Here is a 53,670-nt window from a genome sequence, read left to right as displayed (position 1 = left end):
GCGAGCAGCACGGCCAGTCCAGCGCCCGCGGCATACCGATGCGTCCCCCCGCGCACGCGCATGTCCCTAGCGTCCGTCGCCCGAAGCGCGTCGCGCCTGGCTCAGCGCGCGCTGCGTGTCACGGGTGTCCTGGCGCTCGCGCAGCGCGTGACGCTTGTCGTACTGCTTCTTGCCCTTGGCGACGGCGATCTCGACCTTGGCCCGGCCGTCCTTGAAGTACAGCTGCAGCGGCACGATGGTGTGGCCGCTCTCGGAGGACTTCTTCATGATCTTGGCCAGCTCCGCGCGGTGCAGCAGCAGCTTGCGACGGCGGCGCGGGGTGTGGTTGGTCCAGTTGCCGTTGACGTACTCGGGGATGTGGACGCCCTCGAGCCACAGCTCGTCGCCCCGCCAGGCGGCGTAGCCGTCGATGAGCGACGCCCGCCCCTCGCGCAGGGACTTCACCTCGGTGCCCATGAGGACGAGCCCGGCCTCGAAGGTGTCCTCGATGAGGTAGTCGTGGCGTGCCTTCTTGTTGCTCGCCACCACCTTGCGACCCTGTTCCTTGGCCACTGCCCGCCCACGCTCTCGTCTTGGTTGTCTCAGCGGTCTTCGCTGCATCGTCGCGTGGTCGAGTCCCGACCCAGCGAGGCCACGCTACCTGCAGGACGGGGTATGCCGGCCAGTCGGTTTACCTGCGCCGCCGCCGTGTCGGCCTGCTACATCCAGCGACGTGGATCCTTGGGAATGCCGTCCTCGTAGGTCTCGAAGTGCAGGTGGCAGCCGGTGGACGACCCGGTGGTGCCGACATAGCCGATGATCTGGCCGCGCGAGACGTGGCCGCCGCGCACGGCATACCGGCTCATGTGGTTGTAGGTGGTCACGAGGTCGACGCCGCGCACGATGCCGTGGTCGATCATGATCCGGTTGCCGTAGCCCCCGCCCCAGCCGCGCGAGATGACGGTGCCACTCGCGGCGGCGCGGATCGGCGTGCCGCAGTCGGCCGCGAAGTCGCGCCCGGCGTGCAGCCGCCAGTAGTGCAGGATCGGGTGGTACCGCATGCCGAACTCGGAGGAGATCCAGCCCCCAGACGGGCGGGACAGGAAGCCACCGGAGGACGAGGGCTCGGCCGGCACCTTCTTGCCCGCCCTGCGCAGGGCGGCAGCCCGGCGAGCCGCCGCTGCCTTGGCCGCCTTGGCGCGGGCGACGAGGATCTTGTGCAGCCTCGCCTGCTCCTTCTGCGCAGCGGCCAGCTTGGTCTTCTCGGCCTTCTTCTGGGCCTCGAGTGCCTGGGACTGGGCGATCTGCTGGGCCGCGAGGGCGTCCAGCTTCTGCTTGGCCGCGGCCGCTGCGCCGCGCGCCTGCTGGGCCTTGGCCAGGGCGGCTTCGGCCTGCTTCTTGGCGGCCTGGACCTGCACCTTGAGGGCCTTGATGTGGGCTTCCTGGGCGGTCGCGGCGGCCCGAGCTGTTGCGAGCCGGGACAGCGACTGGTTCTGGACGTCCATGACGGTGTCGTTCATGGCGATGCGGTTGGCGAAGTCGTCTGGGGTGGTCGCGCTCAGCGCCACCGACAGCTGGCCCATCCCCTGGTCCTGGTAGAGCTGGGAGGCGAACCGGGCCACGCGAGTACGGGTCTGCGCCAGCTTGGCGCGGGTGGCTGCGAGCTCGTCGACGGCCCGGGCCTCGTTGGCGCGGGCGACGTCGAGCTGAACCGCCATCTCGTCGTTGTAGGCATCCGCCTTGGACACGGCGGCGGTGGCCCGGTCGAGGGCCGCCTGCGCCACAGGCAGTGCGGCCTGGGTGCGACGCAGCGCGACGTAGGCGTCCTTGAGGCTGGCCGAGGTGTCCTCGAGCTCGTCCTTGAGCGCGTCGATCTCCTTGTCCACCTGCTTCTTGGCCTTGCTCGGGTCGTCAGCAGGCGCGGCGGCAGGCACCGAGGCCGGCACCGAGGCAGGGTGGCCGAGAGCAGCCGCCACCGACGGGGTGGCGAGCCCGATGGAGCAGGCGAAAGCCAGCCCGAGGGCTGTCAGGCGGACACGATGAGACGCGTGGCGACGCGCGGGGATTGCGCTCATAGGCCTCATTGGTAACACACACCACACCCGTTTCCGGGGATTGGGGCCTGTGAATTGTCCGATTGGCGGTCCGCAGCCCGAGGGTCAGACGCGCAGATAGCGGCGCAGCGTGGCCCAGGAGGTCAGCACCGACACCACGAGCATGAAGCCGACCAGCCACGGCGCGACGAACCAGATGTCGGTCGTGCCCACCAGCGGCGCGTCCTGCAGAACGGCCGAGACCTTGGGCAGCAGCGAGTCGGCCGTCACCCAGAGGCCGACGATGGCCAGACCGGTGCCGGTGAGGGCCGCCAGCACCGTCTCCATGACGAACGGCAGCCGAATCGTGAAGTTCGAGGCACCCACGAGCTTCATGATCCCGGTCTCGCGGCGTCTGCTGAAGGCGGCCTGCCGGATCGTCGTGGCCATCAGCAGCACCGAGCACAGCACCATCAGGCCCGCGAGGAAGAGCGAACCGACGGTCACGACGTTCATCACGGTGAAGAGCTTGTCCAGGGTCTTCTGCTGGTCCTGGACCCGTCCGACTCCGGGCGCGCCCTCGAAGGCGCTCACCACGACGTCGTACTTCTTGGGATCGGTGAGCTGGACGCGGAAGTTCTCCGGGATGTCACCGACCTGCAGGTAGTCCGACAGCGGCGAGTTGCGGTACTGCTCCTTGAACCGGTCGAAGGCCTGCTGCTCGGACTCGTAGTAGACGTTCTTCACGAGCGGCTTCATCTCGTCGAGCTGGGACTTCAGCGAGTTCCGCTGTTCCTCGGTCACGGCCTTGCCGTCGCAGTTGACGTCGAGGGAGTCCTTGCCGCACATGAAGATCGAGACCTGGATGCGGTCGTACCAGTAGCCCTTGAGGGTGTCGACCTGTCCCTGGGCGAGGAACCCCACGCCCATGAGGTAGACCGACACCATCGTCACCAGCATCACCGACACGGCGATGGACAGGTTGCGGCGCAGGCCGATCGCAATCTCGCTGAGCATGAACTGCAGTCGCATGGGGGTGGGTCTCCGGTGGGTTCTGTGAGCGGGCGCTGCGTGTCTCGGGGGGCGGCTGGTCAGCTGCCGCTGCCGTAGACGCCCTTGTTCTCGTCGCGGATGATGTGGCCGTTCTTGAGCTCGACGACCCGCTTGCGCAGCTGGTCGACGATGTCGTCGTCGTGGGTGGCCATCACGATCGTCGTGCCGGTGCGGTTGATCCGGTCGAGCAGCCGCACGATGTCCAGGCTGGTGGTCGGGTCGAGGTTTCCGGTGGGCTCGTCGCACAGCAGGATCGGCGGCTTGTTGACGAACGCGCGCGCGATGGCCACGCGCTGCTGCTCACCACCGGACAGCTCGTGCGGCAACCGCTTCTCCTTGCCCTCGAGCCCGACCATCTCCAGCGTCTCGGGAACGACCTGCTTGATCGCATGACCCGAGCGACCGAGCACCTGCAGGGCGAAGGCGACGTTCTGGTAGACGTTCTTGTTCGGCAGCAGCCGGAAGTCCTGGAACACGGTCCCGATCTCACGCCGCAGCCGGGGCACCTTGCGGTGCGGCAGGCTGCCGACATCCTGGCCCGCGACCAGCACGTTGCCCTGGGTGACGCCCTCCTCCTTGAGGACGAGGCGCAGCAACGTGGACTTGCCGGATCCGGACGCGCCGACCACGAAGACGAACTCGCCGCGCTCGATCTCGAGGTTGATGTCGCTGAGCGCCGGTCGGGTGGACCGGGCATAGACCTTGCTGACGTTCTCGAAACGGATCATGCGCGCGAGGTGAGCCTTACGGGGGGACGAATGGGACGGCATGCGGGCAATGCGCGCGAACGCGCACGACCCACCCGAGGATAGGTCGCCCACCTCGGTATGCCGCGCAGCCGCACCTCCTCGGCGTTGCGGCGAACCGCCCCCCAGGGAGAACTAGGCGAGCTTCTGCTGCTCCTTGCGCCACCGGACGCCGGCCTCGATGAAGCCGTCGATGTCGCCGTCGAAGACCGCGGAGGGGTTGCCGACCTCGAACTCGGTGCGCAGGTCCTTGACCATCTGGTAGGGCTGCAGGACGTAGGAGCGCATCTGGTCGCCCCAGCTGGCCTTGACGTCGCCGGCCATCTCCTTGCGCTCCGCAGCCTCTTCGGCCTGGCGCTGGACGAGCAGGCGGGACTGCAGGACCCGTAGGGCGGCTGCGCGGTTCTGGATCTGGGACTTCTCGTTCTGCATCGACACGACGATCCCGGTGGGGATGTGCGTCATCCGGACCGCGGAGTCGGTGGTGTTGACGCTCTGGCCTCCGGGGCCGCTGGAGCGGAAGACGTCGACCTTGATCTCGTTCTCGGGGATGTCGATGGAGTCGGTCTGCTCGATGAGCGGGATGACCTCGACCGCGGCGAAGCTCGTCTGGCGTCGTCCCTGGTTGTCGAACGGGCTGATCCGCACGAGGCGGTGGGTGCCTGCCTCGACCGAGAGGTTGCCGAAGGCGTAGGGCACGTTGATCTCGAAGGTCGCCGACTTGAGGCCGGCCTCTTCGGCGTACGAGGTGTCCATGACCTGGGCCGGGTAGTTGTGCCGCTCGGCCCAGCGCAGGTACATGCGCATCAGCATCTCGGCGAAGTCGGCGGCGTCGACGCCACCGGCGCCCGCACGGATCGTGATGACGGCCGCGCGTTCGTCGTACTCCCCCGACAGCAGGGTGCGGACCTCGAGCTCGCCGACGGCCTTCTGGAGGGAGACCAGCTCCTTCTCCGCCTCGACCATCGTCTCGGGGTCTCCGCCGTCCTCGGTGCCCATCTCGACGAGCGTCTCGAGGTCGTCGATCCGCTGGTCCATGCCGGTGACGCGCTCGTACTCGGAGTTCGCCCGCGACAGGGCGGAGGTGACCTGCTGGGCGGCGTCCGGGTCGTCCCAGAGGTTCGGCACGGAGGCCTTGGCCTCGAGCTCGGTGATCTGCTGCTGGACGGACGCCAGGTCGGTCACCTCGCGCACGGAGTCCATGGTGTTGCGGAGCTGCTTGATCTCTTGCTGGAAGTCGACGGGGGCCGCGCGGCATACCTGGGCTTGGTGCGGGTGGAGGGTCAGACCACCAGGCCGAGGATGAGAACGAAGACCAGGCCGGAGACCGACAGCAGCGTCTCCATGAGCGACCAGGTCTTGATGGTCTGTCCGACCGACAGGCCGAAGTACTCCTTGACGAGCCAGAAGCCGGCGTCGTTCACGTGCGAGAAGAACACCGAGCCGGCGCCGATCGCGAGGACGAGCAGGGACACCTCGGGGGCGCTCATGCCGGCCGCCAGCGGCGCGAGGATGCCGGAGGCGGTGACCGTGGCAACCGTCGCCGAGCCGGTGGCCAGCCGGATCATGACGGCCACCACCCAGGCGAGCAGCAGGATGCTCACGCCACTGCCCTGCACCCAGTCGGCGACGAGGCCGCCGATGCCGGTGTCGACGAGGGTCTGCTTGAAACCGCCACCGGCGGCGACGATGAGCAGGATGCCTGCGATGGGCGGGAGCGACTTCTCGAGCGAGGAGGAGAGTTCCTTGGTGCCCATGCCGGCGCCGCGACCGAGGGTGAACATCCCGACGATGACGGCGATGAGCAGGGCGATGAGCGGCGTGCCCAGGAAGTCGAGCACGGTGCGGACCGGGTTGTCCTCGGCGGCGAAGATGTCGGCGAGCGCCTTGCCCATCATCAGGACGACGGGAGTGAGCACGGCGAGCAGGGTGACCGCGAAGGTCGGGCGCTGGAGCCTGGCGTCGCGCTCGTCGTCGGTCGCGAACAGCTCGGGTGCGGGGACATCGACCCAACGACCGGCGAAGCGGGCGAACAGCGGACCGGCGATCGCGATGGTGGGCAGGGCGACGAGGACGCCGAAGGCCAGGGTGATGCCGAGGTTTGCCTTGAGGGCGTCGATGGCGACGAGCGGTCCGGGGTGCGGGGGCACCAGGCCGTGCATGGCCGAGAGACCGGCCAGGGCGGGGATGCCGACCTTGATGATGGACAACCCCGAGCGACGGGCGACCAGGAAGATCACCGGCATCAGCAGGACGAGGCCGATCTCGAAGAACATCGGCAGACCGATCAGCGCGCCGACACCAGCCATCGCCCAGGGAAGGGTGCGGGCGGAGGACCGACCGACGATGGTGTCGACGATTTCGTCCGCGCCACCGGAGTCCGCCAGCAGCTTGCCGAACATGGCGCCGAGGGCGATCAGCGTGCCGACGCCGGCTGCGGTCGAGCCGAAGCCCTTGGTGAAGCTGGCGATCGTGTCGGACATCGCCACGCCGGCCACGGCGCCGACGGTGAGCGAGCCGAGCGTCAGCCCGAGAAACGGGTGCAGCTTGAACCGCGTGATCAGCAGCACGATGACGGCGATGCCGAGCAGCGCCGCGGGGATCAGCCGGGAGGCGGGGATGTCAGGGAGCGGGGCGGCATCAGCCGCGCTGAGGGCTGGCTGCAGCAAGGAGAGGAAGTCGGTGTTCACGGCTGGGTCACGCCTTTCGAAGCGAGGGGGGTGAGGGGGGTGAGGAGGGTGAGGGACTCGTCGACGAGGGTGTCGACCGGCTTGGCCACGTCGAGGACGGCACCGATCTCATCGGCTTGGAGCACCTCGAGGGTGGCGAACTGTGAGTCGATGAGCGCGGCCGGCATGAAGTGCCCGGGACGTCCTGCGACGCGGGCGGCCAGCACGTCGCGGTCGCCGTGCAGGTGGAGGTAGACGGCGTGCGGGGCGGCGTGGGTGAGGACGTCGCGGTAGCTCCGCTTGAGGGCCGAGCAGCTCGCCACTCCCCCGGAGGGGCCGTGCTCGACCAGCCAGGCGGCGATGGCCTGGAGCCAGGGTCCACGGTCGTCGTCGTCGAGCGGAATCCCCGCCGACATCTTGGCGATGTTGGCTTCGGGGTGGAAGTCGTCCGCATCGGCGAACGGGACGCGCAGTCGCTGGGCGAGGGCCGCGCCGACGGTCGTCTTGCCTGACCCGGACACCCCCATCATCACGACAAGGGGCGGTGCGGGGTGTTCCTTCACTTCAGGCATGGGCTGACTCCTGTGTCGGCTCGGGCTCGTCATCGAGGTCCTGGAGAACAGCGTGAAGCATCAGAACGGTTTTAACAAGACTTCCGCTCGAATAAATATTATTTAAACCTTCTCTCTCTCAGACACGTCCTGTCTGGCAGGCTTGGCCCATGCCCGTCGACCACCCCTCGCCCGACGACTCCCCCACCGAGGGTGGGCATGACCTTGGCCTGCACGCCAGCGTGCTCGACAAGCTGGGTCAGGAGATCGTGTCGGGCACGGTGCCGGTCGGCAGCATCGTGCGGATCGACCAGCTCGACGAGCGTTTCGGTGTCTCCCGCTCCGTGGTCCGGGAGGCCGTGCGAGTCCTGTCGTCCATGGGGCTGGTCGAGACCCGGCGCCGGCTCGGGGTACGGGTGCGCCCCCGGGCCCAGTGGAACGTCTTCGACCCGCGCGTCATCCGCTGGCGCCTCGACGGCCCCGACCGTGAGGACCAGCTCGTGTCGCTCGGCGAGCTGCGGCGTGGTTTCGAACCCGTGGCCGCCGAGCTCGCCGCCGACCGCGCGACCCCGGAGCAGTGCGGCGCGATGGCCGCAGCCGTGATGCAGATGACCGTGCACGCCAAGTCCGGGGACCTGGTGGCCTACCTCGAGGCGGACAAGGACTTCCACCGCACCATGCTCGAGGCCTCGGGCAACGAGATGCTCGCCGCCTTGGCGACCGTGGTCGACGAGGTGCTCTCCGGTCGAACCCACCACGACCTGATGCCGCGCACTCCGAACCCCGCGGCCATCCGCCTGCACGGCGACGTGGCCCAGGCCATCGGTTCCGGAGACGGCAAGGCCGCCAGTGCCGCGATGGCCTCGATCATCGACGAGGCGAGCGCTGCCGTGCGAGGGGCCAAAGACGCCGGCCACCAGGACTGAGCCCGGCGCGCGTCCGGCGTTGATGCCAGGCCCCCACCGTCAGCCGTGCCGCGTCACAGCCAGGCACACGGCGCCGGCTACAGGTCGCAGGTATTGACGAGGTCGCCGGACACCGGGCGTGCTCGCAACCCGTCCGCCGGTGGCTGCACCCCTCGCTCGACCCATCCGGTGAGGTCGTCGAACGCGGTGCGCGCGCACGGAAGGAGGGGACGCAGCCGGTCGGGGAATGCGGCATACAGGCCGTCCGTGTGGGTGCCGTCCGCGACGCTGTAGTACCGGTGCAGGGCACCGGCACCGGCCTGCTTGACCAGTCGGTCGTACACGTCTGCGTCGGTGGTCGGCGGCAAGAGCGTGTCGAGCGTGCCCTGCACCGTGAGCATGGGCTTGCCGATGGCGCCGGTGAGCTGCACGGAGGCCACCGCGTCCTTCACCGGCTGGGGCCGCGAGGCGTAGTCGTAGTCGGCGTCGCAGTGCGGAGTTCCGCTGGCACAGAAGGGAATTCCGGCCTTGAGATTGCCGTCGTAGCTCGGGTCGAACTCCTCTCGATAGATGCGCTGGGTCAGGTCCCAGTAGACGGCCTCGTGGAACGGCCACAGGAACTCCGACCCGGGCACGAACCCGGCCCCGATGATCGCGTCGTGGGCCGCTGGGTCGCCCGTCGCGGCATACCGGGGGTAGTTCTTCAGGGCAGTGGGCAGGTAGGTGAGCAGGTTCGGGCCCTCCGCGCGGAACAGCGTGCCCTCCCAGTCGAGTCCGCCGTCGTAGAGCTCTGGGCGGTTCTCGAGCTGCCAGCGGGTGAGGTAGCCGCCATTGGAGATCCCGAACAGGTAGGTGCGCGCGGGGGCCTTGGCGTAGACCTGCTTGACGACGCGCTGGGTGGCGAGGGTCAGCTCGGTGACCCGCTGGTTCCACTCCGCGATCGACCCGCCGGGCACGGAGCCGTCGTCGTAGAAGGACGTGCCCGTGTTGCCCTTGTCGGTCGAGGCGAACGCGTACCCCTTGCTCAGCACCCAGTCGCCGATGATGAAGTCGTTGGCGTACTGCGCTCGGACGCCGGGCGCGCCACTGACGATGAGGCCGCCGTTCCAGTCGTCCGGGATCCTGATCACGAACTGGCTGTCGTGCTTCCAGCCGTTGTTGGAGTTGGTGGTCGAGGTGTCGGGGAAGTACCCGTCGACCTGGATGCCCGGCACGCCGCTGGGGTTCTTGGTGCCGGCCGCGTGTAGACCTGCCCAGTCATTGGGGTTGGTGTGCCCGCTCGCGACCGTGCCGGCGGTGGTGAGGTCATCGAGGCACGCGACCTTCTGCAGCTCCGCACCCGGCACCGCGATCTTGCCCTGGCGGGCGCAGTGCTCACCCTGCGGCTTGTCCGCGGCAGCCGGCGCAGCCGTGCCGAGCGCTGCCCCGACGGCGATTACGGCTGAGGCCGCCAGGGCTGCGGCGCGGCGGCGTGACGTCGTTGTCAGCGGCGCGATGGTCAGTGGCGCGATGGTCAGGGGCATGGTGCTCATGCAAGGCCAAGCGGGAGCACCCCTCAATGTGGGTGCCCCACACAAACCCGGTGTGCCGCGTGTGCCCTTCGCGTCGCACGCCAACCATCAGGCTCACCTATCTTGATCTCTACCTAGGGGCTAGGTAGAATAAGACCATGCCCCATCGCTCCGATCCTCGGATGACCATCGCCACCCAGTTGGTTCTGGGCGCCCTACTCGCCGATCCGGCTCGCGAGCTCTATGGTCTCGAGATCGGCGAACAGGCAGGTCTGCCGAGCGGGACGATCCACCCGATCCTGGCCCGCCTCGAAGGCCTCGGTTGGGTGGAGTCCAGCTGGGAGGACATCGATCCCCGCGTCGAGGGCAGGCCCCAGCGTCGCTACTACCGACTCTCGGCCACCGGCGCCGAGAGTGCCCGCCGGGCTGTCGCGCGCGCCTACCGGGGCCGCGCGGCCCCGCGCCCCCATCCCCTGGGTGGGACGACGTGATGACCGCGGCCCGCCAGTCGGATGCGCAGTGGACGATTGCCTCGCCCTGGCCGTCGCGCATCGTGCACCTCGCGACGCACGCTCTCCCGGCGGGCGCGGTGCGAGACCGCTACCGGCTGGAGTTCCTCGCGGAGCTCGCGGAGCTGCCCGGCCCACGCCAGACCCGCCATGCCGCGGGCATCCTGACCCACTCCCTGGCGTTGCGCTCGGCCGTCCGAGGCGCCCAGGTCGCTCCCCTGGAGGCCGTCATGACTGCACCGACCAAGCCGCTCCTCTGCAGGACGAACGTCCACCACCACTGGGAGTGGGCCCACACGCCTGACGGTGAGCGCTACATCCGGTGTGCTCGTTGCCTGAAGGAGAAGGACTCCGGTGCCGGCGGCCAGTGGGTCGGCGGCGCCAGCATGGGAGGTGGCTACACCGGCCCCTAGCCAGCGGCCCGGACGCGCAGGACGTCGCGCGTGAGTTCCATCTGCCCCCGGTGCTGGGCGAGCTCCTCGTAGACGTGCAGCAGCACCGCACCCTGCGTGGCGTAGCCGTCACGAGGATCCGGGTTGGCGGGAGGCGCGCCGACGTCGCTGGCCGCCACCCACTCGGACAGGCTCCGACGCAGGCGATCGGTCTGGGCCGCGAGGTCGGTCACCGCGCCGGTGGCGGTGAACTCGCTCGGGCGGTCCCGTGGGACGACCACACCGAGGTTGGTCGTGGAGGCCCAGGCCGCACACATCCCGAGGCAGTGGGTGAGGATCGCGAAGGGGCTGTTGGCGCCGGGCAGGTCTGGCCGCTGGTTGGCGAGGTCGTCGCCGAGGTCGACGACGATGTCGCGCATCGCCACGAGCGCCTCGTCGCAGAACCTCAGGAAGGTGTCCTTGTCGATCACGGCTGGCCCGTCTCGAGGAGCCGTCGAAAACCTGCCTCGTCGAGGATCGGCCGACCCAGCTCGCGCGCCTTGTCCTCCTTGGTCCCGGCGTTCTCCCCCACGACGACGTAGTCGGTCTTCTTGGACACCGACCCCGACGCCTTGCCGCCACGCGACAGGATCGCCTCCTTGGCAGAGTCGCGCGAGAAGCCCTCGAGGGACCCGGTGACAACGATGGTCAGGCCGGCGAGGGTCTGCTCGACGGACTCGTCGCGCTCGTCCGCCATCACCACCCCGTCGGCCTGCCACTGCTCCACGATCTGGTCGTGCCAGTCGACGGAGAACCACGCGGCCACGGCCTCTGCGATGACGCCTCCGACCCCCTCGACGCCCGCCAGGTCCTCGGGACGCTCCTTCGCCGCCGTGCGTAGGGCGTCCATCGTGGCGAAGTGCTGGGCCAGCGCCCTCGCTGCCGTCGGCCCGACGTGACGGATCGACAGGGCGACGATGACCCGCCAGAGGGGTTGCTGCTTGGCCTGCTCGAGGTTCTCCGAGAGCCGGATCCCGTTGGCGGACAGCACCTTTCCATCGACGACGGAATCCACCGGGTCGGACTTCTTGGCGGCCCGGGTGAACAGCGGCACCGTTGCCAGTCGTGCGCGCCCGGCCTCACCGGCCAACCCGAAGAGGCCACTCTCGTCCTCGAGCACGCCTGACTCGAGCAGGGCGACGGAACCCTCCCAGCCCAGGGCCTCGATGTCGAACGCTCCGCGCCCTGCCAGCCCGGCCAGCCGTTCCCGCAGCTGGGAGGGACAGGTGCGGGAGTTGGGACAGCGAATGTCCTTGTCCCCCTCCTTCTCCGGCGCCAGGGGCGTCCCGCAGGAGGGGCACTCGGTGGGCATGACGAACTCACGTTCGGTGCCGTCACGCAGGTCGACCACTGGTCCGAGGATCTCGGGGATCACGTCACCGGCCTTGCGCAGCACCACGGTGTCGCCGATCAGCACGCCCTTGCGGCGCACCTCGTCGCCGTTGTGCAGGGTGGCCCGCTCGACCGTCGAGCCCGCCACCACGACCGGCTCCATCACGCCGAACGGCGTCACGCGCCCCGTGCGGCCGACGTTGACGAGGATGTCGAGGAGCTTGGTGTTGACCTCCTCGGGTGGGTACTTGAACGCGATCGCCCAGCGCGGCGCCCGCGAGGTGGAGCCGAGCTGGCGCTGCAACGAGATCTCGTCGACCTTGATGACGATGCCGTCCAGCTCGTGCTCCACGCTGTGCCGCTCCGCGCCGTACTGGTCGATGAACTGCTGGACCCCGTCGATCGAGTCGAGCACGCGGTAGTGCGTCGAGATCGGCAGCCCCCACTCGCGGAACAGGTCGTAGGCCTGTGACTGCCGGGTCAGCTCGAAGCCCTCACGAAGGCCGATGCCGTGCACCAGCATGCGCAGGCCACGACTGGCGGTGACGCGCGGGTCCTTCTGCCGCAACGAACCCGCCGCGGTGTTGCGCGGGTTGGCATAGGGCGCCTTGCCCGCCTCGACGAGGCTCGCGTTGAGGTCACCGAACGCCTCCACAGGGAAGTAGACCTCGCCCCGGATCTCGACCCGCGCCGGGTGGTTGGACCCGGCCAGCTGGTGCGGGATGCCCTGGATGGTCTTGACGTTGTTGGTCACGTCCTCGCCCGTGCGCCCGTCGCCCCTGGTGAGGGCGCGCACGAGGCGACCCCTCTCATAGAGCAGGTTGACGGCCAGCCCGTCGATCTTCAGCTCGCACAGATAGTGGTATGCCGCGGACCCGGCATCGCGCGCGACCCTCGCCGCCCAGGCGGCGAGCTCCTCGGGCGAGAAGCAGTTGTCGAGGCTGAGCATCCGCTCGAGGTGGTCCACCGCGGTGAAGTCGGTCGAGAAGACGGCGCCGCCGACCTGCTGGGTCGGGCTCTCGGGCGTGCGCAGCTCGGGGAACTCCTCCTCCAGCTCGCCCAGCCGGCGGATCAGCCGGTCGTAGTCACCGTCGCTGATCGTCGGCGCATCCCTCACGTGGTAGGCGAACTGGGCCGCCGTTGCCTGCTCGGCCAGCTCGGCCCACTCGTGGCGAGCGGCGTCCGTGGCGTGCTCCAGCGCAGACCCAGGGGCAGCCGTCGAGTCGTTCTCAGTCACGCTGCCCATCCTGCCGTACGCCTCCGACACCTGTGCCGCCGACGGAGGCAGGGCCGGGCACACGGCATACCGGAATCCGTAGCCAAAGGACCCGCTCTCGGCGAGGATGGCTGGAACCGGACCCCCCACCGCCCGAGGAGCCTGCGACATGACCAATCTCGCCACCAACCTGGTCGCCACCGCTCAGGAACGGCCGGACCAGCCGGCCATCAAGTTCATGGGCAACGACATCACCTATGCCCAGATCCACGGCATGGCGGCGAAGGTGGCGGGGTCGCTGCGCGCCGCGGGGGTCGAGCCGGGTGACCGGGTGGCGATCATCCTCCCGAACGTGCCGGCGTTCCCGGTCGTGTTCTTCGGCTCGCTCCTGGGCGGGGCGATCGTCGTGCCGATGAACCCGCTGCTCAAGTCGGGCGAGATCGACTTCTTCTTCACCAACTCCGGCGCCAAGGTCGCGTTCGTGTGGCCCGACTTCGTCGCCGAGGCCACCGAGGGTGCCAAGAACTCCGGCACGCGGATCATCCCCTGTGGACCGATGGGGCCGGCCGAGGGAGCCCTCGAAGGAGGCGACCCGATCGCCGAGCCGGTCGACCGGGACGACGAGGACACCGCGATCGTGCTCTACACCTCCGGCACGACCGGGCGCCCCAAGGGTGCCGAGCTCACCCACCGGAACATCCACCTCAACGCCCACCGCAGTGCCGTCGAGATCCAGGCGACCACGCCCGACGACGTGGTGATGGGCTGCCTGCCGCTGTTCCACGTGTTCGGGCTCGTCGTCGGGCTCAACGCCGCGGTCATCGCCGGCGCGGCGCTGGCGCTCATCCCCCGGTTCGACCCGGCCGAGGCGATCAAGGTGATCGGCAACGAGAAGGTCACCATCTTCATGGGCGTCCCCACCATGTATGCCGCGATCCTCAACCACCCCGACTCCGACGCCCTCGACGCGACCTCGCTGCGCACCTGCTGCTCGGGCGGGTCCGCGATGCCCTTGGAGGTCATGAAGGCGTTCGAGGAGAAGTTCGGCTGCATGATCCTCGAGGGCTACGGCCTGTCCGAGACCTCACCGGTGGCGTCCTTCAACATGCCGACGCGAGAGCGCAAACCCGGCACCATCGGCGTCGCGATCCCCGGCTGCGAGATGAAGCTGATCGATCTGGAGGGCAACGACGTCCCGGCCGGTGAGGGCGTCGGCGAGATCGCGATCCGCGGTGACAACGTGATGAAGGGCTACTGGCAGAACCCCGAAGCCACCGCCGAGGCCATCCCTGACGGCTGGTTCCGCACCGGCGACCTGGCCACCGTGGACGATGAGGGCTACTACACGATCGTCGACCGCAAGAAGGACATGATCCTGCGCGGGGGCATGAACGTGTACCCGCGTGAGGTCGAAGAGGTGCTCTACACCCACCCCGACGTGCTCGAGGCCGCCGTGGTGGCGGTGCCGGACGAGCTGCTCGGGGAGGACGTTGGCGCTGCCGTCGCGCTGCGTCCGGGTGCCACGGCGACGCTGGAGGACGTGCAGACCTTCGTCAAGGAACGGATCGCCGCCTACAAGTACCCGCGCCACATCTGGGCCGTTCCCGAGCTGCCCAAGGGCCCCACAGGCAAGATCCTGCGCCGCGAGGTGCACAAGCCGGCCGACGCTGACGCCTGACGCGCGCGCGTTCGCGAGTTTGAAGGATCCGCAGGGTCAGGACGCGGCGGATCCTTCAAACTCGGCGTCGACCTGGTCAGGGCGTGGCGCGGCGCCGGGCCGGAAGGCCGATCACCACGGCTGACACCAGCACGATCGCGGCGCCCAGCAGCTGAGGCCAGGCCAGGTGCTCGCCGAGGACGACGACGCCCAGCAGGACCGACACGACCGGGATGAGGTAGGTGACGGTGGTGCTGACCGTGGCACCCGCGCCACGCACCACGTCGAACTGCAGCATGTAGGCCAGCCCGGTCCCCACGACGCCCAGCACCAGGACGCAGAGCAGCGGCAGGAGCACGCCCCCGCTCTCGAGGTTGACGTGCCCGGCCCACGGCGCGGCATAGGCGTCGCGGTTGAGCAGCCACCACACGAGCAGGACCGGCACCATCAGGACGGACCCCACCAGCAGCAGCGCCGTGGGCATGGAGAGCCCACCCAGGTCTGCGCCGCCCAGGAAACGCCGGTTGTAGGTCCAGCCCAGGCCGTAGGACGCGCCGGCCACGAGAGTCATGCCGAATCCGAGCAGGTCGGGTCGGCCGGCGGACTCCCACGGCTGCATGATCACGATGACCCCGGCGAACCCGATGACCACGGCCGCCAGCTTGCGCGGTGACAGGCGGTCACTCGGAAGCAGGGCCAGCGCGAAGAAGACGGCGGCCAACGGCGTGGTGGCGTTGCCGATCCCGGCCAGTGCGGAGGAGACCCGCACCTCTCCGGCGGCGAACAGGCTGAACGGCAGCGCGGTGAGGAAGACTCCCGACACGGCGAGGTGGCCCCAGGTGCGGCGCGCGCGGGGCAGGCGACCACCCGTGATGGCCAACAGGGTCAGCAGCGTCGCGGTGCCGGCGAAGATGCGCAGCCCGGAGATCTGCAGCGGGGCCATGGTGCGCAGCCCGACCTTCATCAGCAGGAAGCTGGATCCCCAGATGAAGGCGAGCAGGACGTACTTGGCCTGCCAGGGCACGCGGGTCACCCGGGTCGGGGTGACGGTGGGGGTGGTGGCGACACTGCTGCTCATTGGTGCGTCAACTCTCGGCTCGTTCCGACCATTCCGCGGCCACGGCGACCGCTGCGCGTTGAACGCGCCAGGCCCCCTCTGGTGTGAGTCCGGGCAACCCGCAGGCCGGGCTGGCAGTGAGGTCGCCCAGGGACTTCGTCGGCATGCCAGCGTCGTGCCAGCCCCGGCTGACGACGTCGGCGGCCCGGCGGACGGTGCCGCTGGCATCGGTGGGCAGGCACCCGGCATACAGGGCGACGCCGTCCTCGACGGTGGCGGCGATCGACTCCCAGCGCTGGGGGGTGAGGGCGGTGACGTCGAGGGCGACGGCGCCGACCCCGGTGGCCCGGAGCAGCGGCAGGGGTATGCCGGGGTCGCAGCAGTGCACGACCGTCGCCGCCGCCTCGATGGCGGGGTGGTCGGTCGCGGCGGCGAGCACGTCGCGCAGGCCGTTCATCGCCGCGAGTGGGTCGACGGGGCGCAGGTGGCCGTAGCCGGATGCGGTGGGCAGGTGGCCCGCGAGGACGGCGGGCAGGGACGGCTCGTCCAGCTGGAGCACGAGCGAGGCGCCCGGGACGAGGCGGGCGACGTCGGCGAGGTGGACCCGCAGCCCCTCGGCCAGCGAGCCGACGAGGTCGCGCAGCGCGCCGGGGTCGGCCAGCGCCTTCTCACCGCGCTGGAGCTCGATGCCGGCCGCGAGCGTCCACGGGCCGGTGCACTGGACCTTGAGGTCGCCCTGGTAGCCGTCGAACGCCTCGGCGAGCTCGTCGAGGTCCTGGCGCAGCAGGGCCGCCGTGCGCTGGGCGTCGTGCCCGCCACGCTCGACGAACCGCCAGCCACTGGGCTGGAGGTCCACGTGCAGGTCGACCAGCAGTCCGGCGGCGCGACCGATCATGTCCGCGCCGGGACCGCGGGCGGGCAGCTCGGGAAGGTAGGGCAGGTGGCCATCGCCCAGGATGTCGCGGACACCCTTGAGCGCCTCGCGGATGTCGGTGCCCGGGAGAGATCCGATGCCAGTTGCGCGAGCCACGCCCCGAGACTAGTCAGCCCTGCCGACAGTCCTTCAGTCCGGGAGCTCGCTCGGCAGGACCACCGCGTCCACCAGCGCGCCGTTGCGGATGACGGTGACTTCCATCCGCTGCCCGATCGCGTCGGTGAAGAGGCGCTTCTGCAACGACTGGGCATCGCCGAGCGGGGCGCCGTCGATCGCCAGGACCAGGTCGCCTGCGAGCAAGCCGCTCTTCGCTGCCGGGCTCTTCTCGACGACCTCGACGACTCGGAGCGCGCCGCGCTGCCCGTACCGCTCGGCCTGGGTGGGCGTCAGCCGTGCAGGGGTGCTCACGAGACCGAGGTACGCGCGCCGAACCCGACCGTCGTGCATCAGCGCGTAGATGATCCGATGCGTCGTGGCATTGATGGGAACCGCCATGCCGAGACCTATTCCTGCGACGGCCGTGTTGATCCCGACGACACGACCCCGGCTGTCGGCGAGCGCCCCGCCGGAGTTGCCGGGGTTGAGCGCCGCGTCGGTCTGGATGACGTCCTCGATCAGCCGCGCGGTCGTCCGGGTCCGCACCGGCATACTGCGGCCGAGGGCGCTCACCACGCCCGCCGTCACGGTGCCCGAGAGGCCCAGCGGGTTGCCGACGGCCACCACCAGCGAGCCGACGAGGAGCGAGCTCGCGTCGCCGAACTCAGGCGGGGCAGGTACCGCACGATCCGCGCGGATGACCGCAATGTCGGAGAGAGGGTCACGGCCCACGACCTCGAAGTGGGCGACCGTGCCGTCGGCGAACTCCGCCGTGCCTCCGCCGGCGTCGCCGACGACGTGGGCATTGGTGACGAGGTGGGACTCGCCGGTCAGCACCACGGCCGACCCCGCGGACTCACCGCGGCGCGACTGGATCCGCAGCGCGGCGACCTTCGGCGTCAGCTGGGCCGCAACGGAGGTGACAATCGCTGAGTAGGCGTCCAGCGCGGCCGACTCTGCCGCTGGGTCAGTGGTCATGCCAGTGACAACGAGCGGTGGCCACGGAGGGATTCCTGGGTTCACCGACGGCGAACGGCGCAGATGTTCTGGGCAGTCTCGGCACTGGCTGAGACTGCGGTCACCCGTGCTGTTACCCGGCTGATACCGGGCCAGCACCAGCCTGGAACCACCTCGTGTCACAACGGTCTGACCACGGGAGGTCCGGCACTCAGGTCGACCGCCCTCGACCCTCGAAGGAACCGATCATGTTCACCACTCGCCGCACCATCACCACCACGATCGCCCTGGCCAGCCTCCTCGTCCTGGGCGCCGGAGCCCTCCCCGCCACCGCCCGCCAGGACGCCGGCCCGGTCGTCGTTCACCCGACCACCGACGACCGCCACTGCACGCTCGCCCGCGTGGGGACCCAGTTCGTCAAGTGCGACAACCTCACCGGCAACGGCGTGTCGGCCCCGGGCTGGATCCCTCGCGGCTGAGCATCCCTTTCGAAGATCTGCCGGATCACTCTTGCCGGGGCGCGGACGTGGGAGCAGTGTTAGCCGTGACGGTAGCGCCGTCGGGGCGCCGCCCCGAGCAGAGGAGTTTCGTCGTGTATGCACGCACCACCACCGTCCAGGCAGACCCCTCCAAGATCGACGACGGGATCGCCAATGTCCGTGACGAGGTCACGCCGGCGATCACCGCGATGGATGGATGTGTCGGGATGTCGATGCTCGTCGACCGCGCGTCCGGCCGCTGCATCGCCACGTCGTCGTGGGAGTCAGAAACTGCGCTGCGCGACAGCGCAGACAAGGTTCTTCCCCTCCGGGATGCAGCAGAGCTGGCCCTGGGCGCCAGCACCAGCACCGTGGACACGTGGGAGGTCGCAGTCGTCCACCGCGACCACGCCATGCCGGACGGCGCCTGCGCTCGGATCACCTGGCTGAGCGGGATGGCCGACCATGCCGAACGTGCCTCCGACGTCTTCCGGATGGCCGTCCTCCCCAGGGTTCAGGAGCTCGACGGCTTCTGCAGCGCCAGTCTGCTCATCAGCCGCGAGACCGGCCGAGCCGTCGGCACCGTCACCTTCGAGCGGCGCGAGCAGCTCGAGGCCAGCCGCGATGCCGCTGCCAGCATTCGCGAAGCAGCCAGCAGGGACATCGGGGCGACCGTCGACGACGTGATGGAGATGGAGGTAGCGCTCGCTCATCTCCACCTCCCTGAGATGGTGTGACAGCAGGGCGTCAGGCACAGTCTGCCGGGGTGGTCCGCGCTCGCCCCCGGACCATCCCGCGCTTCCGCACGTTCCCAGCGTCAGGTCGCGTCGTACTGCGCGATCAGCCGCTTCGGAGCAGCGCAGCGCCAGGCGTCCTCGATGATCTCCTCGACGTGCGGCCAGTCGATGTCGTCGATGTCGAGGTAGACCCCGACCCACCCGCGGTGACCCATGTACGGCGGCCGGAAGTAGCGCACCGGCTCCGCTGCGACCAAGGCGGACTGCACCCCTTCGGGGGCAGCCGTCCAGATGGCGGTGCGGTCGTCGTGGTGCTCCTGCGCAGCCATCACGAACGTCTTCCTCCCGCCGGCGAACCAGCAGGGCTCGCCGTGCGACTCCCGCTGCTCCGTCTCCGGGAACGCCAGACACAGCGACCGGACCCGCGCGAGCGGTGACCCGTCCCGGATCTCGCCACGCGGCCTACGGTCAGCCGTCGCGCTCCTCGGGGCTCCGGGCCTCGCTCCTTCGTCGCTCGTGTCCTCGCCCGGTCGTCGCCGCTCCACTATCTCTCGAGCCAGGTGGACGCGATCGTCGCCGAGCCGACCACGCGCGTCCCTTCATAGAGGACCACGGACTGGCCGGGTGCAACCCCGCGGAGCCGGCCGGACAGGCGCACCTCCACGTCGTCGCCGGCCGCCCAGGCCTGAGCCGGCACCTCCTCGCCGTGCGCGCGCACTTGGGCGCCCACTTCGACGACGCCCTCGGGCGGCGGACCGCACCACCGGGCGTGGTCACCGCGAATCGCGTTGACCCCCAACAGGTCTGACGTGCCAATCATGACCCGGTTGGCGGCCGCGTCCACCGACACGACGTAGCGCGGGTCGCCGTCCATGACCGAGCGGTCGAGTCCCAGCCCCCGTCGCTGACCGACGGTGTAGGCGTAGGCGCCCTGGTGCGCGCCGACGACCTCACCGGACTCAGCGTCGACGATCTCGCCGGGCTGCTCCCCCAGCCGAGACGTGAGCCAGCCGCGGGTGTCGCCGTCGGCGATGAAGCAGATGTCGTGGGAGTCGGGCTTGCTCGCTACGTAGAAGCCGCGCTCCTTGGCCTCGGCGCGGATCTCGGGCTTGGCGGTGTCACCCAGGGGGAAGAACGCCCGATCCAGCTGGTCGGCATCGAGCACCCCCAGCACGTAGGACTGGTCCTTGGCCATGTCGACGGCACGGTGCAGCTCTCGGCCGCCGTCGTCGCGCTCGACGACCTGGGCATAGTGACCGGTCGCCACCGCGTCAAACCCCAGCGCGACCGCCTTGTCGAGCAGGGCTGAGAACTTGATCTTCTCGTTGCAGCGCAGGCAGGGGTTGGGAGTGCGTCCGGCGGAGTACTCCGCGACGAAGTCCTCCATCACGTCGCGCTTGAACCGCTCGGCCATGTCCCAGACGTAGAAAGGGATTCCGAGCACGTCGGCCACGCGGCGAGCATCCCCGGCGTCCTCGATCGTGCAGCAGCCACGCGCCGACTCGCGCAGCGTCGCGGCGCTCTGCGACAGGGCGAGGTGCACACCGACGACCTCGTGCCCAGCATCGAGCATTCGTCCGGCAGCGACCGCGGAGTCGACTCCGCCAGACATCGCGGCGACGACCCGCATCAGTCGGTCCACCCGCTGGCCCGCCGGGCACGGTCGATCGCTGCGGGCAGTGCCGCCAGCACGGCGTCGACGTCGGCATCGGTGGACGTGTGGCCGAACGTCAGGCGCAGCGCGCCCCGCGCGGACTCCTCAGGGATCCCCATCGCGAGCAGCACGTGCGACGGCTGCGGCACGCCCGCCTGGCACGCCGAACCGGTCGAGCACTCGACGCCCGCGGCGTCGAGGAGATAGAGCAGCGAGTCGCCTTCGCAGCCGGGCACGAGCAGGTGCGCGTTGCCGGGCAGCCGGTGTATGCCGTCGCCGGCCTCCCACGCGCCCGTCGCCGTGATGTCGTAGCCGAGGTCCATCGCCGAACGGATCAGCCTGTCCCGCATTGCCATCAGCCGAGGCGCCTCCACCGAGATGGTGGCGACGGATTCCTCCATGGCGACAGCGAACGAACGGATCGCGGGGACGTCGAGGGTCCCGCTGCGGATCTGCCGCTCCTGTCCCCCACCGAAGCTCTGGGGCACGACCACAGCGTCGCGTCGCACGAGCAGCGCACCGACGCCCAGCGGCCCGCCCACCTTGTGGCCGGTCACCGTCATCAGGTCGGCTCCGGACTCGGCGAAGTCCACAGGGAGGTGTCCGGCGGCCTGCACCGCGTCGGTGTGGAACGGCACCCCGAACTCATGGGCGAGCGCCGCGAGCGCCGCGACGGGCTGCACGGTCCCGACCTCGTTGTTGGCCCACATGACGGTGACCAGGGCCACCGAGTCGGGGTCCTCCTCGATCGCGGCACGCACCGCGTCGGTCGTGATGAAGCCGAGCGCGTCCGGCTCCACCCAGGTGACCTTGGCCCCCTCCAACGCGACCAGGTGCTCGACGCAGTCGAGGACGGCGTGGTGCTCGATCGCGCTGCAGACGATGCGCACGCGGCCCGGGTCTGCCTCGCGCCGTGCCTCGAACGTGCCGGCGACGGCCAGGTTGTCCGACTCAGTGCCCCCGGAGGTGAAGACCACCTCGGACGGCCGCGCGCCGAGGGCCTTGGCCAACCGCTCGCGCGACTCCTCGACGACCCGACGGGCCATCCGGCCAGAGGTGTGCAGCGAGGACGCGTTGCCGGTGGTGGCCAGCTGGTCGGCCATCGCCGCGATGGCCGATGGGAGCATCGGCGTGGTGGCGGCATGGTCGAGGTAGGCGGTCACCGGCAAAAGTTTACGCGTCAACCGCTCAACCTTCGGTCGGAGTGTGGCGTTGGGTACGTCAGCGGGCGACGAGCCACCGCCGCTGCCGAGCTCGGGACTACCGTCAGGGCTCGGGACGGTCTGTTGGAAGGGGGCAGGGTGCAGCACCGCGAGGTGGCCGCGTTCGAGCAGTTCGCGGAGCGGGTCATGCCCCGACTCCTGCGGACGGCCTGGCTCCTGACCGGAGACCCGACCCGTGCGGAGGACGCCGTCCAGGAGTCCCTCGTCCGGCTGTTCGGGGTGTGGCCAAGGGTCCGTCACGACGAGCCCGAGGCCTACTGCCACCGCATCCTACGCAACCTCGTGGTCAGCACGTGGCGCAAGGATCGCCGGCTCGTCCTCGTGGACCAGGTCCGCGACGATGCCGACGGCGGCCGCGCCACCCACGACGGGCGCCGCGCCACCGACGACGCCGGCACACGACTCGACCTGGTGCGTGCCCTGCAGGAGCTGCCTGCCCGCGAGCGCGAGGTCGTGGTCCTGCGGCACTACGCAGACTTGTCCGAGCGTGCGGTTGCCGAGCTGCTCGGAGTCAGCGTCGGCACCGTGAAGTCATCGTCCTCCCGCGGGCTCGAGCGCCTGCGCAGCCTCATCTCCGACAAGGGGGAAGCCCATGTCCAGTGACCTCGACCTCATCGAGCGCCTCCGCACCGACCCCGCCCCCTCGATGCACGTCTCCCTCTCGGACGTCATGACCGAGGGCCGGCGCCGCCACACCCGGCGGACCGCCCGCTGGCTTGCTGCCGGTGCTGCAGCGGCCGTCGCCGCGGCCCTGGTGGTGGCCGTTGCCGTCCAGCTGTCCGGTCCGGCACGCACGGCGCCACCCGCCGGGACCCCCAGCGGCGTCTCTGCCGGCAGTTACGTCTGGCAGCCCGCGCAGCCCGGGCTCTCCGGGGCGGCCACCATCGTGGCGGCCGGGGGTTCCTACGCCCTGCGGGTGGACGGAGGCGTGATGACCGTCAAGGTCACCCGCGACGGCGCCAGCGCCGCACCCCTCAGCGCCGCGCTGCTCAGCACCGGGGCGGCGTGGCGGGCGGTCGACGGCACCTCGGGACAGCGCGTCCTCGTCGGGGTCGTCCCCGGCAAGGCCGACGACGTCGTCTACCAGCCCGGTCTGGCCGCGTCGATGGCCGAGCACACCGTGGTGACTCGGGCTGCCGGTGACTTCACGGCATACGTCATCGCCTTTGCCGTGCCGCAGAGCGTGACCACGATCGCCAGGGACGTGGGCTGGCTGACCACCAACGCGGGGATGCCCACCTGGGCCCTTGGCGATGGCGGGGGCAGCGCGGGTCTGGCGCTGGACCTGGATGGCGAGGTCCCTTCGCTGCTGCCGCCCTACGACGTGACCGTCACCGGACCGCCGTCGACGACCACGCCGCCGAGGAAGGCCGTGGAGCTGAGCATCTCCGTGGGCGAGGTTCGGATTGGAGCGCCCCTCACGGCGAGCGTCGACGGAGGTGCCGTCGTCGTGGGGTCCGGGGGGCTCCAGACCCAGCTCGTCGGTGCCGACCCCGAGTCCGCCTTCGGCTACGACACGATCGCCCTGGCCGACGGCCGGTCGCTGGTGTGGGGAGTACTCCCCCAGGGGATCAAGTCGGTGCGGCCGACGGTGGACGGCGGGGTGCGGGTGGGCGTCCCCGTGCTCGCCAACCTTGTGGTCCTGCCCTACACCGCGTTCGCCGTGCTCGTCGAGGGCACGCCGGAGCACGTGGTGGGCCTCAAGGCGGAGTTCGCCGGCCGCCCCGGTGGCATCAGCGTGACCCGGTAGCGCGGGGCGCGACTTTCCTGACCGTCCCTTTACCTACGGGGCGTAACCGCACCCGACTCCCCTCGTTGGACACGGCATACCGACCATCGTCGTTGCTGGTCCACGAAGGGAACTACATGCACACCCTGAACAGAACCCGGGCAGTCGTCGCGACAGCCGCCACGGCCGCCCTGGCCGCCATGGCCCTCGCCACGCCCGCTTCGGCAGGCCTGCTGTCCTCAGGTCAGCCGCACCAAAACACGTCCCTCGCTCCGGTCCAGCCCTGGCTGGCTTCCCAGCTGGGCGTGCTCAAGGCCGCCACCCCCACCACCGTCCTCGTGCACGGCACCGACACCGCGGCCGCGACCCAGGCCGTGCAGGCCGCTGGTCTGCGCAAGGTGACGACGTTCGACAAGATCGGCGTCGTCGTGGCCACGGGACTGCCCGCTCAGGTGCAGGCGGTTCGTTCGCAGCCGGGCGTCACCTACGTCGAGGGCAACCAGCCCATCGAGATGCTGCTGTCGACCTCCAACAAGGCCACCCGCGGCGACGAGGCGCGGAACACCCTCACGGGCGCCAACGGGACCGCGCTCGACGGCAAGGGCGTCTCCGTCGCCGTCATCGACTCCGGTGTCGACCCGACGCACCCGTTCCTGAAGAACCCCGACGGCACCTCCGCCGTCGTCAAGAACCTCAAGATGGTCTGTGAGCCCCTGACCGAGAGCACCTGCGCCCCGGTCGACGCCGGCTCGGCCAACACCGACCTGCTGTCCGGTGGCGGGCACGGCATGCACGTCAACGGGATCGTCGCCGGTCGCGACGTCACGCTGTCGGATGGCACGAAGATGCACGGTGCCGCCCCCGGCTCGAGCCTGGTCAGCATCAGCACCGGTGCCGTCCTGTTCATCATCGGCGCCGATGCTGCCCTCAACTGGGTGCTCGAGAACCACAACGCCCCCTGTGGCGCGGGCGTCCCGGCCAGCACCTGCCCGCCGATCAAGGTGACGTCGAACTCCTACGGCCCCAGTGGTGGTGGCGCGTTCGACCCGAACTCGGCCACGGCCAAGATCCAGCGCGCCCTGGTCAAGGAGGGCGTGGTGAGCGTCTGGGCCAACGGCAACGACGGTGGCGACGGGTCGGAGGACCTGTCCAACCCGCCCGGCAAGGACCCAACCCCCGGCATCCTCTCGGTGGCCTCGTTCTTCGACCAGAACACCGGCACCCGCGACGGCACCGTGTCGGACTTCTCCAGCCGCGGCAAGGCCGGCGACAAGTCGACCTACCCGGACATCTCGGCTCCGGGTGAGGACATCACCAGCTCGTGCCGCGTCTACCTGCCGATCTGCTCCTCGGGGCTCGACCCCCAGGACGGCGGCGACTACAACACGATCAGCGGCACCTCGATGGCCACCCCGCACATCTCGGGCATCGTCGCGCAGCTGTTCCAGGCCAACCCGAACGCCACCCCGGCGCAGATCGAGGCGGCCTTGGAGAGCACGGCGTACAAGTACACCAACGGTGCCTCCTACGAAGCCGGCACCAACGGCACGACGAGCTTCGACAAGGGCCACGGCCTGGTCGACGTCGTCGCCGCCGCCAACGCCATCCGCTAGCAGCCAGCGGAGGGTGCGAAGTTCCCGGGCCCTGTGAGGGGGACCCGGGAACTTCGTCCGGTACCTGCGTGCGCACGGCGCAGACCGGGGGAACGCCTCGGACCACCCCCTGTGGTCCGGGGCGTTCTCGGTGTGCCGGTGCGAAACGGCATACCAAGACCGACCTGTGCACAGAGGCGCGGTATGCCGCGTGCCCGGCGCACGCCGAAGGCCCCCGACCAGCGKGGTCGGGGGCCTTCGGTGCAGTACTGGTGATCAGCGCGCTGGCTCAGCGCGGTCGCTCCGCGCGCTGGTGATCAGCCCTTCGAGGCCTCAGCCCTTGGAGGCATTGACGGCCTCGGTGGCCTGCGGGAGGACCGTGAACAGGTCACCCACGACCCCGAAGTCGACGAGCTCGAAGATGGGGGCTTCCTCGTCCTTGTTGATCGCGATGATCGTCTTGGACGTCTGCATGCCCGCGCGGTGCTGGATGGCCCCGGAGATGCCACACGCGACGTACAGCTGCGGCGACACCTGCTTGCCGGTCTGGCCGACCTGCGAGGTGTGCGGGTACCAGCCTGCGTCGACGGCGGCGCGCGAGGCGCCGACCGCGGCACCGAGGGAGTCCGCGAACGTCTCGACGGGCGAGAAGTCGCCGCCCGTGCCGCGACCACCGGAGACCACGATCGCTGCCTCGGTCAGCTCAGGGCGGCCAGTGGCCTCCTTGGGCTTGGACTCGGTGACCTTGGCGCCCTTGGCAGCCTCGGAGATGGTCGGCTCGAACACCTCGTCGGCGGCCGCGCCGGCAGCCTCCTCGGGAGCGGCCGAGTTGGGCTTGACCGTGATGATCGGGGTGCCCTTGGTGATGGTCGACTTCACGCTGTAGGAACCCGCGAAGACGGACTGGGTGGTGGACACGCCACCGCCGTCGCCAGCCTGCACGTCGACGGCGTCGGTGATCAGGCCGGAGTCGGTCTTGATCGCCAGCCGGGCCGCGATCTCCTTGCCGGCCGAGTTGCTCGGGATGAGCACGGCGGCGGCGGAGGTCTTCTCGACGAGCTGGGCGAGCAGCTCGGCCTGGGGGGCGACGAGGTAGTCGGTGACGTCGGTGTTCTCGACGCGGTAGACCTTCTCCGCGCCGTACTTGGCCAGCGTCTCCTTCGCGGCGTCGAACCCGGGGCCGACGAAGACGGCGCTGGGCTCGCCGAGGCGGCGGGCGATGGTGAGCAGTTCTGAGGTGGTCTTGCGAACGGTGCCGTTCGCGTGGTCGACCAGGACGAGTACTTCAGCCATGAGTGGTGTTCCTCTTTCTGTTGGTCCTACGCAGCGGTTCCGGGCCGGATCAGATGAACTTCTGCGCGGACAGGAACTCCGCGAGCTTGGTGCCGCCGTCGCCTTCGTCGGTGACGATCTGGCCCTGCTCGCGCGGGGGGCGCTTGGTGAACGACTCGACCTTGGTCCAGGCGGCGTCGAGGCCGACCTGCGAGGCGTCGATGCCGAGGTCGGACAACGCCCACTCCTCGACCGGCTTCTTCTTCGCGGCCATGATCCCCTTGAACGAGGGGTAGCGCGGCTCGTTGATCTGGTCAGTGACCGACACGAGCGCGGGCAGCGTCGCGACGATGGTCTCCGAGGCGGCGTCGCCGTCGCGGCGGATCGTCACCGTGGAGCCGTCCACGGACAGCTCGGACGCGAACGTCACCTGCGGCAGGCCGAGGCGCTCGGCGAGCATCGCGGGGACGACGCTCATCGTGCCGTCGGTCGAGGCCATGCCGGTGATGACGAGGTCGGGGCTGCCGGTCTTCTTGATGGCCTCGGCGAGGACGAGCGAGGTCGCCACGGCGTCAGAGCCGTGGATCGCGTCGTCCTTGACGTGGACGGCCTTGTGGGCCCCCATCTGCAGCGCCTTCTTCAGCGCGTCGGCGGCCTGGTCGGGGCCGACGGTGACGACAGTCACTTCGCCTTCTCCGGCCTCCACGAGCTTGAGGGCCTCCTCGACGGCGTACTCGTCGAGCTCGGACAGCAGACCGTCAACGCCCACTCGGTCGGTGGTGTTGTCGGACTCGTTGAACGTGCGATCGGACTGTGCATCCGGCACGTACTTCACGCAGACGACGATGTTCATGAACTGATCGTCCCCTTCTTGGAATGGATACCGCTGGGATCGACATCGGGTATCGACAGTGAGTGTCGACAGTGAGTATCGAAAATGGGTCAGGTGCCATCCTTACAGCCCGTGCCCGGAATCGACATGTCAGCACCGCGTGACGCTCACCACGAGGCAACCCGTGCAAGTCGACGCACTGCTCGTCAGCAGGTGACGGCTCCCACACCACCCACCTGCCGCAAGTCATCGATGCGCCAAACCGGGCCGTCCGGGCCGGCGCTCCGCTAGCGTCGCCCGCGTGTCGGACATCCAGGTCGAGCGCTGGGAGCGCCGCACCAGCGCGCCCCTCCTCGTGGCGGCGGGGATCTTCCTCGTGGCCTACGCGTGGCCCATCCTCCAGCCCGACCTCTCCAGCACGGCCGCGCTCGCCTGCTCGCTGGTGTCGTGGACCGTGTGGGCGACCTTCGCGATCGACCTGCTCGTCCGCCTTGCTCTGGCCGAACGCCGCTGGCCGTTCCTCCGACGCAACTGGCTCGACGTCGCAACGCTGGCCGTCCCCATGCTCCGCCCCCTCAGGGCCCTGCGCGCCGTCGTGGCTCTCAACGTCCTGAGTCGTCGCGGCAAGGGATTCGTCCGGGGCAGAGTCGTTGCCTACGTGGTCGCCGCCGTCGGCATCGTTGGCCTCGTTGCTGCTTTGGCGATGCTCGATGCCGAACGCGCGAACTCCGACGCCAACATCAAGACGTTCGGCGATGCCCTCTGGTGGGCGGCTACCACGGTCACCACCGTCGGCTACGGCGACCAGGTCCCCACCACGACAGAGGGCCGACTGGTCGGGGTGGGGCTCATGGTCACCGGCATAGCGCTGCTCGGCGTCATCACCGCCGCGCTCGCGTCGTGGTTCGTGGAGAAGGTCGCCGAGGTCCAGGCCGCCGAGGAGCGCACGGAGGAAGAGGTGGCCGACCTCGTCGCCGAGGTCAGAAGCCTGCGACAGGACATCGCGCAGCTCCAGCGCGAACCGCACGAGGTGGACCGCGGTGAGCGCGGAGTCCACGACTTGCGATGAAGACTCGGTTTCTCGTCGCGACTCGGTGGTGCCGTACTCGTAGACAGGGTCAGCCGGCGGCGAGAGACTCAGTGCGGGTCGTCATTGCGACCAAGCCATGGGAGGGAGCGGGCCATGTGGTGGTTGTGGATCCTGATCATCGTCGCGGCAATCGTCGTGCTGGTCATCGTGCTGAACAGACGCGGCACCGGATCGGGCGACCCGAGCTACCGGCCGGACGACCCCCGATCGGGACAGGGACTCGGCGGCCCTCCCGGTCAGTGGGGCCCCGGGGACGGCGGAGGCGGCGCGTAGCCAGACACGGTGCGTCGCAGGAGGGGTCTTCAGGGTGAACACACCACTGGTGTCTCCGCAGGTCGAGCCCCACGGTCTCCCGCTGACTGGGGAACGCACCGGACCTGATACCTGGCACGAGAACTACTGGTTCCGTCGCCACGAGGCGGGGTATGCCGCCGTCCCCGGCCGGGTGCCCACCTCGCCTGCCGTCCTCCTCGACGCCGGCTGCGGTGAGGGGTATGCCGCCGGCCTCCTGCGCCCCTTCTGGCCGGATGTGCGCGTGGTCGGCGTCGACTACGACGCGGCGACCACGGTCCATGCCGCGCGGACCCACGGGGGTGAGCGGGCGGCCTACCTGAGGGGTGCGCTCACGGCGCTGCCGTTGGTGACAGGCACGGCGGACGTGACGGTCTCGCTCCAGGTGCTGGAGCACATCTGGACGCCGGGCGACTACGTGCGCGAGCTGGCCAGGGTGACGCGACCGGGCGGCGTGGTGGTGCTGTCGACCCCGAACCGGCTGACCTTCTCCCCCGGCCTCGGGCGACGGGACAAGCCCTCGAACCTCTATCACTGCCGCGAGTACGACGCCGAGGAGCTCGCGGGCGAACTGGGTCGATGGCTGCCCGGGCTCGAGGTGACGGTGACGGGTCTGCGCCATGGTGAGCGGTTGCTCGACTGGGAGGCCACGCACGGCTCGCTGGTCTCAGCTCAACAGGAGCAGTCACCCGAGGGCTGGGACGGCGGCTTGCGCGAGATCGTCGACTCGGTGTCGGTGGACGACTTCGTCTTCGGCGCGCCTGACGACGACTGCCTCGACCTCTTCGGCATCGTGCGGCTTGCCTCGTAGGACACGCCGTCTTACGCTCTGTCCTATGGGCAGTATCACGTTCCGGAGCGACGAGACCATCGAGGTCGCCCTCGCGGACCTCGCCGAGGGCACCGACCGTTCCCAGGCGATCCGCGACGCGATCCTCGCGGCCTACCAACGCAAGCGCGACGAGCGCCTGCGCGAGCAGGCCCTGGCAGTCTCGACGGACGAGGCCGACGTGGCTGAGGCCCGCTCCGTCCTGCGTGACATGGAGTCGCTCCGTGCGTGGTGACGTCCACCGGCTCAAGAGCACGCGCGGACGCGGTAGCGAGCAGTCCGGTGTGCGCTTGGCGGTTGTCGTGCAGTCCGACGTGCTCCCCTTGTCCACCTGGCTGGTTGCTCCGACCTCGACGAGCGCGCGGCCGACCGACTTCCGCCCACCCATCACCGTGCTGGGACGGGAGACGCGGGTGCTCGTGGAACAGACCGCGGCCGTCGACCCGAACCGCCTTGGCGAACTCGTGGGGCACCTGACCCGCGAGGAGCTCGACCAGGTCGACCGAAGCCTGCGGCTGGTCCTCGCCTTGTAGGTCCCCGACGCGCCGTGGCCTCGCCCTGGTGCCAGCGCTATCCGTCGTCGACGGTCCGGCGGCCGGTCTTGAGCTGACCCCTGCGCTTCTTGCTCTCGATCCGGCGCCGCTGCGACCCCTTGGTGGGCCGCGTGGGTCGACGCGTCGGCGGCTCCGGTGCGGCAGCCTCGCGCAGCATCGTGACGAGCCGCTGGCGGGCGACGACGCGGTTCTGCCGCTGCGAGCGGTGCTCGGACGCGACCACGATCAGCCGGCCGCCCACGAGCTTGGGGGCGAGCCGGACCAGCAGCCGCTCGCGTGTCGCCTCGGGCAGCGCCGCCACGGCTCGGGAGGTGCTCGGGTCGAAGTCGAGCTCGACCCGGCTGTCGGTCGTGTTGACCCCCTGGCCGCCGGGGCCCGAGGAGCGCGAGAACCGCTCGACGAGCTCGCCGGCGTCGATGACCATGCCGTGGCGCAACCCTGGACCAGCGGGCACGGACAGAGCCGTGCCAGGTTGGGGTCGTCCCGCCAGAGGTGTCGTCACGAGGTCCACTCCACCACAGCGTGGACCCCTGTCGGTGGCGCGTCGTAACGTCGCAGCCATGAGTCCCGCCGAACTCGACCTGGCCCCGGCCCTGGTCGCGCGGGTCGGCGAGATCTGTCTGTCACTGCCCGAGTCCCACGAGCAGGACGCGTGGATCGGCGTGCGCTGGCGGATCAGGCAGCGGACCTTCGCCCACCTGGCGCGGGTCGACCCGGCCGGTCGCTCGGTGTTCGGGCGGGCCGCTGGCGCCACCCGACCGATCGACGTCATCACGTTCCGCTCCTCCGGTGACGAGCTCGAGGCACTCGTCGGCTCGGGCTTTCCGTTCTACAAGCCGGAGTGGAACCCCCAGGTCGTCGGGCTGGTCCTCACCACGGACGTCGACTGGACAGAGGTCACCGAGCTGCTGACCGAGAGCTACTGCCTGATGGCGCCACAACGGCTCGCGCGCCTCGTCGCCCGCCCGCAAGGCTGACCCGTCAGATCACCCTTCAGACCACCAGGTAGGCGACCTTCGCGGTGACGACGTAGTGCAGCGCCATCCCGGATCTCGCCACTGTGGAGGCCGTCGACGCGGGAAAGGGCTCGGACCGCTGGGTCCTGGTGGCGATGTACGGCGTGAGCATGATGTCGGGGCGCAGGTCGTACCGCTCGTCGCGCCCGGCGGCGTAGGGCTCCACCTCGAGCTCGAGGCCGCCCTCGCCCTTGAAGGCGCAGCTGTAGTGGCCACTGGGCAGGATCCCCGGCGAGGGGTTCGAGGTCTTTCGACGCGAGGGCCAGTACACCTCGGCGACCTCGCTGAGGGCGATCCGCCCGCGGTCGACAGTGCAGCCTGCGGCAAGGATTCGCTCATGCATCGCGAGGAGGGAGGGCTCGACCTCGTCGACCGTCTGCACTCCCGCGACGACCCTGGAGTGCGCGAGGTCGCACTCGTGGTCGTAGTCGTCGTGGCGTTTCCAGTTGTGCTGGCCCTCCGTGCACAGGTCGAACAACGCCGTCCCCACCGGTCGCGCTCCTGCCGTCACCTCGTCGAGCAGCACCTCAGCGGCTGAGTCGCCAGCCGCTCGGTCCCGGGTCGCCTCGTCGCCGTCGGGGTCGAACGACGCACCGCAGGCGGACAGCAGCACGCAGCTCACGAGGACCAGGGCGACTCGCGGGGCCACCCGCAGGGCCACCCGCAGGGGCGCGGCAGCTCGCGGCCGTCGGGTTGTCATCCGCACAGTGTGGAGGTGTCCGCGGGTCGTCGGCATGAGTATGCGCACCCACTGCGGCAGACTGGTGCCTTGTGACTTCCTCGGTCCCGGGCGCCTTCTGTCTCGTCCTGCACTCCCACCTTCCCTGGCTGCCCGGTCACGGCATCTGGCCGCTCGGCGAGGAGTGGCTCTTCCAGGCCTGGGCCGAGTCCTACGTCCCCCTGGTCGCCGAACTCGACGCTCTTGCGGCAGAGGGCCATCGCGACATCCTCACCCTGGGGGTCACCCCCGTGCTGGCCGCCCAGCTCGACCACGCACGCATGCGGCAGGACACCCAGACGTGGGTCGGGCTGTGGCAGCAGCGAGCCCGCGAGATGGGTTTCGACACCGATCCGCACCGTCGCGAGACAGCCGCTGTGGAGTATGCCGCTGCCAGCCGGGTCCAGGGTCTGCTCGCCTCGCGGTGGCGCGCAGGGGGCTCCCCCGTGCTGCGCGGGCTCCGGGACGACGGCGTCGTCGAGCTGCTGGGCGGTCCGGCCGCGCACCCGCTGCTACCGCTGCTCCAACCCGAGTTCGTGCGGGCCGCCCTCGAGTCGGGCCTGGCCGACAGTTCGTGGCGACACGGCGTCCGGCCCCGCGGCATCTGGGCGCCGGAGTGCGCCTGGTCCCCCGCCCTCGCCTCTGCCTTCACCTCGGCCGGGATCAGCCATTTCGTCGTCGACGAGCAGACCGTCCGCGACGCCGGCGGTCACCCCCACGGCGCCTGGCGGGTCAGCGGGAGTGACCTGCTGGCTGTCCCCCGCGACCTCGAGGTCACCAACCTCATCTGGTCCTCGCGGAGTGGGTACCCGGGCGCGGCGGCCTATCGCGACTTCCATGCCCGCGAAGAGTTCACCGGCATCCGGCTCTGGGCGATCACCGAGCCCGATGTCGGGGTCGAGCACAAGTCGCCCTACGACCCGGTCGAGGCAGCGGCCCAGGTCGATGCCGACGTCGAGCACTTCGTCGCCGCCGTCCGTGCCAGGCTCGGCCACGCGCACGAGGTGACCGGCGCTCCGGGACTGGTCGTCGCGGCATACGACACCGAGCTGTTCGGGCACTGGTGGCACGAAGGTCCGGCCTTTCTCGGCAAGGCGATCCGCGCGCTGCGGGCTGCCGGCATCACCGTCACCACCGTCGAGAAGGCGATCGCGGCCGGGCACGTCGCCGGAGACCTCGACCTCGGTCCTGGTTCCTGGGGAGCCGGCAAGGACTTCTCCGTGTGGGACGGTCCGGGGGTGCGTCAGATCGCCCACGAGAACGAGTGGCTGCAGCGGCGTTGGCTCGACCTCGTCGCCCGGGAGCGGGCCGCCGGCCGGCTGCAGACCCGCAGGCCAGACCTCGACCAGCTGCTCACCTCGCTGTTCCACGCACTGTCGAGCGACTGGGCGTTCCTGGTGACCCGCGGGCAGTCGGTCGACTACGCCCGGCGACGGGCCGAAGGCCACCGCCGCGACTTCCACCAGCTGGCCCAGCTCGTCGAGGACGGTCGCCGTGACGATGCGCGCGCGGAGGCCGCGCGGTTGGCGGCGCGGGACGGGGCGTTCCCGGCGCTGGACGCCAGGCTCGCGGCTGCCCTCGTCCGCTGATCACCGGAACGGGCCCACCCTCGCGGACCTCCTAGGTGCGCGTCCTGACGACCTTCCCCGGTATGCCGGCGACGACCGACCGCGGCGGGTACTCACCCCGAGCGACGGCCGAGGCAGCGACCACGCACTGGTCGCCGATGTCGACGCCCCGTGTGACGACGACCTTGGTGCCGAGCCAGACGTCGTCGCCGATCCGGACCGGTGACTTCACGATGCCCTGGTCCTTGATCGGCACGTCGAGCGAGGTCGTCACGTGGTCGAAGTCGCAGATGTAGACGTCGTCGCCGAACAGACAGGCCTGCCCGATGGAGATGTCGATCCAGCAGTTGACGGTGTTGCGGATGCCGATGACCGACTTGGGGCCGATGCGCAGGGTGCCCTCGTGGGCTCGCAGCCGGGCGTGCGCCCCGACGTGGGTGTAGGCGCCCACGACCAGCCGGCCGTAGCCCTCACGCACCTCGAACCGGACGTCGGGGCCGATGAAGCAGGGGCCCTCGAACCGCAGCGAGGGGTAGCGCGCGCTGGCCCGAGCCATCCGCAGGTAGCTCAACAGGTGATGACGGGTGAAGGCGCGGTTGGCCATCGCCCAGCCCACCCAGCGGGCCCACGCGAGCGGTCGGGGCAGTCCGAAGGGACCGTGCTCGGCCCGCTCGCCGTGGTCGGCGGGCGACATGTCCGCGTTGGCTGCCGAGGTCACGTGGCTCATTCCGGATCGTTGCGAGTCGTTGCCGACGTCGCGAGGTCGAGCCGTCAGGGCTTCACGCCGGTGATGCCGACGTTGTAGAAGAACCGTGCGGGCACGGCCTTGGCGAGGACCCGGTCGACCGCGGACAGCCGCTTCCAGGAGCCGTAGGCGAACATGGCCCAGTTCCACCCCAGCGCACCCGGCTTGACGGCCGCCTCGAAGGTCCGGATCGGCCACCCGGCGAAGGCCGCGGTCAGCTCCTCGGTCTGCGTGCGGACCCCGATGGCACCGGCTCGCAGCGCCGTCCGCGCCAGCTGGTCCGGGTCGAACGTGTGCAGGTCGACGACCGCCTCGAGCGCGGCGGCCCGGGACGACTCGTCGAGGGCTTCCTGGCCCTTGGCCCACTTCTCACGAAGGGGCGCCAGCTGGGTGACGGCCTTGGTCGCCTTCCACGTGAGGCCGCCGAGCCGGCGGGCGTAGCGGTCCCCCACCGTCGTCGGTTCTCCGGCGATGACGAACCGCCCGCCCGGCTTGAGCACGCGGAGGATCTCGCGGAACGCAGCCTCGACATCAGGGATGTGGTGGATCACGGCGTGGCCGACGACGATGTCGAACGTGTTGTCGTCGTAGGGAATTCGCTCGGCGTCGGCGACCTTGCCCTCGACGGAGAAGCCGAGCATCTCGGCGTTGGCCTTGGCGGCCTCGACCATCCCCGGCGACAGGTCCGTCACGTGCACCGCCTCGAGGATGCCCGCCTGCTTGAGGTTGAGCGAGAAGAATCCCGTGCCCGCACCTAGCTCGAGGGCCGTGGCATAGGGCAACGGGTCGGGCGAGCCGGTGATGGCGTCGAACCGGTCGCGGGCGTACTCGATGCAGCGGCGGTCGAACGAGATCGACCACTTCTCGTCATACGTCTGGGCTTCCCAGTCGTGGTAGAGCACCTGGGCCAGCTTGTTGTCGGCGTAGGCAGCGGCCACCTGCTCGGCCGTGGCTGCCTTGGTCGTGGGTGCCATCGCTCAGGCGCCCTCGAACTTCGCCTTGCCGGGGCCGTTCTCGACGAACGACTTCATCCCGATCTCGCGATCCTTGGTGGCGAAGAGCGAGCTGAACAGCATCCGTTCGATCTCCAGACCCGTCTCGAGGTCGGTGTCGAGCCCCCGGTCGATGGCCTCCTTGGCGGCGCGGATCGCGTAGGCGGGTCCGCCGACATACGGCGCGAGTCGCGCCTTCGCGGCGGCATACACGTCCTCGGCCTCGGCGACCTCGTCGACGAGCCCGATCGCGAGCGCCTCGTCGGCGGACACGAAACGACCCGAGAAGACGATCTCCTTGGCCTTGGCCGGCCCGACGAGGCGAGCCAGCCGCTGGGTGCCGCCGGCGCCGGGAATCACGCCGAGCAGGATCTCGGGCTGGCCGAGCTTGGCGTTCTTGGCGGCGACCCGGAAGTCGCACGCCAGGGCAACCTCGCACCCGCCGCCGAGGGCGTAGCCGGTGATCGCGGCGACCGTCGGCTTGGGGATCCTGGCGATGGTGCGGGTGAAGTCCTGGAGCGAGCCGGAGTGGTCGGCCATGTCCGTGTAGGACATCCGCTCCATCTCCTTGATGTCCGCGCCGGCGGCGAAGACCTTCTCGCCGCCGTAGAGGATCACGCCGGACACGTCGCGGCGCTGGCCGGCCTCGATCGCTGCGGCCGACAGGGCGCTCTGCACCTCGGCGTTGAGTGCGTTCATCGGCGGGCGGTTGATCCGGATCGTCGCGATCCCCCCCTCGACCTCGAGGGAGACGACGCTGGTGGAGGGGCCGTCGCTCATGCCGGGTCGCCCTCGGGAGCGGGCTGGCCCGCGCCGGGGCCGGAGTCGTCCCCACCGCCCATGATCCGCTCGTGCCACATCTGGACGCCGGCCAGGACGAGCTGGACCGAGACGTTGACGAGGGCGGGCACGTTGCTGTTCTGGTCGACGATGTGCTCGCTGGTGACCACCAGGGTGTCGTTGGCGAGGCCGGCCTTGACGACGTTCATCTGCAGGGTGATCTCGTTGCAGGTCGCGAGGCGGGTCAGCGGGTCGCTGGGGACCGTGTCGCTGATGGCCCACTGGCCGAAGAGGCGCATGATCTGGAAGTCGCCCTCGGTGCACCGCACGAACAGCTGCTGGTCCTGCACGGTGAAGGCGACGTCGCCGTCGTTGTCCACGTTGGGCGCCAGTCCCTGGTCGATCAGGGCGTCCAGGACCCGACCGCGGAGCGGGTGCTCGTTCGCGGGGGGCGGGAAGTTGGGCAGCGAAGTCGGATCCGTCATGTGCCCAACCGTAACCACTGCCTAGGCTGAGGGCCATGTCGCATGCCCCGCGCCCGCGTGACCTTCCTCCTACCCTGGGCATGACCCTCGTCGAGGGTGGGGCCGAGTTCGCCGTCTATGCAGGTCACGCCGACTCGGTCGAGGTCTGCCTCTTCGACACCGGCGACCAGGACGGCACCTCGGAGCGTCGCGTGCCGCTGACCGAACGCACCCACGGCATCTGGTTCGGCTTCCTGCCCGGCGTCGTGGCCGGTCAGCGCTACGGCCTGCGTGCCGACGGACCCTGGCGGCCGGCCGAGGGGTTGCGCTACAACCCGTCCAAGGTGCTCCTCGACCCCTATGCGCGCGCCATCGAGGGTGACGTGGCGTGGACGCCCGAGGTCTTCGCCCACCGCGTGGGCCAGCGGCTCAAGGGCGACGACCTGGTCCGCAGCACGATCGACAGCGCCGGCGCGATGCCGCGCTGCGTCGTGGTGGAGGAGGGCTTCGACTGGGGCGACGACACGCCACCGCACACGCCACTCGCCGACACGGTGGTCTACGAGGCCCACGTGAAGAGCCTGACCATGCAGCACCCCGAGGTGCCCGAGCACCTGCGAGGCACGTATGCCGGGTTGTGCCACCCGTCCGTCATCGCCCACCTCAAGGCGCTGGGTGCCACCGCGGTGGAGCTGCTGCCGGTGCAGGCGTTCGCGTCCGAGCCCGAGGTCGTCCAGCGAGGGCTGACGAACTACTGGGGGTACAACACGCTGGGCTTCTTCGCCCCGCATGCGATGTATGCCTCGACCCCTGATCCGCAAGGTGCCCTCGACGAGTTCAAGGGCATGGTGCGGCTGCTGCACTCCGAGGGCATCGAGGTCATCCTCGACGTGGTCTACAACCACACCGCCGAGCAGGCCGGCCGTGTGGGAGCGTCCCTGTCGTGGCGGGGGCTGGACAACCGGGCCTACTACCGCCTGGACGAGCGCGGCCAGGACATCGACGTCACCGGCTGCGGCAACACCCTCGACCTGCGGCACGCGATGGTCTGCAAGATGGTGCTCGACTCGCTGCGGTACTGGGTCAACGAGTGCCACGTGGACGGCTTCCGGTTCGACCTCGCGGTGGCCCTCGGGCGCGGTCAGAACGACGACTACGACCCCAACCACCCGTTCCTGGTCGCGCTGCGCACCGACCCCGTGCTGTCCCGCGTCAAGCTGATCGCCGAACCCTGGGACGTGGGCATCCACGGCTGGCGGACCGGCCAGTTCCCGCCGCCCTTCGCCGAGTGGAACGACCGGTTTCGCGACTCGGTGCGCACCTTCTGGCTCGACGACCTCAAGGCGCAGGCGGCCGGCCACCACCAGGGTCACGGGGTGCGCGAGCTCGCCACCCGGATGGCCGGGTCCCAGGATCTCTTCGGCTCCCGGGATCGCGGACCAGTCGCGTCCGTGAACTTCGTCGCGGCGCACGACGGGTTCACCACCGCCGACCTGACCCGCTACAACGCCAAGCACAACGGCCCCAACGGCGAGGGCAACCGCGACGGCAGCGACAACAACCGGTCCTGGAACCACGGTGTCGAGGGACCGGAGGTCGGCCCCGCCGAGCCGGAGGTGGAGGAGGCCCGGCGCCGCTCGACGCGCAATCTCCTCGCGACGACACTCCTCGCGACCGGCGTACCCATGCTCAACGCGGGTGACGAGTTCGGCCGCAGCCAGGGTGGCAACAACAACCCCTACTGCCAGGACAACGAGATGTCGTGGTTCGACTGGGGCCTGGCCGGCTGGCAGCAGGACCTCCTCGCCACCACACGGTTCCTCACGCGCCTGCGCGCCGACCACCCAGCACTGCGCCAACGCACCTTCTTCACCGGTCGCGAGGTGCACGAGGACGGCTCGACCGATCTCGCGTGGTTCGCAGCCGATGGCGAGCTCATGGAGAACGGGCGGTGGGAGGACCCGGCCACGCGCACGCTGCAGATGCTGCTCAACGGCGCGTGGATCGGTCACGCGTCGGTGCTCGTCGTGCTCCACGGCGGCCGCGATCCCGAGAAGGTGACGCTCCCCGCGGTGCCCGGCCTCACGGCATACCAGCTGTTGTGGGACTCGACCGACGAGCGGCCGGGGCCTCCTGCTCCCCCGACCTCTCCCGGTCCGGTCGAGGTGGGCCCGACCTGCATCCAGGTCTACCGCGCGACCGACGCCACCTGACCGCGCCGACGATCGGAGCTGCGCGGCGCCGAGGGCTGAGGGTCACCACCGGCAGACGCGGTACTAGCTCCTGAACAGCCAGTGAGGTGCCCGGCGGCCAAACTCGGTGCTGGTCAGAGTGCCTGCGCCCGCTGGCAGGCGGCCCAGGAGGGGGGCCTTGGCTGTGCGCGGCAGGTCGACGAGGTTCGACTGCTCGGCAAGGCCCGGTGTTTCCGGGTACGACCCGACCACCACGCCGAGCAGCGGGAGGTCTCGGGCGGCGAGGGCTTCGGCAGTCAGGGCGGTGTGGTTGAGGGTGCCGAGGCTGGGGCTCGCCACGAGAACGTACCCGACGCTGATTCCCTTGTAGCGCAACGCGGTTCCGATGTCGGCCAAGGTCCCGCCGCGGGTGTCGAGGTGGACCAGCAGCCCGCCTGCGCCCTCCACGAGCACGACGTCGGCCTCGGTGGCGATGGCGGCAATGGACCGGGCGTGCTCGGCCACCCGTGGCAAGGTCAGGTCTTCAAGTCGGGCAGCGGTGTCCGGCGCGAGCGGCGCGCGCAGCCGAACGAACTCGTGGAACGTCACACCCGGGTCCTCGCCGAGCAGTTCCTGCACGACCTGGATATCGCCGTCCTCGTCGTCGGTCACGCCCGTCTGCAGGGGCTTCACCACGGCCACCTCGGCGCCGCGTCTGCGCAGCATCACGGCGAGGGCAGCCGTCACCACGGTCTTCCCGACTCCGGTGCTGGTGCCCGTGACGACGACGACCTTGGGCAAGGAGATCGGGTCAGGCGACATCGGGTCAGGCGACATCGGGTCGCTCGACGTCGGGTCAGTCATGGGCGACCAGCGCGCGCAGGACCTCGAGGGCATGGTCGAGGACTTCGGGACCGTGGTCCGCGTGGGCGGTCAGCCGAAGCCGCGAGGTGCCGTCCGGCGTCGACGGTGGCCGGAAGCAGCCGATGCGCAGGCCTTGTTGCTCCGCGTGGGCGACCGCTGCGAGTGCTTCCGCCGGACCCGACATCGTGACTGACAGGACCGCGCCAGCGGGGGTGGCGACGCCACAGGCCTCGGCGAGCAGCGCCGAGTTCGCTCGTGCGGCGGCGGGTAGGCGGAGGTCGGTTACCAGGACGTCGAGGGCGCCCAGCGCGGCACCCGCAGCGGCCGGCGCGAGCCCCGTGTCGTAGATGAACGGCCGTGCCGTGTTGACGAGGTGCTCGCGCACGGCTTCATGGGCCAGGACCGCGCCGCCTTGGGCTGCAAGCGATTTCGACAGTGTCGCTGTCACGACGACATGGTCACGAGCGAGTATGCCGGCCTGCGCGGCTCCGCCCTCACCGCGCTCCCCCACGACGCCGAGTCCGTGGGCGTCGTCGACCACGAGCACGGCGCCGAACTCCTCGGCAAGGTCGGCCAGGGCACCAAGCGGAGCAGCGTCGCCGAGGACCGAGTACACCGACTCCACCACGACGACCGCCCGTGGCTGGGTGCGTTCCGCGAGCAGTTCCCGGACGTGGTCGAGGTCGTTGTGGCGGCTGACGGCCACAGTGCCGCGGCTCAGGCGGGCGCCGTCGATGAGGGAGGCGTGGGCGTGGGCGTCGGAGACGATCAGGGTGTCGGGGTCGGCCAGCGACGTGAGGACGGCGAGGTTGGCGTGGTAGCCGGTCGACAGCACGAGCGCCGAGGGTGCCCCGGTGAGCACACACAGGGCCCGCTCCAGCTGTTCGTGGATCTCGAGCGTGCCGGTGACGAGGCGGGAGGCCCCGGCCCCACCGCCGTAGGTCTCGGCGGCAGCGACGGCACCCGCGATGACGGCCGGGTGTCGACGCAGTCCCAGGTAGTCGTTGCCCGCGAGGTCGACCAGCTCACCGGACTTGAACGGCCTGACCTCACGGCGAAGTCCTTTGCGGTCACGCTCGGTGGACCGGTCTGCCAGCCAGTCGAGGAAGGTGCTCACACGTCCATCCTCTCAGCCGTGGACCGTGGCAACGGCCTGCACCATGGCGTCGCAGATGGTGGCCAGGTCTTCGGGGTTCGTGACGTAGGGCGGCATCGTGTAGACGAGGTCGCGGAACGGTCGGACCCACACCCCGCGCTCCAGTGCCGCGGCGGTGAGCGCGGCGATACGGGCCGGCTCGCGCAGCTGGATCACGCCGACTCCGCCGAGGACGCGGACGTCGGCCACGGCGTTGAGGTCCTCCGCGGGCTTGAGGCCGGCCATCAGTCCGGTCTCCAGGTTGCTCACCTGGGCGGCGAAGTCGTTGTCCTGCAACAGGTTGAGACTGGCCAGTGCGACCGAGCAGGCCAACGGGTTGGCCATGAAGGTCGGCCCGTGCATGAGCGCGCCCCCGGCCCGCTCGCTGCTCACGACCTCGGCCACCTCGTCCGTGCACAACACGGCTGCCAGCGAGAGGTAGCCGCCCGTCAGCGCCTTGCCGACGCACAGGATGTCGGGGACGACCGCGGCGCGCTCCATCGCGAACATGGTGCCGGTGCGCCCGAAACCGGTGGCGATCTCGTCGAGGATCACCAAGGCTCCGTGCTCGCGCGCCAGCTCGGCAAGAACCTGCACGACGTGCGGGCTGTGGAACCGCATCCCCCCGGCGCCCTGGAGCAGTGGCTCCAGGATGACCGCGGCGATCTCGGACGCGTGATCCGCGTAGAGGCTGCGGGTGTCGCGCTCCCAGGCCGCCATCGCCGGATCGTCGGCCTGGCGGTCGGTGCCGGCCGGCGGGATGGGGGCGAAGACGTGCTCGGGCAGGAGGCCGGTGAACAGGGAGTGCATGCCTCCGACCGGGTCGGTCACCGACATCGGAGAGAAGGTGTCTCCGTGGTAACCACCGCGGATCGTGAAGAAGCGCGTGCGCCGTGTGCCAGCGCCGACGTGGAACTGGAGGGCCATCTTCATCGCCACCTCCACGGACACCGAGCCCGAGTCAGCGAAGAACACGCGCTGCAGAGCGGGCGGGGTCAGCGCCACGAGCCGCTCGGCCAGCCTGACCGCAGGCTCGTGGGTCAGGCCACCGAACATCACGTGACTCATCCTGGAGAGCTGGGCGCGCGCCGCGTCGTCGAGCTCGGGCACGGCGTAGCCGTGGATCGCACACCACCACGACGACATGGCGTCGATCGCGTCGAGTGCTGAGCCGTCCGGCATACGCAGCGATAGCCGCACCCCCGACGCCGACTCGACGAGGTAGGAGGCGGCCGGTGCGCCGGCCGACGAGTACGGGTGCCACACATGGTCCCGGTCGAAAGCCATCAGATGGTCGTGTCCGTCGGCCACGCCAGCCGTCGCGTCAGCCATCACTGCGGGTCTCTCCGTGGACCACGCACTGCGCGGACCAGCCTCGTGGGAGGACCTGCACCTTCATCCGTCGACGGCACCGACCGCAGAACCGGGGCGGCTCCAGCGCGAGCGCGCGGTCGCAGGCGGAGTGGTCCGCCTCCTCGCGCGCCAGCCCGCAGCGGCCGCACCAAGGGTCCTCGCCCGGCATACCCGACTCGCTCTCAGAACGTCTCGCTCAACGCCTTGATCGGCATCTCGAGCTCCGCGAGCAGGCTGAGGTCTTCCTTCGGGTCACGGCCGAGGGTCGTGAGGTAGTTGCCCACGATGACGGCGTTGATCCCACCGAGCAGTCCGTCGCGGGTGCCGAGGTCGCCCAACGTGAGCTCGCGTCCGCCGGCGTACCGCAGGATCGTGCGGGGCAGCGCGAGACGGAACGCGGCAATCGTGCGCAGGGCGTCGCCCGAGTCCATCACCGGCAGGTCGCCGAAGGGGGTGCCGGGACGCGGGTTGAGGAAGTTGAGCGGCACCTCGTGCGGGGCCAGCTCGCCCAGCTGGGCGGCCAGCTCGGCGCGCTGCTCGAGCGTCTCGCCCATGCCGACCAGCCCGCCGCAGCACAGCTCCATGCCGGACTCCTTGACCATCAGGCAGGTGTCCCACCGCTCCTCGAACGAGTGCGTGGTCACGACCTGGGGGAAGAACGAGCGCCCGGCTTCGAGGTTGTGGTTGTAGCGGTGCACCCCCATGTCGACCAGGTCATCGACCTGGTCCTGGCTGAGCATGCCCAGGGAGGCGGCGACCTGGATGTCGACCTCCGCCTTGATCGCTGCCACGCCCTCGCGCATCTGGGTCATCAGACGAGCGTCCGGCCCGCGCACCGCGGCGACGATGCAGAACTCGCTCGCCCCCGTCTCACGGGTCTGCCGCGCAGCGCGCACGAGCTCGGGGATGTCGAGCCACACCGAGCGCACCGGGGAGCTGAACTGGCCGGACTGGCTGCAGAAGTGGCAGTCCTCAGGGCAACCGCCCGTCTTGATGGAGACGATGCCCTCGACCTCGACCTCCGGCCCGTTGAACTGCAGCCGGACCTCGTGGGCAAGCGCCAGGAGCTCCTCGAGCTGGTCGTCCGGCGTCCTCAGCACGTCGAGGATCTGGCCGTAGGCCACGGGCTCACCGCGCTCGAGCACCTGCTCACGGGCGACCTGGAGGATCTCGCTGGCAACCGATTCCTCAATTGTCATGAGCCTGAGTCTGTCTCATGTCGGCGACTGTTGTGTGCCAGTCTCACGCGCCGAACGTCCATGGCGAACGTCACGTGGTGCCGTCATCGAGCAGCTGTTGGGTCGCGGTGGACAGCACCCACTCGTAGTACCTGCGCTGGCTCCAGCGCCGCATGCGCCGCATCGTGCGGAACACACCGGGAGACGTGAGGGTGTACATGATGTCCGCGGCGTCGGCAGCGCCCAGGCCCGGTCGGAGCTCACCTCGGTCGTGGAACCGCTGTGCCAGCTTGAGGTTCAGCTCGTAGGCAGCCTGGTTGCCGCGGGTCACGGTGCGGGCCAGGCCGGGGTCGACGCCCGGCACGGAGTCGCCCATCAGGATGAGGTCGCCGGCCCGGTTCATCAGGTCGGTCGCGCCCTTGAGGTGTGCGCCCAACGCCTCGCGCGGGTCGTCCATCGAGCGAGCGGCCACCGCCTCGGGCCGGTCGACGGCTGGCACCCGGGACTCGTCACCCATCGTCAGCATGGCGATCGTGTGCCGGAGCAGACCGAGCTTGGTGCCGAAGCCGTCATAGAGGGTCCGCTCACCCACGCCTGCCCGGTCCGCCACGTCCTTGAGCGTCGTGCCCTGGAACCCGCGCTCGACGAAGAGCGCGAGCGCTGCCTGGCGGATGCGGGCCCGTGTCTCCTCCGCTGCTGCCGTTCGTGCGGGCGAGCGGTAATGCCTCTTGACAGGTTCAGCCACGAGGGTCACTCTAGCGTTAATTGACCGCAGTGCAACTGCGATGAAATGGAGAAGGACCGATGAGGGAAGAAGTGATTCGGGCGTTCAGCCCCTCCACCGGACCGCGCCGGATCGGCCTGGAGCTCGAGATGCACGTCCTCGGCACCGCGCGCATCGGTGACGAGCTCGTCGACCGCGGCCACCCGTCATACGAACCCGGTGGCCAGCTCGAGCTCAGCCTGCCGCCGCAGACCTCCATCGAGGCCCTGCTCCGGGAGGTCGACTGGAGCCTGCGCACGGTCGCCGAGAGCACGGGGGTCGCGGGGGCCGCGGGGGCCGCCGGGGCCGCGGGGGTCGCCCTGACCGGCGTCGATCCCTGGCGCTCGCTGGGGCAGGTCGCCCTGGCGCTGTCGACGCCGCGATACCTCGCGATGCAGGAGCTGTTCGACCGCACCGGCGACTCCGGTCGGCGGATGATGCGGCTCACCGCCTCGTTGCAGGTCTGCGTGGACCTGCTGCCCGGCCCCGCCGGTCACGAGCAGTGGTTGGTCGCGAACCTCGCCGGCCCGGCCCTGGTCGCAGCCTTCGGCGGCTCCCTCGAGCGCACCCGGATCTGGCAGGGGATCGACCCGGTCAGGACGGGCTACGACGGTCGGCACCTCGACGTGCGGGACCCGATCGGCGCGTATGCCGCGTTTGCCCGGGCCGCCGAGCGGTTGCCGATCCCGGAAGCCGAGGACGACCACTACCACCTGGGCACGATCTTCCCGCCGGTCCGGCCCCGCGGTGGCTACCTCGAGCTCCGGTACCTCGACTCCCAGCGACCGACGACCGAGCTCCTGGGCACCATCTGGGCGCTGCTGTACGACGAACTGCTTCGTCGCGAGGCCCTCGAGCTGCTGCTCCCCACGCTGTCGACGTACTGGGACCAGTGGCAGTCGGCCGACCCGAGCCAGCTCCTGGACCTGGTCGGTACTCGCGAGGTGGCGGCATGAGGACCGTGTTCGTCGTCGACCCGCTCGACGGGCTCGACGCCTCCCTCGACACGAGCATCGGCCTGATGCACGCCGCGCAGGAGCTCGGCATCGAGGTGTTGGCCACCGAAGCGCGACACCTGGAGATCATTGACGGACGTGCCGTGGCGAGGGTTCGCGCCCTGAAGCTCGCGCCCTCCACCCCGGCAGCCGGGTGCCGCTGGACCGTGCCCGACCCGTGGTACGACGCCGGACCCGAGGAGCTCGTGCGGCTGGAGGACGTGCGCGCGGTGTTCATGCGCCTCGAGCCACCCGTCGACCTTGACTTCCTCGCCGCGACATACGTGCTCGACCACGTCGACCTCAGCGGCACGGCGATGGTCAACGCCCCCGGCGGCCTGCGGGCCTGCAGCGAACACCTCCTCGGCCTGTCCTTCCCGGACCTCGTGCCACCGACCGTCGTGACGGCGCACGCCGAGTCGATCCGTTCCTTCCTGGCCGAGCACGAGCGCATCGTCGTGAAGCCGGTGGACGGGTTCAGCGGACGTGGTGTCTTCGTGCTGTCGCACCGCGATCCGAACCTCGCGTCGATCATCGAGACCTCCACGTCAGGCGGAACTCGAACGGTGGTCGCCCAGCCCTACCTGGCGCAGGTCGAAGCCGGCAACAAGCGGATCTACGTGCTGGACGGCGTCGCCGTCGGTGCCAGCATCAGGCACCCCGTGCCGGGTGACTTCCGCATCGTCAGCCCTGACGGCCCGGCCGAGCTCACGCCTCGCGACCGCGAGATCGTCGACCGCCTCGCTCCCACCCTGCGCGCGCACGGCCTGCGGTGCGTCGGCCTCGACGTCATCGGCGACCACCTCATCGAGGTCAACGTCACCTCACCCGGGGCGCTGCGCAAGGCCGACGCCCTCCTGGGCACGACGTACTGCGCCGACCTGGTCTCCCACGTCCTCACCCACACCTCCTGGAAGGCACCGTCATGACCACAGCCATCGTCTGCTCAGCCATCCTGGCCGCCGCGATCTTCGCCCTCGGCTTCAACGTCTCGCTGAACCGCGGCTACGCAGCCAAGCGCGGCGGCAGCCAGATGCCGACGGATCCCGCGGACCCACTGCTGATCGCGCAACGGGCGCACGGCAACGCGACCGAATACGTCCCGACCCTCATCGCCCTGTTCCTGCTCGTGGGATGGCTGTCGCCCGGGCCCTGGGCATTCGGGCTGATGGTCGCCGCCACTGCGTCCCGCCTCCTGCACGCCTACTCGATGCTCACGTCCACGACGCTCGCTTCGGAGTCGGCGCCACGCATGACTGGCGCCATGGGGACCTACGCATTCGGGTTGGCCCTTGCGGTGACGGTCGGGATATCGGCGTTCTGACAGTCGCGGCGTGCTGACGACGGGACTGACGGGACGCCCGTCATTCTGGAAGGGGCCCCTTCCGGCGTCACCTTCTCAGAGCTGCAGGATCCTCGCCGAGACCTCGTATGCCGCGGCCACACCTTTCGCGTCATGCAGGTCCCCGGGCTTCTCCAGAGCCGCCAGAGCATGCGCGCGCACAGCGGAGCCCGGGTCCGCGGCGACGAGGTCGAGGCACAGCCCGGCGACCACGGCGTTGGCGTCGTGTTCGTCCAGCCCATCGAGGGCGAGGCCGTTGTAGAGCAACGTCGCCGCCTCCAGGAACACCTCCCGGGCCATCTCGAGGTCCACCTCCGGCCGAGCCTGGGCGACTGCCTCTGCGGTGGCCAGGAGCTGGTCGAACGGCGGGTCCACGGCGCTGGGCTGCATGGGGCGAGCCTCTCAGGGCGCCCTCCTGTCGACAACCGAATATGTGCCAGTCGGTGGGCCAAGGGAGGGCCGGTCGTGGCGGGTGCCGTCAGGCGCCCTGCCCGCTAACGAGGAGCAGCATGCCTGCCGAAACCAGGACAGCGACGCCGAGGCACCTGAGGGCGAACCGCGCCTGCGTCCTGGACCTCGGAGGTGTGCTGGGTTCGGTCAGGGCCATCAACGCCAGTCCGCCGGAGACCGCTCCCCCGGTGATCGTGAGGCCAATGGCCAGGGGCAGATGGTCATTGAACAGCCACTGGGAGAATGCGGTCTGGACTGCCATGGCAGCGATCGACCAGAGCGCGATGATGGCGAGCGTGGAGACCATGGCCAGGACCGCCGCGGATCGAGCGACACCGGCGCGAACGGAGGATTCGCCGTTCGTCATGGCCCAGCCAACCGACGTGGCCGGACCGCCAGGTAGACGGTGTTGGTCGACTCTCCGCCCGTGAGCGGGTTGGGGAACGGCACCACGTGGGCGTCGGCGCGCTCGAAGGCCTCCCCCATGCGCCGCACCACCTCGGGCTCGGGCGGCTCGTCGGACCACAGCGCGAACGCTCCGCCGTCGGCAAGCATCGCGCCGACCCGCGCGAAGCCCTCGACCGTGTAGAGGTCGCCGTGGTCGTCGCGCAACAGCCAGTCGGGGGCATGGTCGATGTCCACCAGCACCGCGTCGTAGGTGCGGTCGGCGCGACCCGCACGCACCACGTCGAAGAAGTCGTCGTTCACCAGGCGCACCCGCTGATCTGCTGCCAGCCCGACGGTATCGGGCAACAGGTCGCGCTCGTGCCACGAGATGACCATCGGCAGGGCCTCGACCACGGTCAGCTCGGTGACCCGGTCGTCCTCGAGCGCGGCGACTGCGGTGTAGCCGAGCCCGAGGCCGCCCACCAGGACGGTCAGCGAGGCGCCTGTGACGGCCGTGAGACCGATCCGCGCCAGGTCCCGCTCACCGGCGGTGAACTGGCTGGACATGAGGAAGTCGTCCCCGAGCTTGACCTCGTACACGTCCCGCTCCGTGACGCGGTCCCAGCGCTGCCGAAGGCTGATCTCACCCCACGGGGTGTTGCCCCAGTCGAGCTCCTGGATCCTCACCCACCGAGACTAGTGCCCCTGTAGGCGGGCCACGGCTAGCCCTCCTTGTTCGTCTTGAGGTCGTACTTGAAGTGGATTCCAGCCTCCAGCGATCCATCTGCCTTCTGCGGCTTGTACTCGAGGTCGACCTTGGCGAACGCGAGCCCGACGCTCTCCATCGTGGCGTCCCCCTCAACGCTGACGCTCGTGGAGACGCTCGTCACGAGGACGTCCGTCATCGTGATGATGAGGTACTCCTGCTGGCCCTTCCCGGCCTTGCGCAGCGTGATCGTCGCGTCCTTGACGTGCTGACCCGTGGCGCACGCCTTCATCAGCAGCGGCGAGGCTTTGTCGACGTGGTGGGTGAAGGTGAAGTCGTGGAAGCTCGCCTTGCCTGCACCGCCCCCTCCACCGTGCCCGGTGGTACCGGACTGGGACACGCCCCACGACCACGACAAGACCTCGATCTCGTCCTTGTGCTTGGCATCGCGGGACTCACCCTTGATCGTGCCGATCCTGGCGAAAATCGAGCTGGCCATGACACCGTCTCCTTGGCTGGGCTCACGGACCACCCCAAGGTCGACCTGTCGGTGTTCGGTGTCAACCTTTCCCGCCGGTCGGATATCGGGATGCGAATCAGGTGCCGACCGCGGCGACGGCGTCGTTGATGACGGACGCGATCTGGTCCGGTACATCGTTCGGCCCCCGTCGCCCTTCTCGGCGTGGACGACCCACGCCGGCACGCCGGGATGCCCGTGCCGACTGCCGCCAATCGCGGTCGAGCATCGGCCCAAGCTGGCGCTAGTGCCCGGCGGGGCAGGCCTCGTCCAGCCACGCCACGACCTCTGGCGCGGGGGGAGGCAGCCGTTCCAGCGGCTCGGTGCCGTCGAGAGTCCGCAACTGTGCCGCCAGTGCGAGGGCGTGATCGACCGGGCGATTGGGGACGTCGAGATCGGCGTCGTCGACGATCTTGACTTGCACTCGCCCGGAGAACAGGTGGAGCTGTCCGCCGAGCACGACGGTCGGCACCGACAGCCGGGGCTCAAGCCGCACACAGGGAAAACCGGGCGACAACTGCTCCCATTCCTGGGTGCTGACCGAAATCGGGTCGCCGCAGTATCCCTCGATCCCAGGGTCGCAAGGGCCGTAGTGGGCCTCGATGACGATCAGTGGTCCCTGGTTGTCGATCCGGGCGATCCCGTCGAAGTCGTGACCCTCAGCTGTCGGCCCGAGGTAGTAGGCGATCTGCCCTGCGGCGGCCAGCTCGGCGGCAAATGCGGGCAGCTGATCAGCGGGGCTGCCCGACACCAGGTCGCCCCCGTTTCGGGCAACTTCTTCGGCCGAAGGTGCAGAGCCACACGCGAACAGGAACACCGTCAGCACCCCGATGGTCGCGGGCGACGCGCATCGCGATGAGGGACGGCTGCGGGCGCCGGGGGCTCGGCGGCGAGGAAACATGGGGGGCTCCCAGGGGTTCGTTCAGGTCCGTGGCGGGTGGACAGGCTCTGGCCGTGAGGTCGGGCGTCGTCAGCTGATGGCGTCGAGCGCCTGCTTCAGTTGCGCAGGGGTCGGTGCCGTGTCGTAGCTGACCTTCACTGTCCCGTCCGGCCCGACGAACGCCATGGCCAGCTGGTTGGACAGGCCCAGGGCGTTGCGCAGCTCGGGTGTTGGGGCGTTGGCGATCGGCAGCGTGACGCCGGGTGGCACCAACGGGAACCCTGGTTTGCCCTTCTCGCCCACCTGGACCGCCAGCACCGGGGGCGTCGTGCCGTTGCGAGTCATCCCTTGGAGGGTCTTGAGGGCGGACAGGCAGCCGGGGCAGGAGTCGGGCGAGTCCCAGTAGGTGTCTGAGTTGAAGAAGGCGAGGACGTAGGAGTGTCCGGCGTAGGTGGCCGAGGTTGCCGTCCCGCCGGTGAGCATCTCGAGGCTGAGGGGCGGCACCTTCACAGTGCCTGCTGACGATGGCTTGCGCGCAGCAATGACGGTGGCTGTTGAACCCGATGGAGGAGTTGTGGAGAAGGTCGCAGCATCCGCCTGCGGACGCAGTGTGAAGGTTGCCGCGTGCAAGGCCCCGGTCTCCAGGAGCACTCCGGTGTCCTTGTCGAACCAGTAGTCGGCGCTGAAGCCGTCTTGCTGAGCGGTGGCGGCGGTCGCGCAGCGGTACCCGGCCGCGTTTCGTTTCAGGATGACTCGATTTCGATCAAGGGCATCGCAGGTAGTACCCGTGGTCGGTCCAATCAGCTCGCGCGACCACAGGCCCAAGCCGTTCCAGGCGTCGAGGTGTTCCTGTACTGCCTCATACAGGATGTACTGCGGATCGCTCATCGAGCCGAAGGTGAGCAGTCTGGAGCCGTCCCAGATCTGCCTCTGCACCTCCTCCGGGTCCTTTGCGTTGGGGTCGGTGAACATGGCGATGGTCACGTGCACCCCCAGCCCGGAGGCAGCGATGACCTTCAGCTCGACTCGCCCCGACGCTTCACCGCCTTCGCCCCCTGCGTCCTGGACGAAAGCGACCTCGGCGCCCGGCGTCGACGAGGTCTTGGTGGCACTGGTGGGCGGTTCGCCTTTCGCAGTATGGGAGTTGGCGACCGGCGATTCTTTGTCTGGCCCCCCGCAGGCCGCCATGGTCATCCCGATGAGGGCCGCCGTGAACGCCACACTGGCCGACCTCGCTCCTCGACGCGCCCACAGGGTGGTGCTCCGCGGCGCTTCGTTCCGTGGTGACTTGAGCATCTCTCTTCGCCTTCCGGGTGGGGCCTCAACCGTCTCGCCAGCAGCCGTTCCCGTCATCGTCCTGAGGGTCCGGATGCAGTCAGTCGCGGGTCCACAGCTGTGGACCGGAGGACGACGCTGGTGCCGCCGCTGCAGACAGCGCGGTCACAGCCAGCGACGCACCCGCCGCCTGTAGTCGTCGTACGGCGGTCCGAACCGTTCGTGCAGGAACCGCTCCTCGGGGCGGATCGCGCCCCAGAGGACGAGCAGCACCGCGGCCGGGAACAGCACCAGTCCCCAGAACGTGGGTGCCAGCAGCGCCAGCCCGAGGTACAGCGCGAGCAGGCCGACGTACAGCGGGTTCCGGGAGTGGCGGTAGGGCCCCTCCTCGATCATCGTGCGTGTCGCCTGCCCCGGCAGCAGTCCGGTCCCGTGCCGGCCGAACAGCCACAGCGACCAGCCGTTCCACCCGATGAAGAAGACCACCAGGACCCAGCCGAGCGGAACCCGCCACCTGCCGAGGTCGACCGGCTCGCCCCAGAGGACCGTGGCCAGCCAGCCGACCAGCAGGGGCGCGCCGACCGCGACGGGGGGCCAGAGCCGGAACGCGACTGTTCCCTGCGAACCGTCCACCATGACCCCATTCTCAGGGCAGATCCGGACGTCTACTCAGTGGGGATTGCCTAGTCAGTGGGATTGCTGTTCGACATTGACGTTCACGAGGGGACCTTGCGCGTGAACGTGAGGTGGGTGACGCCGCTGGGGGACGAGGCCGCCTCGACGTCGTAGGCATCCTCGAGGGAATCCAGACCATCCCAGATCCGGACGCCCCGACCGAGCACGATCGGGACCTGGACGAGATGCATGTGGTCGACGAGGCCGGCGACGAGAAAGTCGCGTACGACGGTGGCCCCACCACCGATCCGGACGTCCTGCCCATCGGCCGCCTCGCGGGCAATCTCGAGCGCCTGGGCCGGAGCTGCGTCGAGGAAGTGGAACGTGGTGCCGCCCTCCAGCTCCAGCGAGGACCGCGGATGATGGGTGAGAACGAAGGTCGGTGTGTGAAACGGCGGGTTCGGGCCCCACCAACCCTTCCAGTCCGGATCGTCGCGCCATCCCGGCGGACCGAACTTGTTGGCGCCCATGATTTCGGCGCCGAAGCCGTGACTGTGGCGCTCAGCGAAGGCGTTGTCGACTCCGACGCTCCCGCCGCCCGCGTCCCAGAACCGGGTAGCGAACATCCATTCGTGCAGTCGCTGGCCCGCATGACCGAACGGCGCCTCGGCCGTCTGCGGTTCGCCGGTCGCGAACCCGTCGAGCGAGATGGAGAAGTTGTGGATTCGTGCGAGTGACATGGGCGCCCTCCTCGGTCGTCAACTGCGCTCTGCAAGTCGATTCTAGGAAGACCGACCAGCGTCAGGTCAGGACTGCGCGAGGGCGCGCACTGCGCGTTCGATGGCGGGGCGCATTTCAAGCTCGGGGTCGATGGTGAGTCGGTGCAGGAGCAGTCCATCTCCGAGCGCCATGAGGGCCCGGGTCGCCGGCACGGGGTCGGGGATGCCGACGGCGACCACCATCCGCTCAGTCCACCGCTCGAACTCGCGGCGCTGTCGTCGTAGTGGCTCTCCCAGCTCAGGGTCGCTCGCGAGCTCGAGGAACAGGGCATAGCGCGCGCGGGTGCGCGCGGCGAACCGCCCGGTCTGCAGGTCCGTCATGACGCACAGGCCCTCGATGAGGTCGTCGACTCCCGCGATCGAAGGCATCGCAGCCGGATCGAAGTCGGCCCGCTCGCGCTCGGCCATCCAGTCGACGACTCCGCCCAGGAGCGCCCGGCGCGTGCGGAACCAGTTCGAGGTCGACCCCGGCGGCAGGCCTGCTCGTTCGTCGACCCGCGCATGGGTCAATGCGCGCACGCCCTCGGCGCCGAGCAGCTCCACCGCCGCCGCGAGTCCGCGCTCCCGGGTAGTCGCGGGCATCGACTCCCTCCTTCCCTGAGGTCTACTATGAACATAGTATTCGCCTCACGCGGAGGGGTCGCCATGTCCAGTCCCGAGTCCCGCATCACCCCCGCGGTCGACCCCTCGGCCTGGACGCCGCCGCTGCCGAAGGCCCCCGGCTTCGACCATCTCGTCGTCGAGACACCCGGCCTGAAGACCCACCTCGCCGCCATCGGCGAGGGCGAACCGGTGGTGCTCTTGCACGGATTCCCCCAGCACTGGTGGCAGTGGCACACCATCGCTCCTGTGATCGCCGCGTCCGGCTACCGCGTCCTCTGCCCCGACCTGCGCGGGGCCGGCTGGACGGTGTCCGACGATCCACGCATCGCACGCGAGACCCGGCTCCGTGACCTGCTCGCCCTCCTCGACCTCCTCCACATCGAACGCGCCCACCTGGTCTCCCACGACATGGGGGCCCTCACCGCCATGCAGCTGAGCTACGACCACCCCGAGCGGGTTCGCACGGCAGTGCAACTGTGTGTGCCGCCGGGCTTCATGACGTTCAGCCCCAAGGTCGCCCCGGGCTTTCGTCACCTGCCCCGGTTCATCTGGCACCGCCCAGGCTCGTCGCTGCGGGGGATCTTCTCCGAGGCGTATGTCGCCCACCCGATGTCGGAGGCAACCGCTGAAGCCCACCTGGCCCCGATGCGCCGACCCGAGATCGACGGCGCCGTCCGTCCCCTGACCCGCGGCATGATCCTGCCCGAAGCCGTACGCTTGACCCGCGGCGTCTACCGTCGCCGGCGGCTCACCGTGCCGACCCTCTTCGCCTTCGGCCGCCGCGACCGCCCCTGGACCCAGGAGAACCTGGAGCGCATCTGCCGCGACCCTGGGCGGTACGCCGATCGTGTCGAGTTCGCCTACGTCGACGACGCAGCGCACTTCATGACCGACGACGCCCCCGGTGCGGTCGCCGACCTCGCGATCGACTGGTTCGAACGATCAGCGTGACGTAGGGGTCACCACGCGGGTCGTGCGTGCACCACATCCGAGCACTCTTGCGCGCCTCACGTGGGCGGTGCGCCGCGCCCCCAATGGGCTCGGAGCCCCCGCCAGGCATGGGAATGGGCCCGCCGGGTCTGGCGGGCTGTGGGGCGGGGTCATGGTCGCCATGGCGGGGACAGGGCCGAACCCATGGCGGCGGTCTCCAGCTCGCCCCACACGTCGTAGGTCCTGATCGCCGGTGGCGTTCCGAAACCACGACCCGAGCCTGAGTCCGGGCCTGAGTCCGGGCCTGAGTCCGGGCCTGAGTCCGGGCCTGAGTCCGGGCCTGAGTCCGGGATTGGGTCCGGGCCTGAGTCCGGGATTGGGTCCGGGGGTGGGCCTGTCCGGCTGGCCAGCCACTGGTCGTAGGCGCCGGGGGTCAGGTCCCACCGGACCTGGCCGTCGACGAGTTCGCCGTGGTAGCCCTTGTTGTGCACGATCGTGTGGTGCCGCCCGCACAACAACGCGGCGT

General features: G+C 69.9%; 61 protein-coding genes and 1 pseudogene (1 of these 62 only partly in view). 21 read left to right on the top strand and 41 right to left on the bottom strand.

The features are described 5' to 3' along the window. The 8 genes from AC1DYG_RS09935 to AC1DYG_RS09900 form a co-directional block, all read right to left on the bottom strand. On the bottom strand, positions 1–62 hold the 5' end (the start) of the coding sequence (locus AC1DYG_RS09935; protein ID WP_477639703.1) for a DUF2207 domain-containing protein. Its footprint begins 1,861 nt before the window's first position; the window shows 62 of its 1,923 coding nt (coding positions 1–62); it begins with the start codon at positions 60–62; its stop codon lies beyond the left edge, outside the window. A gap of 4 nt (positions 63–66) precedes the next feature. Continuing rightward, positions 67–552: an SsrA-binding protein SmpB gene (smpB, locus tag AC1DYG_RS09930; RefSeq protein WP_477639702.1), complete on the bottom strand. Its 486-nt coding sequence runs from the start codon at positions 550–552 to the stop codon at positions 67–69. 146 nt (positions 553–698) lie between these two features. Continuing rightward, on the bottom strand, positions 699–2,054 hold the full coding sequence (locus AC1DYG_RS09925) for a peptidoglycan DD-metalloendopeptidase family protein (RefSeq protein ID WP_477639701.1): 1,356 nt from the start codon (positions 2,052–2,054) through the stop codon (positions 699–701). Positions 2,055–2,138: 84 nt separating this feature from the next. Next, on the bottom strand, positions 2,139–3,044 hold the full coding sequence (ftsX, locus tag AC1DYG_RS09920) for a permease-like cell division protein FtsX (protein ID WP_477639700.1): 906 nt from the start codon (positions 3,042–3,044) through the stop codon (positions 2,139–2,141). 59 nt (positions 3,045–3,103) lie between these two features. Beyond that, positions 3,104–3,793 (bottom strand): cell division ATP-binding protein FtsE, encoded by a 690-nt coding sequence (gene ftsE / locus AC1DYG_RS09915; protein WP_477639699.1) that lies wholly within the window; start codon positions 3,791–3,793, stop codon positions 3,104–3,106. 153 nt (positions 3,794–3,946) lie between these two features. Then, positions 3,947–5,098 (bottom strand): peptide chain release factor 2, encoded by a 1,152-nt coding sequence (prfB, locus tag AC1DYG_RS09910; RefSeq protein ID WP_477639907.1) that lies wholly within the window; start codon positions 5,096–5,098, stop codon positions 3,947–3,949. Further along, complete coding sequence (locus tag AC1DYG_RS09905; RefSeq protein WP_477639698.1) at positions 5,095–6,501, bottom strand: GntP family permease; 1,407 nt, start codon at positions 6,499–6,501, stop codon at positions 5,095–5,097. The genes prfB and AC1DYG_RS09905 overlap by 4 nt, the downstream gene beginning before the upstream one ends. Next, entirely contained in the window at positions 6,498–7,052 is a 555-nt protein-coding gene (locus tag AC1DYG_RS09900) for a gluconokinase (protein ID WP_477639697.1), read from the bottom strand. The genes AC1DYG_RS09905 and AC1DYG_RS09900 overlap by 4 nt, the downstream gene beginning before the upstream one ends. Positions 7,053–7,201: 149 nt before the next feature. Between AC1DYG_RS09900 and AC1DYG_RS09895 the strand changes: the two genes are divergently transcribed. Continuing rightward, entirely contained in the window at positions 7,202–7,957 is a 756-nt protein-coding gene (locus AC1DYG_RS09895) for a FadR/GntR family transcriptional regulator (RefSeq protein ID WP_477639696.1), read from the top strand. A 77-nt stretch (positions 7,958–8,034) separates the two neighbouring features. Here AC1DYG_RS09895 and AC1DYG_RS09890 read toward each other — a convergent pair whose 3' ends face one another. After that, positions 8,035–9,468 carry a tannase/feruloyl esterase family alpha/beta hydrolase gene (locus AC1DYG_RS09890; protein WP_477639695.1) on the bottom strand — a complete coding sequence of 478 codons (1,434 nt, stop codon included), beginning with the start codon at positions 9,466–9,468 and terminating at the stop codon, positions 8,035–8,037. Between the two features lie 137 nt (positions 9,469–9,605). On the opposite strand from AC1DYG_RS09890, the gene AC1DYG_RS09885 reads away from it, so the two are divergent. Both AC1DYG_RS09885 and AC1DYG_RS09880 read left to right on the top strand, forming a co-directional pair. Then, entirely contained in the window at positions 9,606–9,938 is a 333-nt protein-coding gene (locus AC1DYG_RS09885; RefSeq protein WP_477639694.1) for a PadR family transcriptional regulator, read from the top strand. Further along, positions 9,938–10,369: an SET domain-containing protein gene (locus AC1DYG_RS09880; RefSeq protein WP_477639693.1), complete on the top strand. Its 432-nt coding sequence runs from the start codon at positions 9,938–9,940 to the stop codon at positions 10,367–10,369. The genes AC1DYG_RS09885 and AC1DYG_RS09880 overlap by 1 nt, the downstream gene beginning before the upstream one ends. Here the strand turns inward: AC1DYG_RS09880 and AC1DYG_RS09875 are convergent. Then, positions 10,366–10,818 (bottom strand): mycothiol transferase, encoded by a 453-nt coding sequence (locus tag AC1DYG_RS09875; protein WP_477639692.1) that lies wholly within the window; start codon positions 10,816–10,818, stop codon positions 10,366–10,368. The genes AC1DYG_RS09880 and AC1DYG_RS09875 overlap by 4 nt on opposite strands. Next, positions 10,815–12,965 carry an NAD-dependent DNA ligase LigA gene (gene ligA, locus AC1DYG_RS09870; protein WP_477639906.1) on the bottom strand — a complete coding sequence of 717 codons (2,151 nt, stop codon included), beginning with the start codon at positions 12,963–12,965 and terminating at the stop codon, positions 10,815–10,817. Before ligA ends, AC1DYG_RS09875 begins: the two co-directional genes overlap by 4 nt. A gap of 139 nt (positions 12,966–13,104) precedes the next feature. Between ligA and AC1DYG_RS09865 the strand changes: the two genes are divergently transcribed. Then, entirely contained in the window at positions 13,105–14,613 is a 1,509-nt protein-coding gene (locus AC1DYG_RS09865) for a long-chain-fatty-acid--CoA ligase (protein ID WP_477639691.1), read from the top strand. Positions 14,614–14,689: 76 nt separating this feature from the next. Here the strand turns inward: AC1DYG_RS09865 and AC1DYG_RS09860 are convergent, their stop codons facing one another. From AC1DYG_RS09860 to AC1DYG_RS09850, 3 genes are read right to left on the bottom strand one after another with little or no spacing between them, the layout of a single operon-like run. Next, complete coding sequence (locus AC1DYG_RS09860; protein ID WP_477639690.1) at positions 14,690–15,670, bottom strand: DMT family transporter; 981 nt, start codon at positions 15,668–15,670, stop codon at positions 14,690–14,692. A 7-nt stretch (positions 15,671–15,677) separates the two neighbouring features. Next, entirely contained in the window at positions 15,678–16,679 is a 1,002-nt protein-coding gene (locus tag AC1DYG_RS09855) for a uroporphyrinogen decarboxylase/cobalamine-independent methonine synthase family protein (protein ID WP_477639689.1), read from the bottom strand. Between the two features lie 33 nt (positions 16,680–16,712). Then, positions 16,713–17,657: a S1C family serine protease gene (locus AC1DYG_RS09850; RefSeq protein ID WP_477639688.1), complete on the bottom strand. Its 945-nt coding sequence runs from the start codon at positions 17,655–17,657 to the stop codon at positions 16,713–16,715. Between the two features lie 227 nt (positions 17,658–17,884). On the opposite strand from AC1DYG_RS09850, the gene AC1DYG_RS09845 reads away from it, so the two are divergent. Next, positions 17,885–18,115: a hypothetical protein gene (locus AC1DYG_RS09845; protein ID WP_477639687.1), complete on the top strand. Its 231-nt coding sequence runs from the start codon at positions 17,885–17,887 to the stop codon at positions 18,113–18,115. Positions 18,116–18,228: 113 nt separating this feature from the next. After that, complete coding sequence (locus tag AC1DYG_RS09840; RefSeq protein WP_477639686.1) at positions 18,229–18,852, top strand: hypothetical protein; 624 nt, start codon at positions 18,229–18,231, stop codon at positions 18,850–18,852. Between the two features lie 80 nt (positions 18,853–18,932). Here AC1DYG_RS09840 and AC1DYG_RS09835 read toward each other — a convergent pair whose 3' ends face one another. Genes AC1DYG_RS09835 through AC1DYG_RS09825 form a run of 3 tightly spaced genes read right to left on the bottom strand, consistent with a single transcriptional unit; the run spans position 18,933 to position 21,669 of the window. Further along, on the bottom strand, positions 18,933–19,397 hold the full coding sequence (locus tag AC1DYG_RS09835; protein ID WP_477639685.1) for an MmcQ/YjbR family DNA-binding protein: 465 nt from the start codon (positions 19,395–19,397) through the stop codon (positions 18,933–18,935). Further along, the gene (gene mnmA / locus AC1DYG_RS09830) at positions 19,397–20,482 is read right to left on the bottom strand and encodes a tRNA 2-thiouridine(34) synthase MnmA (protein ID WP_477639684.1); all 1,086 of its coding nucleotides are present in this window, start codon (positions 20,480–20,482) and stop codon (positions 19,397–19,399) included. Before mnmA ends, AC1DYG_RS09835 begins: the two co-directional genes overlap by 1 nt. Continuing rightward, positions 20,482–21,669 carry a cysteine desulfurase family protein gene (locus AC1DYG_RS09825; protein WP_477639683.1) on the bottom strand — a complete coding sequence of 396 codons (1,188 nt, stop codon included), beginning with the start codon at positions 21,667–21,669 and terminating at the stop codon, positions 20,482–20,484. The genes mnmA and AC1DYG_RS09825 overlap by 1 nt, the downstream gene beginning before the upstream one ends. 138 nt (positions 21,670–21,807) lie before the next feature. Between AC1DYG_RS09825 and AC1DYG_RS09820 the strand changes: the two genes are divergently transcribed. The 3 genes from AC1DYG_RS09820 (at position 21,808) to AC1DYG_RS09810 (ending at position 25,071) form a co-directional block, all read left to right on the top strand. Continuing rightward, positions 21,808–22,332: a SigE family RNA polymerase sigma factor gene (locus AC1DYG_RS09820; protein ID WP_477639682.1), complete on the top strand. Its 525-nt coding sequence runs from the start codon at positions 21,808–21,810 to the stop codon at positions 22,330–22,332. Then, positions 22,322–23,479 (top strand): hypothetical protein, encoded by a 1,158-nt coding sequence (locus tag AC1DYG_RS09815; RefSeq protein WP_477639681.1) that lies wholly within the window; start codon positions 22,322–22,324, stop codon positions 23,477–23,479. The genes AC1DYG_RS09820 and AC1DYG_RS09815 overlap by 11 nt, the downstream gene beginning before the upstream one ends. A 116-nt stretch (positions 23,480–23,595) precedes the next feature. After that, a complete protein-coding gene (locus AC1DYG_RS09810) occupies positions 23,596–25,071 on the top strand; it encodes a S8 family peptidase (RefSeq protein ID WP_477639680.1) in 1,476 nt (491 codons plus the stop codon). 312 nt (positions 25,072–25,383) lie between these two features. Here the strand turns inward: AC1DYG_RS09810 and AC1DYG_RS09805 are convergent, their stop codons facing one another. Further along, complete coding sequence (locus AC1DYG_RS09805; RefSeq protein ID WP_477639679.1) at positions 25,384–26,343, bottom strand: electron transfer flavoprotein subunit alpha/FixB family protein; 960 nt, start codon at positions 26,341–26,343, stop codon at positions 25,384–25,386. 49 nt (positions 26,344–26,392) lie between these two features. Next, complete coding sequence (locus AC1DYG_RS09800) at positions 26,393–27,175, bottom strand: electron transfer flavoprotein subunit beta/FixA family protein (protein ID WP_477639678.1); 783 nt, start codon at positions 27,173–27,175, stop codon at positions 26,393–26,395. A gap of 280 nt (positions 27,176–27,455) precedes the next feature. On the opposite strand from AC1DYG_RS09800, the gene AC1DYG_RS09795 reads away from it, so the two are divergent. From AC1DYG_RS09795 to AC1DYG_RS09775, 5 genes are all read left to right on the top strand, one after another. Beyond that, a complete protein-coding gene (locus tag AC1DYG_RS09795) occupies positions 27,456–28,223 on the top strand; it encodes a potassium channel family protein (RefSeq protein ID WP_477639677.1) in 768 nt (255 codons plus the stop codon). Between the two features lie 114 nt (positions 28,224–28,337). Then, positions 28,338–28,517: a hypothetical protein gene (locus tag AC1DYG_RS09790; RefSeq protein ID WP_477639676.1), complete on the top strand. Its 180-nt coding sequence runs from the start codon at positions 28,338–28,340 to the stop codon at positions 28,515–28,517. A gap of 34 nt (positions 28,518–28,551) precedes the next feature. After that, positions 28,552–29,346 carry a class I SAM-dependent methyltransferase gene (locus AC1DYG_RS09785; protein WP_477639675.1) on the top strand — a complete coding sequence of 265 codons (795 nt, stop codon included), beginning with the start codon at positions 28,552–28,554 and terminating at the stop codon, positions 29,344–29,346. Positions 29,347–29,371: 25 nt separating this feature from the next. After that, positions 29,372–29,599 carry a hypothetical protein gene (locus AC1DYG_RS09780; protein WP_477639674.1) on the top strand — a complete coding sequence of 76 codons (228 nt, stop codon included), beginning with the start codon at positions 29,372–29,374 and terminating at the stop codon, positions 29,597–29,599. Continuing rightward, positions 29,589–29,897 (top strand): type II toxin-antitoxin system PemK/MazF family toxin, encoded by a 309-nt coding sequence (locus AC1DYG_RS09775; protein WP_477639673.1) that lies wholly within the window; start codon positions 29,589–29,591, stop codon positions 29,895–29,897. Before AC1DYG_RS09780 ends, AC1DYG_RS09775 begins: the two co-directional genes overlap by 11 nt. A 37-nt stretch (positions 29,898–29,934) precedes the next feature. On the opposite strand, the gene arfB is transcribed toward AC1DYG_RS09775, so the two are convergent. After that, the gene (gene arfB / locus AC1DYG_RS09770; protein ID WP_477639905.1) at positions 29,935–30,342 is read right to left on the bottom strand and encodes an alternative ribosome rescue aminoacyl-tRNA hydrolase ArfB; all 408 of its coding nucleotides are present in this window, start codon (positions 30,340–30,342) and stop codon (positions 29,935–29,937) included. Positions 30,343–30,478: 136 nt separating this feature from the next. Between arfB and AC1DYG_RS09765 the strand changes: the two genes are divergently transcribed. Continuing rightward, positions 30,479–30,895, top strand: coding sequence for an MmcQ/YjbR family DNA-binding protein (locus tag AC1DYG_RS09765; protein ID WP_477639672.1), 417 nt, complete (start codon positions 30,479–30,481; stop codon positions 30,893–30,895). 16 nt (positions 30,896–30,911) lie between these two features. Here the strand turns inward: AC1DYG_RS09765 and AC1DYG_RS09760 are convergent, their stop codons facing one another. After that, positions 30,912–31,634 carry a hypothetical protein gene (locus AC1DYG_RS09760; RefSeq protein ID WP_477639671.1) on the bottom strand — a complete coding sequence of 241 codons (723 nt, stop codon included), beginning with the start codon at positions 31,632–31,634 and terminating at the stop codon, positions 30,912–30,914. A 71-nt stretch (positions 31,635–31,705) separates the two neighbouring features. On the opposite strand from AC1DYG_RS09760, the gene AC1DYG_RS09755 reads away from it, so the two are divergent. Then, positions 31,706–33,241 carry a 1,4-alpha-glucan branching protein domain-containing protein gene (locus tag AC1DYG_RS09755; RefSeq protein WP_477639670.1) on the top strand — a complete coding sequence of 512 codons (1,536 nt, stop codon included), beginning with the start codon at positions 31,706–31,708 and terminating at the stop codon, positions 33,239–33,241. Between the two features lie 31 nt (positions 33,242–33,272). Here the strand turns inward: AC1DYG_RS09755 and AC1DYG_RS09750 are convergent, their stop codons facing one another. From AC1DYG_RS09750 to AC1DYG_RS09735, 4 genes are read right to left on the bottom strand one after another with little or no spacing between them, the layout of a single operon-like run. Next, the gene (locus AC1DYG_RS09750; protein ID WP_477639669.1) at positions 33,273–33,947 is read right to left on the bottom strand and encodes an acyltransferase; all 675 of its coding nucleotides are present in this window, start codon (positions 33,945–33,947) and stop codon (positions 33,273–33,275) included. Positions 33,948–33,991: 44 nt separating this feature from the next. After that, positions 33,992–34,939: a class I SAM-dependent methyltransferase gene (locus tag AC1DYG_RS09745; protein WP_477639668.1), complete on the bottom strand. Its 948-nt coding sequence runs from the start codon at positions 34,937–34,939 to the stop codon at positions 33,992–33,994. A 3-nt stretch (positions 34,940–34,942) separates the two neighbouring features. Next, positions 34,943–35,737, bottom strand: a complete 795-nt coding sequence (locus tag AC1DYG_RS09740) for an enoyl-CoA hydratase/isomerase family protein (protein ID WP_477639667.1) — start codon at positions 35,735–35,737, stop codon at positions 34,943–34,945. Continuing rightward, complete coding sequence (locus AC1DYG_RS09735) at positions 35,734–36,222, bottom strand: T3SS (YopN, CesT) and YbjN peptide-binding chaperone 1 (protein WP_477639666.1); 489 nt, start codon at positions 36,220–36,222, stop codon at positions 35,734–35,736. Before AC1DYG_RS09735 ends, AC1DYG_RS09740 begins: the two co-directional genes overlap by 4 nt. 35 nt (positions 36,223–36,257) lie before the next feature. Between AC1DYG_RS09735 and glgX the strand changes: the two genes are divergently transcribed. Beyond that, the gene (gene glgX, locus AC1DYG_RS09730) at positions 36,258–38,414 is read left to right on the top strand and encodes a glycogen debranching protein GlgX (protein ID WP_477639665.1); all 2,157 of its coding nucleotides are present in this window, start codon (positions 36,258–36,260) and stop codon (positions 38,412–38,414) included. Positions 38,415–38,477: 63 nt separating this feature from the next. Here the strand turns inward: glgX and bioD are convergent, their stop codons facing one another. The 6 genes from bioD to AC1DYG_RS09700 all read right to left on the bottom strand — a co-directional run bounded on the left by bioD (position 38,478) and on the right by AC1DYG_RS09700 (position 43,647). After that, positions 38,478–39,236, bottom strand: a complete 759-nt coding sequence (gene bioD, locus AC1DYG_RS09725) for a dethiobiotin synthase (protein ID WP_477639664.1) — start codon at positions 39,234–39,236, stop codon at positions 38,478–38,480. Further along, positions 39,229–40,353, bottom strand: coding sequence for an aminotransferase class I/II-fold pyridoxal phosphate-dependent enzyme (locus tag AC1DYG_RS09720; RefSeq protein WP_477639663.1), 1,125 nt, complete (start codon positions 40,351–40,353; stop codon positions 39,229–39,231). The genes bioD and AC1DYG_RS09720 overlap by 8 nt, the downstream gene beginning before the upstream one ends. A gap of 12 nt (positions 40,354–40,365) precedes the next feature. Beyond that, positions 40,366–41,703, bottom strand: coding sequence for an adenosylmethionine--8-amino-7-oxononanoate transaminase (locus tag AC1DYG_RS09715; RefSeq protein ID WP_477639662.1), 1,338 nt, complete (start codon positions 41,701–41,703; stop codon positions 40,366–40,368). Further along, on the bottom strand, positions 41,696–41,893 hold the full coding sequence (gene bsaP / locus AC1DYG_RS09710; protein ID WP_477639661.1) for a biotin synthase auxiliary protein BsaP: 198 nt from the start codon (positions 41,891–41,893) through the stop codon (positions 41,696–41,698). Before bsaP ends, AC1DYG_RS09715 begins: the two co-directional genes overlap by 8 nt. Before the next feature lie 13 nt (positions 41,894–41,906). After that, positions 41,907–42,923 carry a biotin synthase BioB gene (gene bioB, locus AC1DYG_RS09705; RefSeq protein ID WP_477639660.1) on the bottom strand — a complete coding sequence of 339 codons (1,017 nt, stop codon included), beginning with the start codon at positions 42,921–42,923 and terminating at the stop codon, positions 41,907–41,909. Between the two features lie 70 nt (positions 42,924–42,993). Further along, positions 42,994–43,647, bottom strand: a complete 654-nt coding sequence (locus tag AC1DYG_RS09700) for a TetR/AcrR family transcriptional regulator (RefSeq protein WP_477639659.1) — start codon at positions 43,645–43,647, stop codon at positions 42,994–42,996. A gap of 59 nt (positions 43,648–43,706) precedes the next feature. Between AC1DYG_RS09700 and AC1DYG_RS09695 the strand changes: the two genes are divergently transcribed. The 3 genes from AC1DYG_RS09695 to AC1DYG_RS09685 are packed head-to-tail and all read left to right on the top strand — an operon-like array spanning position 43,707 to position 45,984. Continuing rightward, positions 43,707–44,621 (top strand): glutamate-cysteine ligase family protein, encoded by a 915-nt coding sequence (locus tag AC1DYG_RS09695; protein ID WP_477639658.1) that lies wholly within the window; start codon positions 43,707–43,709, stop codon positions 44,619–44,621. After that, positions 44,618–45,589, top strand: a complete 972-nt coding sequence (gene gshB, locus AC1DYG_RS09690) for a glutathione synthase (RefSeq protein WP_477639657.1) — start codon at positions 44,618–44,620, stop codon at positions 45,587–45,589. The genes AC1DYG_RS09695 and gshB overlap by 4 nt, the downstream gene beginning before the upstream one ends. Then, positions 45,586–45,984: an MAPEG family protein gene (locus AC1DYG_RS09685; protein ID WP_477639656.1), complete on the top strand. Its 399-nt coding sequence runs from the start codon at positions 45,586–45,588 to the stop codon at positions 45,982–45,984. Before gshB ends, AC1DYG_RS09685 begins: the two co-directional genes overlap by 4 nt. A 75-nt stretch (positions 45,985–46,059) precedes the next feature. On the opposite strand, the gene AC1DYG_RS09680 is transcribed toward AC1DYG_RS09685, so the two are convergent. From AC1DYG_RS09680 to AC1DYG_RS09640, 9 genes are all read right to left on the bottom strand, one after another. After that, the gene (locus tag AC1DYG_RS09680) at positions 46,060–46,392 is read right to left on the bottom strand and encodes a hypothetical protein (RefSeq protein WP_477639655.1); all 333 of its coding nucleotides are present in this window, start codon (positions 46,390–46,392) and stop codon (positions 46,060–46,062) included. 88 nt (positions 46,393–46,480) lie between these two features. Continuing rightward, positions 46,481–46,819: a hypothetical protein gene (locus tag AC1DYG_RS09675; RefSeq protein WP_477639654.1), complete on the bottom strand. Its 339-nt coding sequence runs from the start codon at positions 46,817–46,819 to the stop codon at positions 46,481–46,483. Further along, positions 46,816–47,526: a spermidine synthase gene (locus AC1DYG_RS09670; RefSeq protein WP_477639653.1), complete on the bottom strand. Its 711-nt coding sequence runs from the start codon at positions 47,524–47,526 to the stop codon at positions 46,816–46,818. Before AC1DYG_RS09670 ends, AC1DYG_RS09675 begins: the two co-directional genes overlap by 4 nt. 35 nt (positions 47,527–47,561) lie before the next feature. Continuing rightward, positions 47,562–48,044: an Hcp family type VI secretion system effector gene (locus AC1DYG_RS09665; RefSeq protein ID WP_477639652.1), complete on the bottom strand. Its 483-nt coding sequence runs from the start codon at positions 48,042–48,044 to the stop codon at positions 47,562–47,564. 262 nt (positions 48,045–48,306) lie between these two features. After that, positions 48,307–48,888 carry a hypothetical protein gene (locus AC1DYG_RS09660; RefSeq protein ID WP_477639651.1) on the bottom strand — a complete coding sequence of 194 codons (582 nt, stop codon included), beginning with the start codon at positions 48,886–48,888 and terminating at the stop codon, positions 48,307–48,309. Between the two features lie 144 nt (positions 48,889–49,032). Then, positions 49,033–50,136, bottom strand: a complete 1,104-nt coding sequence (locus AC1DYG_RS09655) for a hypothetical protein (protein ID WP_477639650.1) — start codon at positions 50,134–50,136, stop codon at positions 49,033–49,035. Positions 50,137–50,382: 246 nt separating this feature from the next. Continuing rightward, entirely contained in the window at positions 50,383–50,853 is a 471-nt protein-coding gene (locus AC1DYG_RS09650; protein WP_477639649.1) for a methyltransferase family protein, read from the bottom strand. 80 nt (positions 50,854–50,933) lie between these two features. Beyond that, positions 50,934–51,572 carry a dihydrofolate reductase family protein gene (locus AC1DYG_RS09645; RefSeq protein WP_477639648.1) on the bottom strand — a complete coding sequence of 213 codons (639 nt, stop codon included), beginning with the start codon at positions 51,570–51,572 and terminating at the stop codon, positions 50,934–50,936. Between the two features lie 66 nt (positions 51,573–51,638). Beyond that, positions 51,639–52,193: a TetR/AcrR family transcriptional regulator gene (locus AC1DYG_RS09640; RefSeq protein ID WP_477639647.1), complete on the bottom strand. Its 555-nt coding sequence runs from the start codon at positions 52,191–52,193 to the stop codon at positions 51,639–51,641. Positions 52,194–52,256: 63 nt separating this feature from the next. Between AC1DYG_RS09640 and AC1DYG_RS09635 the strand changes: the two genes are divergently transcribed. Further along, positions 52,257–53,165, top strand: a complete 909-nt coding sequence (locus AC1DYG_RS09635; protein WP_477639646.1) for an alpha/beta fold hydrolase — start codon at positions 52,257–52,259, stop codon at positions 53,163–53,165. 149 nt (positions 53,166–53,314) lie between these two features. Here AC1DYG_RS09635 and AC1DYG_RS09630 read toward each other — a convergent pair. Beyond that, a pseudogene (locus tag AC1DYG_RS09630) lies at positions 53,315–53,670 on the bottom strand (hypothetical protein); the annotation flags it as partial.

Source organism: Pedococcus sp. P1_H8 (assembly GCF_056405175.1).
The sequence above is the reverse complement of the archived record's forward strand: the minus strand, read 5'-3'. Positions and strand labels throughout refer to the sequence as shown.

What these genes read in the sequence shown, in the direction of transcription:
- AC1DYG_RS09880 (WP_477639693.1), top strand. Translation starts at nt 9,938, where the DNA reads ATGACCGCGGCCCGCCAGTCGGATGCGCAGTGGACGATTGCCTCGCCC.
- ftsX (WP_477639700.1), bottom strand. Translation starts at nt 3,044, where the DNA reads ATGCGACTGCAGTTCATGCTCAGCGAGATTGCGATCGGCCTGCGCCGC.
- AC1DYG_RS09680 (WP_477639655.1), bottom strand. Translation starts at nt 46,392, where the DNA reads ATGCAGCCCAGCGCCGTGGACCCGCCGTTCGACCAGCTCCTGGCCACC.
- glgX (WP_477639665.1), top strand. Translation starts at nt 36,258, where the DNA reads ATGTCGCATGCCCCGCGCCCGCGTGACCTTCCTCCTACCCTGGGCATG.
- bioD (WP_477639664.1), bottom strand. Translation starts at nt 39,236, where the DNA reads ATGACTGACCCGACGTCGAGCGACCCGATGTCGCCTGACCCGATGTCG.
- AC1DYG_RS09675 (WP_477639654.1), bottom strand. Translation starts at nt 46,819, where the DNA reads ATGACGAACGGCGAATCCTCCGTTCGCGCCGGTGTCGCTCGATCCGCG.
- AC1DYG_RS09750 (WP_477639669.1), bottom strand. Translation starts at nt 33,947, where the DNA reads ATGAGCCACGTGACCTCGGCAGCCAACGCGGACATGTCGCCCGCCGAC.
- AC1DYG_RS09810 (WP_477639680.1), top strand. Translation starts at nt 23,596, where the DNA reads ATGCACACCCTGAACAGAACCCGGGCAGTCGTCGCGACAGCCGCCACG.
- AC1DYG_RS09925 (WP_477639701.1), bottom strand. Translation starts at nt 2,054, where the DNA reads ATGAGCGCAATCCCCGCGCGTCGCCACGCGTCTCATCGTGTCCGCCTG.
- ftsE (WP_477639699.1), bottom strand. Translation starts at nt 3,793, where the DNA reads ATGATCCGTTTCGAGAACGTCAGCAAGGTCTATGCCCGGTCCACCCGA.
- AC1DYG_RS09790 (WP_477639676.1), top strand. Translation starts at nt 28,338, where the DNA reads ATGTGGTGGTTGTGGATCCTGATCATCGTCGCGGCAATCGTCGTGCTG.
- ligA (WP_477639906.1), bottom strand. Translation starts at nt 12,965, where the DNA reads ATGGGCAGCGTGACTGAGAACGACTCGACGGCTGCCCCTGGGTCTGCG.
- AC1DYG_RS09805 (WP_477639679.1), bottom strand. Translation starts at nt 26,343, where the DNA reads ATGGCTGAAGTACTCGTCCTGGTCGACCACGCGAACGGCACCGTTCGC.
- AC1DYG_RS09895 (WP_477639696.1), top strand. Translation starts at nt 7,202, where the DNA reads ATGCCCGTCGACCACCCCTCGCCCGACGACTCCCCCACCGAGGGTGGG.
- AC1DYG_RS09665 (WP_477639652.1), bottom strand. Translation starts at nt 48,044, where the DNA reads ATGGCCAGCTCGATTTTCGCCAGGATCGGCACGATCAAGGGTGAGTCC.
- AC1DYG_RS09715 (WP_477639662.1), bottom strand. Translation starts at nt 41,703, where the DNA reads ATGGCTGACGCGACGGCTGGCGTGGCCGACGGACACGACCATCTGATG.
- AC1DYG_RS09765 (WP_477639672.1), top strand. Translation starts at nt 30,479, where the DNA reads ATGAGTCCCGCCGAACTCGACCTGGCCCCGGCCCTGGTCGCGCGGGTC.
- AC1DYG_RS09735 (WP_477639666.1), bottom strand. Translation starts at nt 36,222, where the DNA reads ATGACGGATCCGACTTCGCTGCCCAACTTCCCGCCCCCCGCGAACGAG.
- AC1DYG_RS09845 (WP_477639687.1), top strand. Translation starts at nt 17,885, where the DNA reads ATGTTCACCACTCGCCGCACCATCACCACCACGATCGCCCTGGCCAGC.
- AC1DYG_RS09885 (WP_477639694.1), top strand. Translation starts at nt 9,606, where the DNA reads ATGCCCCATCGCTCCGATCCTCGGATGACCATCGCCACCCAGTTGGTT.
- AC1DYG_RS09655 (WP_477639650.1), bottom strand. Translation starts at nt 50,136, where the DNA reads ATGACCATGGCGGCCTGCGGGGGGCCAGACAAAGAATCGCCGGTCGCC.
- AC1DYG_RS09635 (WP_477639646.1), top strand. Translation starts at nt 52,257, where the DNA reads ATGTCCAGTCCCGAGTCCCGCATCACCCCCGCGGTCGACCCCTCGGCC.
- AC1DYG_RS09740 (WP_477639667.1), bottom strand. Translation starts at nt 35,737, where the DNA reads ATGAGCGACGGCCCCTCCACCAGCGTCGTCTCCCTCGAGGTCGAGGGG.
- gshB (WP_477639657.1), top strand. Translation starts at nt 44,618, where the DNA reads ATGAGGACCGTGTTCGTCGTCGACCCGCTCGACGGGCTCGACGCCTCC.
- AC1DYG_RS09860 (WP_477639690.1), bottom strand. Translation starts at nt 15,670, where the DNA reads ATGAGCAGCAGTGTCGCCACCACCCCCACCGTCACCCCGACCCGGGTG.
- mnmA (WP_477639684.1), bottom strand. Translation starts at nt 20,482, where the DNA reads ATGCGGGTCGTCGCCGCGATGTCTGGCGGAGTCGACTCCGCGGTCGCT.
- AC1DYG_RS09780 (WP_477639674.1), top strand. Translation starts at nt 29,372, where the DNA reads ATGGGCAGTATCACGTTCCGGAGCGACGAGACCATCGAGGTCGCCCTC.
- AC1DYG_RS09850 (WP_477639688.1), bottom strand. Translation starts at nt 17,657, where the DNA reads ATGACCACTGACCCAGCGGCAGAGTCGGCCGCGCTGGACGCCTACTCA.
- AC1DYG_RS09815 (WP_477639681.1), top strand. Translation starts at nt 22,322, where the DNA reads ATGTCCAGTGACCTCGACCTCATCGAGCGCCTCCGCACCGACCCCGCC.
- AC1DYG_RS09640 (WP_477639647.1), bottom strand. Translation starts at nt 52,193, where the DNA reads ATGCCCGCGACTACCCGGGAGCGCGGACTCGCGGCGGCGGTGGAGCTG.
- bioB (WP_477639660.1), bottom strand. Translation starts at nt 42,923, where the DNA reads ATGACAATTGAGGAATCGGTTGCCAGCGAGATCCTCCAGGTCGCCCGT.
- AC1DYG_RS09745 (WP_477639668.1), bottom strand. Translation starts at nt 34,939, where the DNA reads ATGGCACCCACGACCAAGGCAGCCACGGCCGAGCAGGTGGCCGCTGCC.
- AC1DYG_RS09800 (WP_477639678.1), bottom strand. Translation starts at nt 27,175, where the DNA reads ATGAACATCGTCGTCTGCGTGAAGTACGTGCCGGATGCACAGTCCGAT.
- AC1DYG_RS09900 (WP_477639697.1), bottom strand. Translation starts at nt 7,052, where the DNA reads ATGCCTGAAGTGAAGGAACACCCCGCACCGCCCCTTGTCGTGATGATG.
- AC1DYG_RS09685 (WP_477639656.1), top strand. Translation starts at nt 45,586, where the DNA reads ATGACCACAGCCATCGTCTGCTCAGCCATCCTGGCCGCCGCGATCTTC.
- AC1DYG_RS09865 (WP_477639691.1), top strand. Translation starts at nt 13,105, where the DNA reads ATGACCAATCTCGCCACCAACCTGGTCGCCACCGCTCAGGAACGGCCG.
- AC1DYG_RS09890 (WP_477639695.1), bottom strand. Translation starts at nt 9,468, where the DNA reads ATGAGCACCATGCCCCTGACCATCGCGCCACTGACCATCGCGCCGCTG.
- AC1DYG_RS09695 (WP_477639658.1), top strand. Translation starts at nt 43,707, where the DNA reads ATGAGGGAAGAAGTGATTCGGGCGTTCAGCCCCTCCACCGGACCGCGC.
- arfB (WP_477639905.1), bottom strand. Translation starts at nt 30,342, where the DNA reads ATGGTCATCGACGCCGGCGAGCTCGTCGAGCGGTTCTCGCGCTCCTCG.
- AC1DYG_RS09760 (WP_477639671.1), bottom strand. Translation starts at nt 31,634, where the DNA reads ATGACAACCCGACGGCCGCGAGCTGCCGCGCCCCTGCGGGTGGCCCTG.
- bsaP (WP_477639661.1), bottom strand. Translation starts at nt 41,893, where the DNA reads ATGCCGGGCGAGGACCCTTGGTGCGGCCGCTGCGGGCTGGCGCGCGAG.
- AC1DYG_RS09645 (WP_477639648.1), bottom strand. Translation starts at nt 51,572, where the DNA reads ATGTCACTCGCACGAATCCACAACTTCTCCATCTCGCTCGACGGGTTC.
- AC1DYG_RS09650 (WP_477639649.1), bottom strand. Translation starts at nt 50,853, where the DNA reads ATGGTGGACGGTTCGCAGGGAACAGTCGCGTTCCGGCTCTGGCCCCCC.